This is a genomic window from Idiomarina aminovorans, assembly GCF_023155095.1.
Taxonomy (GTDB): domain Bacteria; phylum Pseudomonadota; class Gammaproteobacteria; order Enterobacterales; family Alteromonadaceae; genus Idiomarina; species Idiomarina aminovorans.
This window is the reverse complement of record NZ_JAKNDA010000009.1, coordinates 1-55957: the sequence shown is the minus strand read 5'-3', so window position 1 is coordinate 55957 and position 55957 is coordinate 1. Positions and strand designations below refer to the sequence as shown.

Below are 55957 nucleotides of genomic sequence, written 5' to 3'. Positions count from 1 at the left end.
CCACGGTGTCACCGGCATTGATACTGACGTTAATTGGCTGCAGAATCTGTAATGGCCCCTCAGAGGTGTCTACGGTTTTTTCCAGTTGTTGAGCTTGAATGAGCATAAAATGAAAAACTTCCTTTTGAAAACGTGTTTATTTTTAGCGTTGTTGTTGGTTATACGCAGCGTTTCCGCAAATGTCTCACTTGTTGTTTTAGGTGACAGCTTAAGCGCCGGTTATGGGTTATCTCAGGAACAAACCTGGGTTGCTGAGTTAGATCGTCGCTGGAATAGCTCTCACCCCAATATTAACATCATTAATGCCAGTATTAGTGGCGAGACCACTCGTGGTGGTTTGCGCCGCTTAGAGGGCGTTTTAGAGCGCCATAAACCCGATGTACTATTTATTGAGCTAGGCGGTAACGACGGACTCCGAGGCTTTGACTTAAACACAGTCCGTTCAAATTTGAAACAAATCATCGACCAGGCGCAGCAACAAAACGTTAAAGTTGGTTTGAGCCAGGTTATGGTGCCACCAAATTATGGCCAGCGTTTTGCCGAACAGTTCCGGCAAGTGTTTGAAGAAGTGGCAAAAGAAGAGAATGTCACGCTAATACCTTTCTTTATGGAACAGGTAGCAACTAACGCCGACTATGTGCAGGACGATGGTATTCACCCCACGGCCGAAGCGCAGCCAAAAATCGCTGACTTTCTGGAACCGTATTTGTTGGATTTAGTGCAGCAATAAAAAAAGAGGAAATTAGGCACAAAAAAACCGCCTTCGGGCGGTTGATTTAAGTGGCGTCCCCTAGGGGATTTGAACCCCTGTTACCGCCGTGAAAGGGCGGTGTCCTGAGCCACTAGACGAAGGGGACCCATGAACTTAATTAACTGGCTATGTATAAAAGTAATGGCGTCCCCTAGGGGATTTGAACCCCTGTTACTGCCGTGAAAGGGCAGTGTCCTGGACCACTAGACGAAGGGGACGCAATAATTACTTTCTACATTTTAATATTTGAATGGCGTCCCCTAGGGGATTTGAACCCCTGTTACTGCCGTGAAAGGGCAGTGTCCTGGACCACTAGACGAAGGGGACGCAACCAAATACTTCGCTACCAACAGTGCTTTACCAAAACAACTTGGTGGAGCTAAGCGGGATCGAACCGCTGACCTCTTGCATGCCATGCAAGCGCTCTCCCAGCTGAGCTATAGCCCCGCACCTGACAGTCTCAGACTGCCTGACAGCGGGGCGCATTCTATTGTGACCTGAGCTAATGTGTCAACTACTTTTTATAAAAATACTTCTGTTTGAGTGTTTTTATTGCAGTTTGCTCAGTAATTCATCAAATATTAACTGTGGCTGCTTTTCGGTAATTTTTGATGATAAACGTGATAAACCTGCTCCATGCCTTCCCGGCTTGAAACCGATACGTTCATATCATTAACCAAGCCATTATCCAGACGGTAAACCCAGCCATGTATCGTCAAAGATTCACCTTTATCCCAGGTTTCCTGAACCATATTGGTTTTTGCCAGGTTTTTTACCTGTTCAATGACATTTAATTCACATAAACGATCAATCTGTTCAGTTTCACCCAACTTATCCAGTTCTTCCGCGTTCTCACGATACACATCACGAATTGGATACAGCCAGTGATCAACCAACCCATGAGGTTTGCTCTCGAGTGCCGCTTTAACGCCACCACAGCCATAATGCCCGACAACAAGAATATGCCGTACTTTAAGCGCTTCAATAGCAAACTGAATAACCGATAAACAGTTAAAGTCGGTCTGGATAACCTGATTGGCCACATTCCTGTGCACAAACAGCTCCCCCGGAGCCATGCCCACAATTTCGTTAGCCGGTACACGACTATCAGAACAGCCTATCCATAAGTATTCCGGCGACTGCTGACCCACTAAGCGTTTGAAAAAATCAGGGTCTTGCTTTACCTGTAATTCTGCCCACGCTTTGTTATTTTCAATCAAGTGTTTTATATCTGGCATCATTTATCCCATGGTTCCAATAGCCTGATAAGACGCATCCCACCAAATTAGGCATCGCAATGAGCCTGTATAGATAGAGGTTGAAGCTTCTATATAAACAAAGTGGCGAAAACAAAAGGTTATTGTAACCAGAATTGCATGGAATTTCGCAAAGGATTTTATTTCAACTTTTACGCTAAATAAAACTTACAGGAAAAAGTTGGCAGCCATTTACCCCAGTTAAAGTCAATGCCAATAGCACTTTAGCTCTGGCTGCCATGAGTCAGTGAAGTTACAAAAGAGAAATTACCACTCTATAACAACCGGCAGCTTCAAGTATGAATTACCGTGTGCACGCAAACTGTCTTTCATGGCCTCTTCGGAATTCAGACCAGCATCAACACTGCCATCTATATAGCGCAAAGCAAAAGGCTGATTAAAGGGTCTTGAGCGAACACGGTCGTAAAGTTTTTTAAATGTATAACAAGTTGTCCCGCTAGCAGGCGTTACTCTGCTGTTATTGGGCATAACTCACCTCCTGCATTCAGTCGATACAGAGTGATCCATTGCTGCTGAAATAATTCGTTAAATGCGGTAGCACCGGCTAGCGCACGGTGAATAGTTGCTTCCCCGGCTTCAATAATCACTTGCAGGCGTACCGGTCTGTGTACAAAGTCGTTGCCGTTATGTACCGATTGCAAGGCCAGTCCCTGGCGCAAATCACCGCCATTACCTTCAAAGATACCGATATCGTTGGCGACGCGGTTATGCAGCAGTTTATTGCCGCTACCCAACTGCCCGGGGTCAGTCACCGAACAGTAGTACTGCGAATTTATCCAGTTAGCGACCAGCCCCGGGGCACTCAAAAGCTGTGTCAGTAATGACCCTTCAGGGTCACGCTCACTGTAGTAGTCGTGCAAAAAGTTACTGCCAACTGTTTCCGACGATTTTAATCGATTCGCGCGCCCAAAAAACAACACATTGTTATCAGCTAAGCCCCATTCAGGACGTAACTCCGCCCAATGGTCGGTGCGATTTTTAAGCGGCTTATCTGACGCATTATTCGCCACAATTAACGACTCGGATGCATTATTAAATAGACGCTGAAGACGCTCAGGAACGGAATCTGATAACCACATCACTTTATCGGTGACCGTTTCATGCAGCGCTGAATAAAACTCAGTGCCAGCAGGGATATCAAATCCTCGCTCAAGCAAATGCTGCCGAATATCGCTGTCATTCAACAAACGGGTTAATACCCTGGCGCTCAACGCACCCGACTGACCGCCGCAAGCCCCACAATTAAAGCCTGCGCGCTGAGCATTGTTGCTGTGATGCGAACCGTGCCCCACTAACACCACGTAGTTCCCAAACGAATTGAATTGCATACCCGTCAATGCCTGTTCACATAAACTGACCAACGACTCTACTGACGCCGGCTCCTCACCTTGACAGATCGAGCGGCCGGAAACCGCAATGTCATTAGCCGTTGCCAGCTTTCCGGGCACACCTGTCAGCAACGTTTTTAATTTGCCAAGTCCAAGCGCTTCAATGCCGCTGAACATCGACACGGGTGTATTAAATAAGTTACTGAGTAACGACATCACCGAATGCTTTCGCTCCGGGGCTTTAATGTAATAAGCTGGCTGCAATAACCCCGGAACATGAGGAGTAGCCTGCTTTTTGCTCTGAACCGCCAAAGGGACACCGAAAAAACCGGCAAAGCCTTTGCTTTGCGTGCGAACGCCCAAACGCTGCCCTGCTTTTTCTAACGCGCGGCGATACCGTTCAGATCGCACATCGATACAGAACACCGCTTGTACTACCGGTGCCTTATTAGATTCCACCTCTGAGGTTGCTGGACTAAATTTCAGAGCATTCAGTTGTGAGCGCTCATAAGCCATTTGCCACTGCCACAGCGCATCGTTGTATTGTTTGATATGAGCAACTTGCCCTTCGCAATTCTCTATTTGCGCCTTAAGTGCCTGTTGCAACTGTTTATACACAGCGGCATTAGTCAGTTCAGCCAGTTGCCAGAGAATGTACTCCCATGCTAACCGAATGCATAACAGCTCAAACACCCATTGGCTCTGCTGCCGGGCATCCTGATAAGCCAAAGCTGCAGCCCAACCCCAGAGGTCACTGATAAGAGCCTGACAGTAGCACTGCAGGGCATAATCAGAAGCCTCAGTTAAAAAGCTCGCCTGACAAAGGCTAATAAGTTCATGCGGGTCATCGGGAAGTTCCGCAAATAAGTCGTTTAAGTCGGCTTCGTCCATCAACGTTTCAATGCCGCGATCCGCACGGGAAATGGTTAACCAATGTTGATACAGGGAGCTGTCTTTACCCGCTTGTTGAAAGCGCGTGGGAAACTGCATAAACAAGCCGCAAGTCTGGCTAATTTGCAGCACTACTTCATCATTCCAGCGCATTTTACGGCGGCGTTGCTGGTATTTATCCACCCACTGGCTTAGGTTCCGCCATTGCGGCAGCAACTCCCGGGATTCAGTTTTTTGCTGCAGCTCTTGCACCATTTCTGCGGTAACTAACCCTGCGTCAATTTGATTCTGCTGCCATTGTTGCCAATAGAAGTCCGGACTCATTAGCAGTCGATTCCCTGCGCAATAGCGCCAATTTGCAGCAACACCGGTAATCGGCTGCTGACGGTAATGCCAGAAAGGGTTAACCGCTACCCATTGAGACAACGGCCACTGTGGCGCAATGGACTGACTGACTTGTTCTGCGATAGAAACAAAACGATCGACGGTGATCATAAGCGTCCCTCCTTGCGGCTACGCCGCTGGTAATAACGAATAGGATGACTGGGCCACAACCACAACACGAATCGTGTCAACCACTCGTCCAGATAAAGTCCGGCATTCAGAGTGATGAACCAACGTTGACTAAGACGATGCGAGGGGGTGTGATGTACCATCCAATAAGTAAAAGCAAAGATATTAAACAGAACGGTAATAATTGGCTCCAGCAGCAGACTGTTAAACGACGACTGCGGCTCTGCAATTTGTTGCGCAAGTGCCCCAAGGATAAGATAAGCGGCTATCGTCAGCACCGAAACACCAATTCTTAACAGCCATTGATTCAGGTTCATCCAAATGGTCGTCAACGCCATGGCTAATAAGGCCGACGGTAGCCATTTCGGATCATCGAGCAACCACCAGCTAGCGGCAGCAATGAATCCCTGAAGAATCAGAAATATCAGACTAACACGCACTATTGAGCGAGCTTTAGGTTGTTTAATGAAGGCAACTTCACCAACCGATAAAAAGGCATGCGCTTTATAAACCGAGTGTGCAACCAAGTGGAGCAAGGCTAATTCGTAGTATCCCAAACCAATTTCCAACAGCATTAACCCCATTTGCGCACAGGTTGACCATGCCAGGCGCACCTTAATGCTGATACGTGTTGCCATAATTAACGCAGCAAAACAGCATGACGCAGCGGATACCAGGCACAGTAACCATACGGCCAGAAAACTATCGCTCCACAAAGGGATAGTGACTAACAACAAGAAACCGCCAAGATTAATAATGCCGGCGTGCAGTAATGCAGAAACGGGGGTCGGCGCTTCAACCACCTGAATTAACCAGCCATGCAATGGCAGCTGCGCGCACTTTATCAGTGCCGCCATAACCAGACAAAGTGCAGCGATGTGCTGAGTTATACGGGTCGGTGCCGTCGCAAACTGTTCAAGCAGGACGTCCAGTTGCAAGCTACTGGTGTTCAGATACATAAGTACAAAGGCTGTGCCTAAAAAGGCTTCAGAGCAGCGCGCCAGAATGAATTTTTTATGTGCCGCCAATACTGCCCTATCGCGCTCAGGGTAGAACATGAGCAGCCGGTGCAATTGCAAACTGATGCCCATCCAGGCGACAAAGAAAACCACAATATGATTGCTGACAATAAGTACCAGTACGGTTATTAAACAGCCAGCCAGTTTAGAAACAAAAGAACCACGGCGCGGGTCCAGCCGAAAGTTTGTGATTGCGTAACGCGTAACCACCAGGGCTAGTAACGCCACCAGCGCCAATAACACCGGTCGAACGCCCGATAATGTCAACCATTCAGTCATTCCTGCATCCTGAGTATTTTATTTGAGGGCATTATGAGGGCGACTTTAATGTTAAGTAAAATAGATATAAAATATAATATTATTCGTTTTTAAAGAACGGTTGTTAATGGTTATGAATTACAAACATCTCTTTTACTTTTGGCATGTGGCTGAAAGCGGTCATTTAACGCAAACCGCGCAAAAACTTCATGTATCGCAGTCGGCTTTATCTGCGCAAATAAAACAGCTGGAAGAATGGTTGGGGACACCTCTGTTTGAGCGTCAGGGCCGTCAGCTGGTGCTGACTCAGGCAGGGTACATTGCGCGTCAGTACGCCAACCGAATTTTTCACGAGGGTGAGAGCCTGGTCAAACAACTAAAACAAGGAATGGGCGGCAATGATTTAGTGATTCGTATTGGCCATGCATCGACCATGTCACGCAACTTTGTCGAGGCATTTATTAGCGACTTAGTGCATCAGCAGGAAGTGCAATACCGGTTGCACTCCATGACGCCCGACCAGTTGTTTAATGAACTGGCTAACCACCAGATTGATCTGGCGCTGGCCAATACCAACGTGCGAGGCAGCGACAAGCAATTGTGGCAAAGTCGCTTGTTAGCGCGTCAGCCGGTATCCGTTATAGGGCCGCCTGAACGCGATATTGAGCATCTGAAGGATGCATCCTTACGTAACCAGAATTGGGTTTTACCGCCGGAAAACATGCCCCAGCGTGCAGCTTTCGATATGTTAAGCGCAGAATACAACTGGCAGCCACGCGTACTTGCCGAAGCAGACGATATGGCCATGTTGCGGCTACTGGCTCGTGATACCGGAGCTCTGGCGGTTATTCCGGATGTGGTGGTAAGGGATGAGTTGAACAGCGGACAGTTAAATCGCTACCTGACCCTGCCCAATGTGTTTGAACATTTTTACGCAATTACCCTAAAGCGCCCCTTCGAGCATCCCATGGTGGCCCGGCTTCTCAAACGTTTTGCGTAGCCCGTTTTAACAACAAAGGCTACGCGTTCGCTTTTATGCACCTTCACGTTTTGCTATAAACTCCAGTGCAAGGTCAATACGCGCCAAAACGGTGTTTTGCGGTATTAATTCCAGTGTTGCATCTAACGACGGTGAGTTGCCACTACCGGTAGCAGCCACGCGCAGTGGCATACCTACTTTGCCCATGCCAACATCAAGCTCTGCAGCGGTCTGGTTAATTGCCGCCTGAATAGTAGCAGCATTCCATTCAGTTATGGCTTCGAGCAATTCTTTCGCTTTTAACAACGGTTCTTTCGCAACCGGACGCAAATGTTTTTTAGCAGCTTTTTCATCAAACTCATCGACAGATTCGAAGAAGTAACGACTCATGGCAGCCATTTCTTTTAAGGTTTTCACCCGATCGGCCTGCAATGAAACCAGCTTCGCCAACGCCGGACCGTTGCTGGTATCCACACTAATTTGGTCAAACTGCCACTTTAGTTGCGGTGCAACTTGCTCCGCAGGAAGAGTCTTCATGTAATGCTGATTCAGCCAGTTGAGTTTTTCAGTATTAAACGCTGACGCCGCTTTATTCACGTCATCCAGCCTGAAGTGCTCAACCAGCTCCTCACGGCTGAATATTTCCTGATCACCATGAGACCAGCCTAAGCGTGCCAGGTAATTAACGACAGCCTCCGGTACGTAACCATCGTCACGATATTGCATCACGCTGACTGCACCATGGCGTTTCGACAGCTTTTTTCCGTCGTCGCCCAGAATCATCGACACATGGGCGTACTCTGGCACCGGCGCACCCAGCGCTTTTAAGATATTAATTTGACGCGGCGTGTTGTTAATATGGTCTTCACCACGCACCACATGGGTAATGTCCATATCCCAGTCATCCACAACCACACAAAAGTTATAGGTCGGGGTACCGTCAGTACGGGCAATGATCAAATCATCCAGCTCGGTATTGGAAAATTCAATATGACCGCGAATATGGTCATCAAAAACCACACTGCCCTCTTGTGGGTTGCGAAAACGGATCACGTATTTGTCGCCGCCCACATTTGGGTTGTCACGACAATGGCCGTCGTAGCGAGGCTTTTCACCTGCCGCCATTTGCTCTTCGCGCATTTTTTCAAGGCGTTCGGTTGAGCAATAACACTTATAGGCTTTGTTTTCTTCTAGTAATTTATCAATCAGTTGCTGATAACGTTCAAAACGCTGAGTCTGGTAGTAAGGACCGCGATCCCAGCTTAACCCCAGCCACTCCATACCTTCTAAAATGGCATCAATAGCGGGCTGAGTTGAACGTTCACGGTCAGTGTCTTCAATACGCAACACAAACTTTCCACCCTGCGCTTTTGCAACTAACCATGAATACAATGCTGTACGAGCACCACCGACATGCAAATACCCAGTTGGGCTGGGCGCAAAACGCGTTACCACACTCATGTTTGTTCCTTTCGTTAAAACCAGTCAATTTAATAAGTGCAAGTTTATCAAGACTGAGCGCCGGACGCATCTGCTATTCGAAATGATTAAAATGTCGGCAAACAAACCAAAGTTAGCAATTTTTATTTGACAGTTTCGATCTGCGCCCTATAATGCCACCTCGCAACGACGCAGAAGTGTCACAGTGAAAATGGTTGCTTAGCTCAGTTGGGAGAGCATCGCCCTTACAAGGCGAGGGTCACTGGTTCGAGCCCAGTAGCAACCACCACTTCTCTTCTTCCCCTTAGTTGCAGACCTTCAGGATGGTTGCTTAGCTCAGTTGGGAGAGCATCGCCCTTACAAGGCGAGGGTCACTGGTTCGAGCCCAGTAGCAACCACCATTTTTTTAAACTCCCCTTTAATTATTTATTGCCATTTTACCGGTAACAAGTTCTCTGATAAGTAATCCAGTAACACCCGAATTTTTGGGATAACCTGACGGTTTTCCGGATACAGCGCCCAGATGCCATCGTCTGGCTGACGAACATCGGCTAATACCTCTTCTAAGCCACCTTCTTCCAGTGCGTTGATTACATAGTAATCCGGCAACATAGCTAACCCTAATCCTTTCATTGCTGCATCCCGCAGCGCCAGACCGTTGTTGCAGTGCAAGTACGACTCCGGCCGAACAGTTTCCAGTTTCCCTTCAACCTGAAAACGCCATTGCTTTACAGTACCGGTGAAACAACGATGCTGCTCTAAGTCATTAAGCGTTTGCGGTCGACTAAACTGTTCAAAGTAAGCATCAGAGCCCACCACAAAGTGCCGGCGCGTACCCAGTTTTCGAGCCCGTAACCGAGGGTTACCTAATTGTCCCAGGCGGATAGCAACATCGTAGCTGCCTTCAATTAAATCAACCTGCTCGTTTGTGAGTTGCAAATCTAACCGGCAATCTTTGTAAATTTGCAGAAAGTCGTTTAACAGAGGAGCAATAAAACGCTCGCCATAGTAAACCGGAGCGGTAATACGAATTAAACCTTGTGGTTGCTCTGTACGTTGCTGGATAGCCTGATCGGCATCTCGAAGACTGGCAACCAAATGCTGGCAATGAGGTAAATACAGCAGGCCTTCTTCTGTTAAGCTAACGCTGCGGGTTGAGCGATACAGTAACTGCATCTGTAACCGATGCTCAAGCGCGGCAATATTGCGGCTGACCTGCGCCACCGACAACCCAAGTTGGCGAGCCGCTGCAGTAAAGCTATGCAATTCAGACACTGCCGCAAATTCGCTAATTCCCTGCCAGGGCTTCATAGTGTACCCATTATTTCATTTATGAAAAAGTTATTTGTAAAAACAGTAGATTACCTGCTTATGAGAAAAAGTTAAACTTAGGCTACGCTTTTACATCATCAAATTACGAATTAAACATTGTAAGGAATTATCATGGAAACAATTCAATCACGCGCAATGGTCGCCTGGGGTCCAGGCGAACCGCTAAAAGAAGAAACCATTGATGTTGCGCCGCCGCAGAAAGGCGAAGTACGAATTCGTATTGTGGCTACCGGTGTCTGCCATACCGATGCTTACACGCTTTCCGGTAAAGATCCGGAAGGTATTTTTCCGTCTGTGTTAGGCCACGAAGGTGGTGGTATTGTTGAGTCGGTCGGCGAAGGTGTCACGTCGGTTGAAGTGGGCGATCATGTTATTCCTTTATACACCGCGGAGTGCGGTGAATGTAAATTCTGTACTTCAGGCAAAACCAACCTGTGTCAGGCCGTTCGTGCCACTCAGGGCAAAGGCTTGATGCCGGACGGTACCAGCCGTTTTTCTAAAGATGGCGAAACCATTTATCACTACATGGGTACGTCGACTTTTTCTGAATACACGGTATTGCCGGAAATTTCACTGGCTAAAATTCCTAAAGACGCGCCGTTAGAAAAAGTCTGCTTACTGGGCTGTGGTGTTACTACCGGCATGGGCGCAGTTAAAAATACTGCTAATGTGCAAGAAGGCGACACCGTTGCCGTATTTGGCCTGGGCGGTATTGGTCTGGCGGTTATTATTGGTGCAGTGCAGGCAAAAGCTTCACGCGTCATAGCCATTGATGTAAATGATGACAAAAAAGCTATTGCCGAACAGTTAGGCGCGACGGATTTTGTCAACCCGACAGAGTATGACAAGCCGATACAGGAAGTCATTGTAGATATGACCGACGGCGGCGTGGATTTCTCGTTTGAGTGCATTGGTAACGTAGACGTGATGCGCGCCGCATTAGAGTGCTGCCACAAAGGCTGGGGCGAATCGGTGATTATTGGTGTGGCCGGTGCCGGTGAAGAAATCTCTACCCGCCCATTCCAGCTGGTTACCGGCCGCGTATGGCGTGGCAGCGCATTTGGTGGTGTCAAAGGCCGCACCGAATTGCCCGACTATGTTAAACAATACATGGACGGTAAATTTGATCTGGACACTTTTATTACCCATACCATGTCATTAGAAAAGATTAACGAAGCGTTCGACTTAATGCACGAAGGCAAGTCGATTCGCTCAGTGATACATTATTAATGGGGTCTATAATGAAACAAGTTAGCGAAACCCGCTGTTTTGGCGGACGTCAGTTACGCTTTGAACATGACTCTGAAGTACTGAACTGCACCATGCAGTTCAGTGTCTTTCTGCCTTTGCGGGCAGAAAAAGCCAAAGTTCCGGCCCTGTATTTTTTGTCGGGTCTCACCTGCACCGACGAAAACTTTTCGACCAAAGCAGGGGCCCAGCGGGTTGCCACCGAACTGGGTATAGCGTTAATTGTTCCGGATACCAGTCCTCGCGGTGATAATGTTGCCGATGATGTGGACAGCGCGTATGACTTAGGTTTAGGTGCTGGGTTTTACGTTAATGCCACGCAGGAACCCTGGAAAAGCCATTATCAGATGTACGACTACATCGTTAAGGAATTACCTGAACTGGTTGAGGCCGAACTGGCAATTAACGACAAACGCGCCATTGCCGGACATTCTATGGGCGGGCACGGTGCCTTAGTCATTGGCTTACGCAACAGCGCCCGTTACACCAGTATTTCGGCCTTTTCACCGATTACTAACCCAACCCAATGCCCCTGGGGTGAAAAAGCCTTTAGTGCCTATTTAGGCGATGATCGCAAACAATGGAAACAATACGACGCCGTTGAACTCATTAAGTCGAAAGGCCAGACACTTCCGGTTCGCGTTGATCAAGGCTTAGCCGACGGCTTTTTAGAAGAGCAGTTAAAGCCGGAAAACTTAAAAGAAGCAATAGCCAGTGTCGAGGGTGGCGGCACTGTGCATTTGCATGACGGTTACGACCACAGCTATTACTTTATATCATCGTTTATTGAAGCTCAGCTTCGCTTCCATGCGAAGTATTTGTTAGCTTAATAAACCGTGGCGTGGCCAGATATTACCGCAACGTAGTCTGATATTTATCTCAGGTGATATACCGCTCCTGATGTGAACATCAGGCTACACACGGAATTTGATAACGGCCTGGCGCAGTTGCTCAGTTTGTTGACGTACCTGAGTAACTGCATTTGCATTTGACTGTGCGTCGTTAGCAGCCTCAACACCTGCATCGCGAACCCGGGTAACATTTCTCGCCGTTTCATCCACAACGGCTGATTGCTCTTCCACGGCGGTTGCAATAGACGCCGAACGGTCGTTAATTTTTAAAAGCTCCGTATGAATACGGTTAAACAACTCATCAGACTCGGATGAATGCTGAGCACTTTCCCCACCCAGCTCATTACATTCTTGCAGACTCGTTACAATAATCTGCGTTTGCTGATTTAGCTGGCTGGTAATCGATTCAATTTCACCAATTGATTTTTGCGTCCGTGAAGCTAATGTCCGCACTTCATCCGCAACAACCGCAAAGCCCCGGCCTTGCTCGCCCGCCCGGGCCGCTTCAATAGCCGCATTCAGTGCCAGTAAATTGGTCTGTTCCGCAATACCATTAATGACTGTGACAATTTGCGTTATAGACGCACTGCGTTCAGCCAGGGTGTTGGCTTCGGTCACACTGTTATTCAGACGCTCTGCCAGATAGCCAACTTTCTCCACACCAGCCTGTACTGATGCACTACCGCTTTTCGCCTGTTCAGATAAGCTATTTACCTGCTCAGCTGTGTCTTCCGCATCATTTGCAATTGTATGGGCGGTACTGCCCATTTCATTTATTGCGGCAGCAACCTGGTCAACCTCGTGTGACTGCATATCGAGGTTTTGCGACGTGTGAGTTACAGTATCCGATACCTGTTGGGTTAAACCATTAACGGTTTCAACCGATTCATTAATTTGTTTGATAACGTTACGAAAATAACTCAATAATTCATTAAAGCTGTCAACCAAGTCACCCAGCTCATCGCTACGGTATTTCTCGGAGACCAGAGTTAAGTCGTTACTACCTTGTACTTTCCTCATATCTTCGCGTAACTGACTTAACGGCTGATTAATTGATCGAATCACCCAAAACAGCATAGCAATAACAATCAAAGCTATAGCGGCAAATGCAACGACAGGAACCCATTTCATGGTTGTTTGGCGAGACTCAAGCAACGCACTGACCGCTTCATCTAACTCAGTCAGGGACATCTCCATATTACTGGCAACATCTCTTACCTGTCCCTTCATACTCGACTCTTCATCCAGCCCAATCTCTCTCGATAAATTGGTGTAACGTCCAAAATCCCGACGATACGCCTCAATCTTTGAAACAAGGCCGGGTTTGGCCGACAATGCGGTTTCTAATTCGTCTAATAACCTATTAGCGCGCATTACGTATTTTTCATCACCGCGCAACATAAAGTCTTTTTCACTTCGGCGTAATTGCAGCAAAGTAACCAATAACTCTGTACGGCCAGCCGTATCTATCGCCTCTTCTAATTCGTGCGTTGCAGAACGCAATGCTCCATACGCCCCGCTGTTTTCATCGAGACCTCTTTGTTTAAAAGCGCTGACCAAGCCATTAAAACTCTCTTCATAGCGCGAAACCTGAACTTCAAGTTCATCAATAAAACCGACAGAATTGGCATCATCAACCAGCGGTTTCAGTTGCTCCAATTTTTCAACCGTTAGGTCGGCTTCATTGGCAAGTTTTTCAGCGTAAGCTTCATCCATCTGCAATGAGAAATCTTTTTCAGCACTGCGCATTTGCAATAAACTGTTATGTACCGACTCTCTTAATTCGCTGGCGCGATACAGATCGCTCACCTGAGACTGAAAAAACATCATCAGCACCAACAGAATGATAAAAGCAGCGGTTGTTACTGCGCCAACAGAGAGAAGTTTATTGCGAATTGACATTAAAAAAACCTATATTTAGAAACCGGCCAGACAATAAACATTGAACAGTTATTACGCAATGATCTTTTTTGTTAGTAATTTATCCTCACATTTTACATTAGCCGCTCAACTATTTTTCACCTGACGTGCAGCGTCAGACTACTACTTTCTGGGTAAATACCCTTATTTGAGAACACGTTATAATCATTATTAAGCTCAAAACAGGATGCAGTGATGAAAGTCAATTCCGCAATACAAGCGTTATCAGTTTTAAAAGATGGGGATGTTATTTGGTGTCAGTCGATGGCAGCTACACCCTACAAATTGTTAGAGGGTCTTAAAGAGGTAGCTAAACAACGCAGTAACTTAACCCTATTGCAGTTACACACAGAATACAGCGAAGCTCTGGGTGCTCCTGAGTTAGAAGGCCACATTCGCCAACGAGCGTTTTTTGTCGGCGCCGCCACTCGTCAGGCAGTTAATCAGGGGCTGGCAGATTACGTTCCTATATTCCTGTCTGAAATACCAAAACTTTTTCGTTCAGGCGAGCAGCCGCTGGATGCAGCTATTATTCAGGTATCACCACCTGATAAGCATGGTAATTGCAGCTTAGGAATTTCTGTCGAAGCAACACGAGCCGCATTACAGGTTGCGAAAAAAGTCATTGCCTGGATCAACCCGAACATGCCCCGCACTCATGGTGATGCGCTTGTTCCACTTAAGCGATTTGACCGTTATTATGAAGAAGCAGCCCCTATTCCGCAGCATCAACAGCCTGCACAAAATCCTGTCACACAAGAAATCGGGGAACGCGTTGCCAGCTTAATTGATGACGGTGACTGTTTACAAATGGGCATTGGTGCTATACCTGACGCAACTTTGGCTTGTTTGCACCACCACAAAGATCTCGGCATTCATACCGAAATGTTTTCCGATGGCGTATTGCCATTAGTCGAACGTGGCGTCATTAACAACAGTCGCAAACGCAAGCATCGCGGCCGTATTGTCACCACTTTCGCCATGGGCACGCAGGCATTATATGACTTTGTCGATGACAACCCGGAGGTTTTTTTTCTGGACGTTGAATATACCAACGACACTTCCGTCATTCGCCAAAACAAGCAGGTCATGTCCATCAATAGTGCGTTACAAGTCGACCTGAGCGGGCAAGTTTGTGCCGACTCTATCGGTACCAAAATATATTCCGGTGTGGGTGGTCAAATGGACTTTGTTCGTGGCGCCAGCTTATCGGAAGGAGGCCGCTCGGTTATTGCTCTGCCATCTACCGCCTGTGGCGGAAGCCTGTCCCGCATTAGCTCGCTACTAGCGCCCGGCGCCGGCGTTGTCACAACTCGCGCCCATGTCCACTACATTGTTACAGAACACGGTGTGGCGAACTTACGCGCCAAGAGCATGTGCGAGCGCGCTCGCGAGCTTATTCATATTGCCGCCCCTGATTTCCGCGAGGAGCTGGCAAGAGCCGCCTACGAGGACTGGGGGCTGAATATCACCTGATACATCTTGTTAATCAGGCGACTTCTTATTAGCGGGCAACGGCACCAACGCCTGAGTTTTCGGCAGCGGTTGCTGTTGCCTGCCAAGCGCTATATAAACAAAGCAACACAAGCCAATACCGATAACCAGCGCGCCCACCCACTGAATTTTTATAAACTGGACACTAAACAGTACCGTCAGCGACATCATTAAAAAAGCATGCAAGGCAATGTACTTTTGTCTGCCAAAACGAGCCACCGTTAAATTCAGGTTGTCAGAGTACAGGCGAATTAAAGAATCCAGTGAATTAATCACAAAAACAATGCCTACGAACACCATCGCCAGATTAATAAACCCTGACGTGTCCAGACCTTTTAAGTGGAATATATATAGAACACTAAACCAGAGACCAATAGACAGTGATGGCCAAATTAGCATGGCTAAAAACAACCAAATAGTCCGCATATTGCCCACAAAGCGGGCGGTAAACTGACCAATCATAATGCTCCAGGCAAACCACCAGAATAGATAAAACGCGTGGTAGTCGTTAATTGGCAGAACAAAACGGTGCAAGTGCTCAAAGTAACCGGTGAGTAATGGCAAGGTACTAAAGTAGTCTGGACCCGAAACGTTTTCTGACATGAACGCCACACTGCCAAGACCGAGAATGAGCGCGAAGAACAAACCGCCGGACGACAGGCTGAGTATTTTTACAAATTTAAGCTCGGTACTTGAATACACTGCAAACAGGATGGTGCCACCCACAATCAGCGCATAAAACCAGGGAAAACCCTCACTGGCAGCAATGCCCGGTAGATACCAGCTCAGGTTTGCAAACAACAAATGTGCGGTAAAAGCGCAGGTGCCAATAATAACAATGTTATTAATCCACTTAACCCAGATAATTTCAAAAAACTTAACCTTAGGTTCAATGGCACAAAAATAAAAGCAGGTCACAAAGTAGATAGCCCAGACTAAAAAGCCCCAAAAACCAAACTCAATAGCCAGGGGGTTGGCAAAAGCATACTCGCTGTTTTCTTTAATATCTGCGTACACCGGGAACTCTGTCAGCGGGAACATGATAAGGCCGACATCCAGACCCGAAGTAAACAGAATAGCAATGAAGGTCAAGGTAGACACAGGGTAGCGACCGTTAAGTTTCAGCCGCCCCCAGCGCACCAGAATAAACACCACCATGGCCATAAAAAACAGCATGCCAATGCCGACCAGAGTTAACATGACACGCCCCGCTTCGCTTCGCCGCTGCGTTGACGCTGCTGCCACTGCGGGTCATTATAAACATCGACCTCAGCTACCGGAGTGTCCTGCTGCTTAATAATATCCGCAGCGCGTTCTGCAACCATAATAGTTGGTGCGTTTAAATTTCCATTTGGAATGGTTGGAAACACCGACGAATCGATAACCCGAAGCCCTTGCAAACCGCGTACCTGCATTTGTGAGTCAATCACTGCCATGTCGTCATCTTCAGCGCCCATGCGGCAAGTACCGCAAGGATGATACGCACTTTCAACCGCATCACGTACAAAGGCATCGATTTGCTCATCGGTAACAATGTCATTACCGGGCTGAATTTCCTTACCGCGATATTCATCCATTGCTGGCTGTTCAATAATTTCACGGGACAACCGCACGCAGGCGCGAAAGGCTTCAATGTCGTCCTGATGCTGCAAGTAATTGAATTGAATTTTTGGTGGCGTGAAAGGATCAGAGCTTTTCACTTTAACCCAGCCGCGGCTTTTTGGCTTGTTGTGTCCAATATGCAGTTGGAAACCATGACCGGAAAAGGCCGATTTACCATCGTAACGAATAGCTGCGGGTAAAAAGTGATACTGCAAATCGGGCCATTCCACGCCCTCTTTCGAGCGAATAAACCCACAGGATTCAAAATGGTTGGTTGCACCCAGGCCGGTCTTAAATAAAATCCAGCGCAGACCAATAGCCAGCTTACTCAATGGCCCCAATTTACTGTTTAACGTTAGTGGTTTTTTGCACTGGTACTGGAAGTAAAACTCCAGGTGATCCTGTAAGTTTTCCCCGACACCCGGGAGCTCATGCTGAGTGTCAATACCTGCTGCCGATAAGGTATCGTTGTTACCAATACCCGATAACTGCAGAATATGTGGCGAGCCAATAGGGCCGGCACTTAAAATCACGTCTTTATTCACAAAAAACCGGGCAGTGCTGCTGTTTTCATAAAGCTCAATACCAATAGCCCGCTTTTCTTCCAGTAACACCTTACTGACCTGAACACCGGTTTTTATGGTCAGATTAGATCGACCCATTGCCGGCTTTAAATAAGCATTAGCAGCAGACCAGCGCACACCGTTTTTTACAGTCATGTGCATGGCGCCAAAGCCTTCCTGCTGAAAACCGTTATAGTCGCTGGTTTCCATGTAGCCGGCATCAACACCGGCTTTTATGAAGGCTTTATACAAAGGGTTTTGCATGTTGTTGCCGTTATTCACGGCTAAGGGGCCATCTTTAGAGCGATAGTCGTCAGCACCAAAAGCCCAGTCTTCGGCCTTTTTAAAATACGGCAGACAATGCTGGTAACCCCAGCTTTTAGCTCCGAGCTCCTGCCACTCGTCAAAATCGCGAGCATGACCACGAACATAAACCATGCCATTAATGGATGAAGAACCGCCAAGCACCTTGCCCCGCGGACAATGCATTTGACGCTTATTCAAATAAGGTTCGGGCTCAGTGTGAAACTGCCAGGCGTATTTTTTGGTGTTCATCGGAATCGACAGCGCGGTCGGCATCTGAATAAAAATGCTTTTATCTGAACCGCCGGTTTCCAGTAACAACACCGAGGTTTCAGGGTCTTCTGTTAAGCGATTGGCTAACACACAACCCGCTGATCCGGCACCAACAATGATGTAGTCAAATTTTTCATTCACTGTCATCAGAACGGACCTTCAAGCTTATCCATTCCAACGTAAACTGACTTGGTCTGAGTGTAAGACTTAAGCCCTTCGACTCCATTTTCACGACCAATACCGGACTGTTTATAACCGCCAACCGGCATCTCCACCGGAGAGTTCGCAAAAGCGTTTATCCAACAAATGCCGGCTTCCAGCTGCGCGATAACACGGTGTGCTCTGCGTAAGTCCTGGCTGAAAATACCTGCGGCCAATCCATAATCAGTATTATTCGCGCGCTGAATCACTTCTTCTTCGGTTTCAAAGGTCAGCACAGACATTACCGGACCAAAAATTTCTTCCTGAACAATGCGCATATCGTCGGTGCAGTCAGTAAAAATGGTGGGGCCGACAAAGTAGCCACTTTCACAACCTTGCGGAGTCATTCGTTCACCACCGAACGCCAGAGTCGCCCCCTGCTCTTTGCCTAACTCAATGTAAGACATCACTTTATGCAGATGATTTTCAGAAATCAGTGCGCCCAGGTTGGTGTCAGGGTCCATAGGATCACCCACCACAATATTATTCTTTGTCCGCTCTAGCAGGCGTTCCATAAAGCTGTCGTAGCAGTCCTTATGTATAAACACCCGCGTACCATTGGTGCAAACCTCGCCCTGGGTATAGAAATTGCCCATCATGGCACCGGTTACCGCTTCATCAATGTCCGCATCGTCAAAGACTATCAGTGGTGACTTACCGCCCAGCTCCATAGTCACGTTTTTCAACGTACCCGCCGCTGCTGCCATGACTTTTTTACCGGTACCAACCTCACCGGTCAGTGACACTTTGGCAATAGCCGGGTGCTGAACCAAATAATGACCAACAACACCGTCGCCATGTACAACGTTGAAGACACCTTCAGGTACACCGGCTTCAATAAATATCTCTGCCAGCATAGCGGCACCACGGGGGGTTTCTTCTGATGGCTTAAAAATCATACTATTGCCGGCCGCCAGCGCGGCAGCAGCTTTCCAGCAGGCTATTTGCAAAGGATAGTTCCACGCGCCAATGCCAAAACAAACACCTAAAGGTTCGTGTCTTGTATAAAAGAAGTCGTTACCGATACTTTGTTGTTCACCCATTATTGACGGGCATAAGTTACCAAAGTACTCAATTGCATCGGAGCCAGTCTGTACGTCCACTTCGACCGCTTCCTGCCAGGGTTTTCCGGTATCCAGTACTTCAAGCTTTGCTAACTCATCGTTGCGTTCTCTTAAAATAGCCGCGGCACGTTGAAGTACCCGGGCTCGTTCAATCGCAGGGGTTTTTGACCAAATCTCAAACCCTCTTTGGCCACTTTCTACGGCTTTTTCCAACAGCGGTTCGCCTGCCGACTCAACCGTATAAATAACTTTGCCGGTACCCGGATTAATAACATCAAAGCATTCATGGCTGCTGTCATCGACGTAACGACCATGAATGAAATTTTTAAGTAATGTAGAGGACAACGATAACTCCCTTATAATTTGGCAATGGTTTAACTGACACCGTGCTGTTCCAGCACGCCATTAATGTATTTTTTGCAGTATTTTTTCGCCTGACTAAACTTTTCTTCATTCGCCCGGCTTAGTGCACAACGCAACCAAAAACCATCGATTAATGCAGCTGTGACTTCCGCCGCTTCACGAGCACTTTCCGGATTTAACAGTTGCTTAAAGCTGTAACGCAAGTTACTGACAAGCCTACGCTTATTCAACTCCTGTAAGCGATAAAGGTCAGTATCATGCATAGATTGTCCCCAAAAGCTTAACCAGGTTTTTGTGCTTGAATCCGATTGTTGTACATCCGAGAAATTCAGGTCAATAATTTTCATTAATCGATCATACGGATTCTCCGGCGACTGCTCCATTTTGAGCTGAGAAAGCAAATACCGAACAGAAGCTTCAATTAATGCCTGTTTACCGCCAAAATAATGACCGATAATGCCAGACGACATGCCCGCGCGGCGGGCAATTAAATTAATTGTTGCTCCTCTTAAACCTACATCAGCAACCACTTTAATGGTGGCATCGATTAACTGCTGACGCCGCATTGATTCCATTCCTATTTTTGGCATAGCTTTCTCACACAGTTTAGTTTTTATTCATACGGTTCCAGCGTTGACAGTCTGAAGCGATGTTCATTAACCACATCACCATCCTCGTCGTAAAGACCCAGAGTGATAACCGGATCGTCTTTTTCCCAGTTAACGTCTAATGCCCCGTAATTCACCTTATTGATAAACTGGCCAATGCGGTGTTTATTGGGGCTGACGTTTTTCCACTCCTGCGTCAGGCCAGATGATGTTACTTCCCACAGGGGGTAATCTAAATCTTCATCGTAGTAACTGATTTCCCCCCAGTGTGTATCACCACTTATCAAAATAACACCGTTAACTTCATGTTTTTTAATCAAATTAAATAAACGCTGACGGTCGGACGGGAAATTAGCCCAGGACTCCCAACCTGTAAAGTCTGCCAAAAGCTGGATGCTGGAACCAATCACTTTTATCCGCGCCGGCTTTTGTAACTCTTGCTCCAGCCATTGCCATTGTTTTTCACCAATCATACTGGCATCAGGGTCGCTATGAACTTTGTACGGTCCCATCTTCTCAGGTTTACGCTCATTGGCGTATTGTTCGCGGGTTACGTGAGCAATGTCATCACGGTTCCAGCGCAAGTCAGGCAAAATAACATGGATACTTTCTTCCCCTTCACCATAAGTGTAAGAGGTGTAAAGGCCATCTTCGCGAGTGCGGCGTGGGGAGTTTTTCGGCTCGCCCCAGAAATCCAGCATGATATCGCGCGACGCTTCTTTCTTTGGGTAATCTTTACCGGCGTCATTCGCGCCGTAATCATGATCATCCCAAGTAGCGATAAGTTCTGCCTGCTGTTTTAGTGCTTTAAAGCCCGGCTTGGAGCCCAGCTTTTCATATTTGTTCTGCAACACCGACATATCTTCCGTGTCGCCATAAACGTTGTCCCCCAAAAATACAAACACTTCAGGGTTATCATTAATAATGCTGTTAAAAATAGGAATGTCTTTGTCCTGATGCGAACACGAGCCAAATAAAATACGGCTGGGTACATCGGCAAAAACAGACCCACTGACTAATAGTGTGGCTATTGCTAATAGTTTATACATAAGTGTTTATTACCTTGTTGTCGCTTAATATAAAGCAACCACATGCGGCATAACCGCATGTGGTTTTTCAGGTTTTTAAAATACAAACTTAGCATTTAATGTCGCCGTGCGAGGCGCACCAATCCAGCCAGCATTTGGCGCGATTGTTCCCAGGTAATCTTCGTCGAAGACATTATTAACAGTCAAGCTTAACTCCATACTGTTAATTGCACCATCATTGTTGGAGTAAAGCGTCTTACCAATGTAAAGGTCACTCACAACATAAGAGTCGCTTTCCTGAGTGTTAGCCTGGTCTAAGAATCGCTCGCCAACATACTTGGTGCTGAAGCCAGCATAGAAGTCTTCTTTGGTATAATCGAAGCTAACGACAGCCATGTCCTGAGCACTGCCCAATACGGTATTTCCGCGGAGCGCTTCATCAGTATAAGTTGAATCATTTTTTGTGTAAGACACATAAACGCCCAAGTTATCACTGAGGTTGTAATCAAGTGATGCTTCAATACCGTTTGACTCAACCCCCCCCGTATTTACATAGCTTCCAGCGGCTTCCTCCAGGTAATCGATACCATCAGCATCTTCAGCGCTGATAAAAGTAATACGATTGTCGAACGTAATATCATAGTACGTTAAGCTGGCATTAAAGCCCGGTGTTGAATAGCGTAAACCTAAGTCAATGTTATCCGCAGTTTCCGGCTCAATTAAGCTAACATCGCGATCCGGCTCTTCTAAGACTGAATCTTTAATGGCGGCAAAGTTTTCTGAGTAACCACCAAAGACTTCTAAGCCTCTAACTGGTAAAGGCGCCACGAAACCGGCTGACAGTAAAGCATCTGAGTCAGAGGACACTTCCAGATTATTTTCCGGGTTAAACTGATCTTCTTTTGATACTTCCACATCGAACTTTTTCGCACCCAGGCGGAATGTTGCGAAGCCTGCGTCGATTTCGTCCTCAATGTAATACATCAACGTTTCAACCGGGAATTCACGACTGTACTGAACCCAGTATGGGTTGCTTTCAATTCGGGCACTAACAGAAGCATCGATCGTTTTATGGAAGTCACGATATTCATCACGCTGATAGTCTTCGTACCAGAAACCGCCTCGCAATGTGTTTGCCATACCGGCAACTGTCGTGTCCCAGACGAAGTCAGCATTTACACCGTAACGCTGTTTTTCGTAGTGTGAGTGACGTTGTGAGCTAACCGGCATTGCTCCTTGCTCATAGCAGCCCGGATCAAGGGCGGGATCATCGTTACCATAAGGGAAGCTTAAAGAACTTTCACAACCAGGTCTAGGTGACAACGACTCACCATTTCTATTAACGAAATAAATCTTACCGTTTTGTGAACCGCCATAAGCGGTCGTGGAGGTGTCTAGTTCAGACTGTGGGTTTCCTGTGCCGTCTTCAGTAACGTCGACGATATAAGGTGGCAACCATTTGCCGGTCCCTTCATTCTCATGATAATAAACATTGGTACTGACATCGACTTGGCCCAGCATAAAGTCAGCTTTTAAATAACCAAATAGGTTCTCACGCTCAGTAACCCAGCCTTCGCGCCACACTTGGTCTTGGTGAGGAATACCCGTCCAGTTTTCAGTTAGCCCGTCCCAGTTAGGGTTCTGCTCATACTGCGCCAGGCCGTAAACACGCTGGTAGGTGTATTCCTGAGCGTCGTCGTAACTGACATAACCAGTTAAATCAACATCGCCAATACGGCTAATGATTTTACCTTCAGCATGATCACGAGTATTGGTCGCCGAGCCATCCATATAGTCGTCGTTTTGTTGACTGGACAGCGAGAACCACGCAAACGTGTCTTTTGCAATTTCGCCGGTGTCATAGCGGGCATACAATTTCTGTGCGTTGTGCTCACCAAAAGTCGTACTGACTGTAAATTCCTCTTCGTACGCCGGACGAATGGTTGTAAAGTTCAACGTTCCGCCTAAGGCCTCGTTTGAACGCGAGCTAATGTCTGAGGTTCCCTGCGATACCTCGGTGCCGCGTAAGTTTTCAGTATCAATATAACGGCTGGCCTTAGTACCGCCGCCATAGTTTGAGTTACCGTTAGAGATACCATCGACAGTCATACCGATTTGCTGAGACTCAAGGTCTAACTGAAAACCACGAATCGAGATGCTGGTTGACCATTCGTCAGAACCAAAGGGGTCACCCTCGTTCACCAATACGCCCGGCAGGTTATCTACCATTGCCAAAGCGCTGGTCATAGCAGTTTGTTGCTTTTGCATTTCAGCTGAGGAAGCGTTATTAGCGTAAGAAACACTGCGGCCGGTAACCACAATGGCTTCCATTTCTTCTTTGTCTTTTTCCGCTTGTTTATTTTGATTGTCTTGCGCCATTGCTGGCAGAGAAGTAGCAGATAATGCGGATAGTACAGAAAGTGCAATTAAGCTTTGCTTCATAGGCACATAAGTTTTCATAAAAAGTTCCTGTTTCTTCTGTTGTGGTGAAAATCCTTAATATATGAGTCTAATGTGACAACGGCGTGAAGGTTAATTGATCATTCAATTAAAATCAAGTTTCGTTAATTGACTGTTCAATTAACAATAATTTTAGGCATAAAGTAGATACTTTTCGTCTAATATCGGCGTTAACTTAAACTAGGAACTGCGATAGGCTATATCTAAAGGCTTATTGCGGAGAACTTTCATGAAGACAGTGGGCATTATTGGTGGCATGAGCTGGGAATCAACCAGTACCTACTATCGCCGTTTGAATCAACTCGTAAATCAGCGCCTTGGTGGTTTACACAGCGCCGAAATACTGCTTGCCAGTGTCGACTTTGCTCCCATTGAAACCATACAAAGCAACGGTGATTGGAATGCCGCCGCTAAGGCCCTTACCGACAAAGCAAAGCAGCTGGAAAGCGCCGGCGCCGAAGCTATTGTCATTGCCACCAATACCATGCACAAGGTTGCCCCGCAGATTGAACAGGCCGTGTCCCTGCCCCTGCTGCACATTGTCGATGCCGTCGCTGATCACCTTGAACAAAACGATATACAAGACGTTGGCTTACTGGGCACACGGTTTACTATGCAACAGCCTTTTTATAAACAACGACTTGAACAGCGCGGTATAACAGTGCGGATACCGGCAGAAAGTGAAGCAACCATTGTCGACCAGATTATCTTTACAGAGCTGTGTCATAGCCAGTTTACTGACCACGCCCGCGAACAATATCTTCGTATTATTGACGCCTTAGCTCAGCAAGGCGCAGAAGGTGTTATTCTGGGCTGTACCGAAATTGGTTTATTAGTACAGCAACAACATTCAGCACTGCCCTTGTTCGATACCACCGAACTGCATTGCCGCGCCATTGTCGACTGGATGTTAGATTCAAAAGCAGGCATATAATGACCGAACCAACGATTAACTTTTCGCGTTTTTATGAAAGAGCCTGCAAACGCAAAGGTGGCGAGAAGGCCATGTTAGCACGCATGCCCAGAATAGCGTCTTTAAGTGAGCTGAAACAGCTGGATGACCGCGACGTTTTATCCACCATTACTCGCTGTATTTTCCGCGCCGGTTTTGTCTGGCGAATTATTGAAGCCAAGTGGCCGGGGTTTGAGGAAGCCTTTAAAAACTTTGTGCCGCTTTACTGGCAACAAGTACCACCGGAAGTCCTGGAAGAGCTTTCGAAAGATCAACGCATTGTCCGTAACCCGCAAAAAATAAATACCGTTCCGGCTAATGCCCGCATGATTGTCGAAGTGTCTGAACAATACAGCAGTTTTGGTCAGTTTCTGGGTCAATGGCCATCTGCTCAGCAGGCAGAGTTGCTGCATTACATAAAAAAGAACGGTTCACGGTTAGGCGGCATTACGCCGCAATACGTTCTTCGCGAGCTTGGCTGGGACGGTTTTATTCTTTCCAGTGACGTTGTTACCGCGTTAACTAACCACAATCTTATGGATGCCTCCCCCACCAGTCAAAAAGGGCTGAAACAAGCTCAGGCAGCCTTTAACCACTGGCATCAGAAAACCCGGCTACCTTATAGTCATTTGTCCCGAATTTTGTCCTATAGTGTCGGTGATTAGAACGCCATAACCTTTACCTAATTGGATGCTAACAAATTGAATAGCGGCCCTTTTAACGGTATATTGCCGGCTTTCTCAACCAAGGAGAGACTCATGAGAAAAACTGTCATTGCATTGGCAATGCTTACCTTACCCAGCGCTGCTTTAGCCGAATCCCCCAACTGGAATAAAGTTGATGCATCTTATCTTGATACCGATGTCGGCGTTGAAGGATTAGGCGATCTTTCTTTTGACGGATTCAGAGTCGGCGGTTCAGCCGCTATCAATCCGGAGCTGGTAGTTTTGGATAACCTTTTTATCTTTGCTGATTTCGATTCCATATCGAATGATGACTCTAACGCCGACTTAGACGTCGATTTTTTATCAGCGGGTATTGGTTCATACAAACACCTCACTGAAACCACCGATTTATACGCAACAGTGTCGTTTGAACGTGTTGAGAGCGAGATATCAATTCCCGGACTTTCGACATCAGACTCTGACAAAACCTGGGGTGTAGGCATTGGACTTCGCTCTATGCTGACGCCAAAAGTTGAAGTCGATGCGAAACTTGATTACGTTGCCTTTGACGAAGAAGTGGTTCGCGTTAACCTTTCAGCCTTTTATCACGTTACAAAAAACGTTTCTTTAGGTCTTGGCTACGAAACCCGTAGAGAAACTCAGAACCTGGATGTTGACAGCCTGAGCGCGACTGTCCGCTATTCATTTTAACTCGCTGTAGATTCGAGTTTTCCTGCTGCTGAATCAGCAGCAGGTTCGTATGCTCTCTGGATAAATCATCGTCAGTCTCCTATAACTAGGTGATCACCAACACGTGCTTTATCATAAAACCAACTTTTCAAAAGACGGTGGAGATTTAAATGAGCTCAGCCAAAAATGCACTGATACTCGGTATTTCGCTTATCATTAGCTTCATAGCCATTGGCGTTATTGGTTCAAATGCGCTACTTGAGCATAAATCAATGGAGCGCAGTGTCACGGTTAAAGGGCTATCTGAACGCGAATACCTTGCCGATACGGTCATCTGGCCTATTCAATTTACCGCTGCCAGCAATGATTTAACCGATATCTATGAAACGATGGAAGCATCGAACAAAAAAGTCATCGCTTTTTTACGGGAAAAAGGTATTGAATCCAGTGAAATTTCTTCGTCAGCGCCTTCAATTACCGATAAATCGGCACAGCGTTACGGTTCGTCCCGATCAGCTGAGTTTCGTTATACAGCGACACAGGCCATTACCGTCTACTCCAATAAGGTTGAACAGGTTCGCGGTGTTATGGGAGACCTCGCCGATTTGGGAAAAGAAGGCATTGTTCTCAGCAGCGAAGACTATCAGGCACAACCTGAATACTTGTTCACGCGCTTGAATGAGGTGAAGCCCAAAATGATAGAAGAAGCCACCAAAAAAGCCCGGGAAGTGGCAGAAAAATTTGCTACAGACTCCAACTCTCAGTTAGGCAAAATAAAGCAGGCACGCCAGGGGCAATTTAGTATTAGCCCACGCGACCGCCACAACCCCCATTTGAAAAATGTGCGGGTTGTATCCACCATTGAATATTACTTGTCCGATTGAGCTATTCGCTTCACAATGCCGCTAAATCTGTGCCACAAGGCTTATTAGATAATGAAAAGAATTCTCCAGTATTTGTTTAAAGGGTTAGCTATTTTACTGCCCATTGTTGTCACCTTTGCTCTGCTGCAATGGCTGTTAGTGACTATTGAAACCTGGCTAAAACCAATATGGATAACATTACTGGGCGAATCATCATATTTTCCCGGGCTCGCCTTTATCAGCTTCTTAGCCATTGCGCTGCTCATTGGTTTCAGTTCTCGCTGGCGGTTTATCGATTCTCTGTGGCAACTTCCCGGAAAGCTGATGAAAGAAGACCAAGTCGCCGTGTTTCTGCCCATGAGTTACAACGTGGGCGGTTATATGGTGATTGTTCCCGGCGACTGTGTGGAGTCCCTGACCATGAAACCTGCTGATGCCTTGCAGCTAACTATTAGTGGCGGACTGGGAAAGAACCCTTCGGGTAAAACCGATTAAAAATTGCAGTTGAAATCATCGCCTGGGCTGGTAAAGTTCGCGCTATGAAAATGACCGAACCCTGCCCTTGCGGCTTAGATAAAACCTATCAGGATTGTTGCTACGTTTACCATAGCGGAGAGGCCGTTGCCCAGTCCCCGGAAACGCTTATGCGGTCACGTTACAGCGCCTTTGTCGGTCGTTTATCCGGTTACCTTGAAGCGACCTGGCACAGCAGCTCTCGTCCCGCGCTGCTCGATTTAAGTGATTCGCCAAACTGGCTCAAGCTGCAGGTTATTTCATCCAGCGTAGACGACAACAAAGGCCAGGTGCATTTCCGCGCATTTTATCGGGATGGCGATGACGTCGCCTTTATGGAAGAACAGTCAGACTTCGTGCAAGAAGATGGCAAGTGGTACTACGTGTAGGGCTCTGTTAATAACGGCTAGCCAAGTGCTGGCGATAAAATCGCCAATGGCGTGAATTCATCAAGTACCAGCAGCAAATAAACCAACCAAATACGATGGCTGCCCGGCCAAAAGAAAAAGCGCCGTGCTGCTCTATGAATAACCAGAAAATTAATACAGCATCAACCAAAAGAGAAAGCAATAACAGGAACTGCGCAAAACGCATTAACACATTAGCCCAGTTACGCTCGTCTTCACCCGCAAAGGTTGTCGCCAGCAAAACCAGTAAAGCGGGTAAGCCAATCAATAACATCAGTCCAAATTGTTCAGAACTGGTGTAAAAAAGCTTGAGCAAACGGGTGCGATCTTCTGCAAAGGTAAGCGAAATAATAGCGGCCACATAGCCGCGCATCTGAAACAACAGAACCAACAAGAGCGAGAGCGGGATGCTCGCTCTGCCTTCTTTATCCAAGTAACGTGCTTTCTCGACGAATCGCTGCCCGGCGTTTATCTCCGCGCTGCCAGATTTTTTCATGAAAATAGTAACCCACTGTGTTCACTAAAGGTTCAATCAAGGCAATTGCCCCACCCAGTACGATGTCACCTGTCATTAACCATACAACGCCAAAGGCGATGATAAAATGCATAATACCAAATGATACTGTTTTTACTGCGTCTTTCATAACAACCTCTCACTTCAACTTTTAATTATTGTTGTCGATTAAGGTTGTTTTATCCAATTAAAAAAAGCGATAACCCTATTCGCTACCATGTATTCGCTTAAACCGCCCGTTTCAGTTGTTCACGCAGCTCTGCTACTTCATCCCGTAATTGACCAGCTCGCTCAAACTCAAGGTTTTGTGCCGCTTTGTGCATTTCTTTTTCTTTGGCTTCAATTTCCTTCATTACCTCTTTCGCATCTCTAACCACTACCGTGCGGGCATCGTAGCCAGACGCGACTTCAGAAAGCGCTTTATCGGCTTTACTCTTCCGCGCTTTAGCCGAACCCTGCCCCATATCCATAACATCGGTAATGTCTTTATTCAGACCTTTAGGGGTAACCCCATGTTCTTTGTTGTAAGCAATTTGCTTCTCACGCCGACGCTCAGTTTCATTCATAGCTCGCTGCATTGAGCCCGTAATACGATCCGCATATAAAATAGCGCGACCATTCACATTTCGCGCAGCACGACCCATGGTCTGAATCAATGAGCGATCCGAGCGCAGGAACCCTTCTTTGTCTGCATCCAAAATAGCAACCAGCGAAACTTCCGGCATATCCAACCCCTCTCGCAGCAAGTTGATACCCACCAGAACATCAAATTTACCCAAACGTAAATCGCGAATAATCTCCATCCGTTCAACGGTATCGATGTCCGAATGCAAATACCGGACTTTTATGCCGTGCTCATCCAGATAATCGGCCAGATCCTCCGACATTTTTTTGGTTAACGTGGTTGCCAATACTCGTTCGCCCTGCTCTGTTCGCAAGCGAATTTCTGACATTAAATCATCTACCTGAGTAGCAACCGGACGCACTTCTATCTGCGGGTCAATCAGCCCGGTCGGTCTGACAACCTGCTCTACCACTTCGTTATCGCTGCGTCCCAGTTCGTACTTACCCGGTGTTGCAGATACGTACAAGGTCTGTGGCGCTATAGCCTCAAACTCGTCGAACTTCAGTGGTCGGTTATCCAGTGCTGACGGTAAGCGAAAGCCATATTCCACCAGATTTTCTTTGCGTGAACGGTCGCCTTTATACATGGCACCAACTTGTGACACCGTCACGTGCGACTCATCGATAACAAGCAACGCATTATCCGGCAGGTAATCCATCAGCGTTGGAGGCGGTTCGCCGGGCGCACGGCTCGATAAATAGCGGGAGTAGTTTTCAATGCCTGAGCAATAACCCAGCTCAAGCATCATTTCAATATCAAATTGGGTCCGCTGATTGATCCGTTGTTCTTCTATCAACTTATTTTGTTTAAGCAGAAGTTCGCGGCGATCTTTCAGTTCATCTTTTATCTTCTCAATGGCCTTAACTAAAACCTCACGCGGTGTTACATAGTGGGTTTTCGGGTAAATGGTCGCGCGCGCTACGTCTTTTTCCGTTACCTGACCAGTTAAAGGCTCAAAGAAGCTGATGCGGTCCACTTCGCTGTCAAACAATTCAACCCGTACTGCAGTTTCTTCCGACTCTGCCGGAAAAATATCAATAACGTCGCCGCGAACCCGGTAAGTACCGCGCTCAAAAGCGGCATCGTTCCGTTTGTATTGAAGTTGCGCAAGACGCCTGAGCATATCGCGCTGATCAATAATGTCGCCGCGGCGCAAGTGCAGCATCATTTTCATATAGGATTCAGGGTCGCCCAAACCGTAAATAGCTGACACCGAGGCCACCAACACCACATCACGGCGTTCCATTAAAGCTTTGGTGGCCGACAAGCGCATTTGCTCAATATGGTCATTAATTGAAGCGTCTTTCTCTATAAAGGTGTCCGTGGTGGGAACATAGGCCTCGGGCTGATAATAGTCATAGTATGAAACAAAATACTCCACCGCATTATTGGGGAAATATTCTTTCATCTCACCATAAAGCTGTGCCGCCAGCGTTTTGTTGTGCGCCAGTATCAGCGTCGGCCGTTGAGAACGTTCAATCACATTCGCCATGGTAAAGGTTTTACCCGAACCGGTAACACCCAGCAGCACCTGATGGGCCAGTCCGGCATCAAGATTGTCGAGCAGTGCTTCAATGGCTTGGGGCTGGTCACCCGCCGGCTTATATTTAGAAACCAGTTCAAATTTCTTAGCCACGTTCTCTCCTCAACTCGCGTGAAAACCACCAATACGCAATAACAGCAGTAAACAGATTAGCGACCACACCACCAATAAACAAACCAGTTAGGTCAGCGAGCAAACTTCCTAAATACGAGAGCGGCACAAACAGCACAAATAAACGGATAATGCTCAGCCATAGAGCATTCATTGGCCGGTGCACAGCGTTAAAGCTGGAGTTGGTTAGTATAATCACGCCCTGCAACCCATAACCCAACGGCATAATATAAATAAAGAGCTTAACAATGTCGGCAACGACCTGTTCCTCGGTAAAAACCTGAGCTATCCAGTGCGCACCAACTAACAGCAGTAAATAAATCACAGTCTGAATTGCCAGTACCGCTTTTAATGCGGTTCGGTAGGCTTGTTTAACCCGGTCACTGCGATCAGCGCCGTAGTTTTGGCTGATTAACGGCGGCAAAGACATGGACAAGGCCAAAATAATAACGCTGGCCAATGACTCCAGGCGCGAGCCCACACCAAATGCAGCTACTGCTGGAGCACCGTATGAGGCAACAATAGCGGTCATTATCGACATGGCTAAAGGCGTTAACATATTTGCACTGGCTGCCGGCATGCCAATTTTTAAAATACCACGAGCTGATTTTATCCAGGCCCGGACAAACAGCGTTTCACCGGGCGGTTTTGAAGACACCAATTTTTTTCTTTGCAGCAACCAGAACACTAAAAACAAACCACTGAACCAGGAAATAACACTGGCCAGCGCTGCGCCCTCAATTCCCATTGCCGGGACAGGCCCCCAGCCAAAAATTAAAATGGGATCAAAAATCGCATTGGCTAAGCCACCGGAGGCCATAATCAACGATGGCGTCCGGGTATCCCCCGATGCACGCAATATAGCATTACCTACCATGGGTGTGACTAACATCACACACCCCAGATACCACCAGGTCATATACTCGCGAATAAGCGGCATCAAGCGTTCTTGTGCCTGCAACAAGCTGAAAACAGGGTCCATCAATAAGTAGCCAACCAATGCCAAAGCAGCGACTAATAACGCTGACACCGAAAGCGCTGAAAAACCGTCAAAATGCGCTTCTCCGGGTTTCTCTGAACCGTACTTACGGGCAATAACAGCAGAGGTTCCAATGCCCAGGCCTATGGCCAGGCTGATAACGGTAAAAGTAACGGGGAAAGTAAAGCTGACCGCCGCTAACGGGTCGGTTCCAAGCATACTGATAAAGAAGGTATCGACAACATTAAAACTGATAAGGGTAGCCACACCGAAAATTACTGGCCAGGTCATTTCCCAGAGTTTTTGTCCTACCGGCGCGCTGATAAGACTTCTTGATGCGTCGGCAGCTGCCATTCAATCCCTCCTCAGTTCAATAGCGCAACAGTGTACATCAGACTGCGCTTTGTGGCTACGGAGAATGGACTTTAGCCACTGCGATCCGTATAGTAAAGGGCATTTCACCCCTTGCGAAAAACAGGATCTGAACGTGGATTATCAACTCTCTGATCGTATCAATGCTATTCAACCGTCACCGACTCTGGCGGTTACTCAAAAAGCCAATGAACTGCGCCAACAAGGCAAAGATGTTATTGGCCTGGGCGTCGGCGAGCCAGATTTTGATACGCCGGATTTTATCAAAGAGGCCGCGATTCAGGCCATTCGCGATGGTAAAACCAAATATACCGCCGTTGATGGTATCGATGAATTAAAAGATGCGGTCATAAAAAAGTTACAGCGTGACAATAACCTGAGCTACGAGCGCAATGAAGTTATTGTTTCTGCCGGCGGTAAACACAGTATCTTTAATTTACTCAGTGTCTGGTTAAACCCGGGCGATGAAGTCATTATTCCGGCACCTTATTGGGTATCCTACCCGGATATGACCAAGCTGGTTGGTGCCGAACCCGTTATTGTTAAAGCCGGTATTGATCAGCGTTTTAAGATTACAGCGGAACAATTGCGTGACGCATTGACCGACAAAACACGCCTGATGTTTATTAATAGCCCATCGAATCCGGCAGGTACGGCTTATACGGCTGACGAATTAAAAGCCCTGGCGGAAGTACTGCGCGATTATCCCAACGTATTAATCGCTACCGACGACATGTACGAGCACATTCTCTGGAGTGACTCACCTTTTGCTAACTTGCCGATGGTGGCACCGGATCTTAAAGATCGTACAGTTATTCTTACCGGCGTATCTAAAGCCTATGCCATGACCGGTTGGCGCATCGGCTATGCCGCAGGCCCTAAACCCATTATTGCGGCTATGAAAAAAATGCAGTCGCAAAGCACCTCCAACCCGGCCAGCATCAGTCAGCATGCAGCAGCCGCTGCTTTAAATGGTGACCAAAGCTGTATTGACACCATGATTACTGCGTTTAAAGAGCGTCACGATTACTTAGTAGATGCACTTAATGACATTAACGGTGTTAATTGCGTACCCGGCGACGGTACGTTTTATGCGTTTGCCCACGTTGAAGGTCTTATGGCGAAAGCAGAAGTCAATAATGACGTTGCGCTCTGTGAAAAATTATTAACAGAAGCCAACGTAGCGCTTGTGCCCGGCTCTGCGTTTGGTACTGAAGGTTATTGTCGTTTGTCGTTCGCAACCCGCATGGACACTCTGAAAGAAGCCGTAAAACGCATCAGAAACTTTTCAGAAAGTTTATAAAACAACCGTTTTGGCGCCATTTTAGCTAATGAGCGCCAAAACCCGGTTAATTTAACGCTTATTCGAGCTTAAATCCTGCTAATATCAGCTTTTTTCAGTTTGATACTTTTATTACAAATTACTAAAAAAACCTCTCTGCCCTTCCGATCAGATCCAGATCAAACCTATCAATGTCAAGCCTGATTATTCAATTTTACAAAGGATTTTTTGGCGTGTTTTTTAGTCAATTTCACTAAGAAATACACAAGTTGCTGATTCTTCGGGCATTGGATGGTGAATCGATCACCAATATGAACATTTATTCATCATTTTTATTTAAATCACTGTATTTTATAACTTTTTTATTTCTACGTTACTTTTTAACCAGCGCCAAAATCGCCCTTAAAGCCGCATCATTGTTACAACTTAACAGAGTTAAACACAAGGTTATCCACAGATTCCGTGGATAAGATCATGTAGCCGTTATCTACTGCGACATTCAGATATCTGTGGATAATACGATGGGTCGTAAAGTTACCACTAATGTTATAGATGCAACTTTGGTAGTTACTTGACATTGTCAGCGATAGCGATTAATAGAGATTTTTACACGAATACGATTAAAAAGCGCATTTGCTGACTTTTTCGACAACCAAACCTTTTTCCTTTAAAAACCTTCACAGAATAGTTGACACCCCTGCTCAGGAGCTTTAATATTCGCAGCCGTTGAATGTTGTTCCCCAGTAGCTCAGCTGGTTAGAGCGGTGGACTGTTAATCCATGTGTCGTTGGTTCGAATCCAACCTGGGGAGCCAAACAACATACAACTTATACAATTCCCTAGTAGCTCAGCTGGTTAGAGCGGTGGACTGTTAATCCATGTGTCGTTGGTTCGAATCCAACCTGGGGAGCCAAATTCAGAGAAAACCGCCTATATGGCGGTTTTTTTGTGTTCGGACCACAGCCCGGCACTTAATTCAGCGATAGGTTTGGTTGCACCGGCCGCTATCCACTGCGCTAAAACCTCTGCCACATTCGGCCAGTACAATCTCCGTGGCTGTCGCTGCGTCAGCCACTTATCAATCAACACGGTATCAAGGCGCTTAAGTACACAGGCTAAACCTTGTTCCTGCAGTATTCGGGCATTCCATTTTTGCTCAAACTGTCCGGTTAATGGCTTTACCGCCAACGCCTTTCCCTGGCTCAGAGCTTCACAACTGGTTTCAAAGCCTGCATTCGACAAAATGGCCGACGCTTTACTAAAGTGCGCCGCAAACTCGTTCCGCGACGGCGGGTAACATTCAATATGTCCCAGCGACTCACGCTTAACCTGCGGATGGAATACCGAAAATTCGTAATTATCCAGCGGCTGAAGCTGATCAATAATGTGCCCCGGATCTTCAAAGGGAAGGTACACCACCACACGTTGCATGAGTCCGGCACAGGCATTTTCTTCTTGTCTTACCACCGGCGGAATGGCGTTACCACTCGCCAGCCAGTGCATCCCAACCGGATCGGAACACGGTGCAAACGATAAAATCAGTTGTTTCTGCCACCAGGACAGCCGTTGAAACAGCTCAGGCTCCTGAAAGGCGTATTGCCGCCCCAGACCAATACACCGTATTCCTCTCTTTTTAGCCGCCCAGGCAGTTACGGGTTCATAATCGGTAATGACTAAATCATATTTTTCAACAGGTAAGCTTTTTACATCCTGCCAAAACTGCTTCCAGTCATTATTCAGCAACGTTTTGCGTCTGCGCAGCCGGCCCCTCTGTGTGACAAAGGACAAGCCCTGCCGCCATTGATAATCACCGAATACATCCATATCGAACAATCCATTCGCTTCACGACCGGAGATCAAGTAGTCCATATTGAGATTGTCATGCTTTGCTAAGTATTTTGCCAAGGTATGGCAACGGCTTAAATGACCATTGCCGGTGCCCTGTATACCATAAAGAATTTTCATATAACCAACTCCGAGACAACGACAGCCAGCAACACACCGGCGACAATATCGCCGGGATAATGAACTCCGACCACAACTCTGGAGGCACCAATGCCCAACGCCCAGCCAAAACAGACTAAACCCAGTTCCGGATAATAGTGGTAGGTGATGATGGCAAACAGGAATCCTGCCGCGGTATGGCCTGATGGAAAGCTGAACTTATCACTGGCAACAACCAGCGAGGCTAACGTTAAATTAAGTTCGCAGGGGCGTTGCCGTCGAAAACTGTTTTTCATTATCCAGTAAAGAGGAAGTTCCAGCGCAAATGCCAATAATAAAAAAGTAAAGTATTCATCGCCGGATTCATCCAGCATCCATGCCAGTAAAGCAATAGCGAGGTATCCGTAACCATCGCCGCTGCGGGAGGTGAGCAGAGCAATTTGTCCGGGCAGATCTTTCGCCCGCAACCCCGAGACCAGACAATAACAATAGCGATCAAAGCGTTGTAAATAACTGAGTAATACCATGTGGTTTAAAACCCAATGTGGCGTCAGTTGAGGCCACCTTGCCAAGGCTTTGTGACACTAAATCAGCAATTTCGTGAACAAAGCATGACAATGCATAAATTTTCTCCTGAAGACATGCTCGCTGTCTGTTGTTTATAGCGGCCAAAACACCGATAATGTGGGCTCATAAATAACCACAGTATCCGGAAAAGTGAATGACCGATTACTTACTGCTACTGATAGGCACCGTGCTGGTCAACAACTTTGTGTTGGTTAAGTTCCTTGGCCTATGCCCGTTTATGGGCGTTTCCAGCAAGTTAGACACGGCTATTGGCATGTCTGCAGCCACCACTTTTGTGCTGACCCTGGCGTCGGTCTGTAGCTACCTGGTCAATCAATACTTGCTAGAGCCACTCGACTTAATGTCGTTGCAAACGCTCAGCTTTATTCTGGTTATTGCGGTAGTGGTGCAATTTACGGAAATGGTCGTGCACAAAACCAGCCCGACACTGTACCGGTTGCTGGGCATTTTTCTGCCGCTTATTACCACCAACTGCGCGGTTTTAGGGGTGGCCTTACTTAACGTCAACGAGCAGCACAACTTTGTGCAGTCTATTGTTTATGGGTTAGGAGCGGCTATTGGTTTTTCACTGGTACTGATTTTATTCTCAGCTCTGCGCGAACGCTTAGCTGCCGCCGACGTTCCGGTGGCGTTTAAAGGCTCAGCTATTGCGATGATAACCGCAGGGCTTATGTCTCTTGCCTTTATGGGCTTTAGCGGATTGGTGAGCGCTTAATGAGTTTATTCGGAGCAGTTATCGCGCTGGGTGTATTAGCGCTGATATTCGGGGTGATACTCGGTTTTGCCGCGGTTAAGTTCCGCGTCGAGAGCGACCCTATAGTTGATCAAATTGATGAAATTCTGCCACAAACTCAATGTGGCCAATGCGGTTATCCGGGTTGCCGCCCCTACGCGCAAGCCATTGCCGATGGCGACGACATCAACAAGTGCCCGCCCGGCGGTGAAGCGACCATAAAGCAGCTTGCCGATTTAATGGGCGTTGAAGCCAAACCGCTGGATGGTGCGCACGGCGAAGAAGACGTTAAGAAAGTTGCGGTTATTCGCGAAGACGAATGCATTGGCTGTACCAAGTGCATTCAGGCCTGCCCGGTTGATGCCATTTTAGGTGCGGCGAAGCAAATGCATACCGTTATAGAGCACGAATGTACCGGCTGCGACCTGTGTGTTGAACCCTGCCCGGTCGACTGCATTGATATGGTTGCAGTTAAGGCCAAGCCAGAAACCTGGCAATGGGACTTAAACACCGTAAAAGAAAATATCAAGGCCAACAGTATTCCGGTGAAGGTGGTGGAATGAGCGACGTAAAAACCCTAAACCGCGACTTTAACACCGGCATTATTGGTCAGTTCCCCGGCGGTGTTCACCCGCCGGAGCGAAAACAGCCCGCTACTAGCACACCTATTCGGCGTCTGGCATTACCGCAGGAACTGATTTTACCCGTGCGCCAGCACATTGGCCCGTCCGGCAAAGTGTTGGTTAAAGTGGGTGAACGCGTCGATAAAGGCCAGCGTCTGACTGAAGCCGGATTAAGCCAGGGCTTACCGCTGCATGCGCCAACCTCGGGCGTTATTGCGGCCATTGAAGAACGCCCTACTGCTCACGCCTCCGGTTTGCCCGAGCAAGCCATTGTCATTCACCCTGACGGCGAAGAACGCTGGGGCACCCGGCACGCGTTGCCCGATTACCGTGATGTAGAAGTGGCTCGTCTGTTAGAACTGATTCAGCAAGCTGGCATTGCCGGGTTAGGCGGCGCCGGGTTCCCGACTGCGCAAAAACTGGCTCAACAAAAACCGCTCAAGCACTTAATTATTAACGGTGTTGAATGCGAACCCTATATTGCTGCCGATGACCGCTTAATGCAGGAATACGCGAACGACATTATTGCCGGCACCCGCATTTTGCAGTACATGACCCATTGTGAGTCGGTGCTGCTGGCTATTGAAGACAATAAGCCCGAAGCCATTAAAGCCATTGCTGAAGCCATAGACGACGATCCACAAATTGAACTCAAAGTTGTTCCCACCAAATACCCCTCGGGTGGTGAGAAACAGCTGATTGAATTGCTGACCGGCCAGCAGGTACCCGCCGGCAAGTTGCCTATGGATATCGGCTTTCTGATGCAAAACGTCGGTACCGCCTACGCAGTTAAACGCGCCATTATTCACGGTGAGCCATTATTAGAGCGTGTAGTTACAGTAACCGGCGAGTCGCTAAAGCAACGCGGCAATGTCTGGGCGTTACTGGGCACCCCCATTCAGCATTTACTGAATGAGTCCGGGTTCACACCTGAAAAAAAGCAACGAATTATTATGGGCGGCCCCATGATGGGCTTTACCTTACCCAGCAGCGAAGTTCCGGTTATTAAAACCACCAACTGTGTATTAGCGCCAACCGAGCAGGAACTGCCCTCACCCGGTGCTGAGCTGGCCTGTATTCGCTGCGGAGCCTGTGCTGATGTGTGTCCGGCCACCTTGCAGCCGCAGCAATTACAATGGCTGGCTAAGGCCAAAGACTACGACGAACTGGAAAAACACAACTTATTTGACTGTATAGAATGTGGTGCCTGTGCTTATGTCTGCCCCAGCGAAATTCCATTGGTGCATTATTATCGAAAAGCCAAAGCCGAAGTGCGTAATATTGCCCGCGAAAAAGCCAAAGCAGAGCAAGCCCGCAAGCGTTTTGAAGCACGTCAGGAACGACTTGAGCGAGAAAAACAGGAACGCTTAGAGCGCCACCGTAAAGCATCTGAAGAACGTAAAAGAATGCAAGAGCAAAAAGCTAATAAAGCTGACACGAAGGCCGGTGACAAACCGGCCGACGCTGCATCACAAAACAACGACACATCCGCAGGAAAGTCGGCTGCTGTTGCTGCCGCTATTGCCCGCGCTAAAGCCAAAAAAGCAGCACAAGCGGCAAAAGGAAATGAGTCATGAGTTTCAGAATTGCACCATCGCCCCACGGGCATAACCAGCGTAACACCAGCGAAATGATGCGCTGGGTTTGTTATGCGTTGGTTCCCGGCGTATTACTGCAAAGCTACTTTTTCGGCCCCGGCATTTGGTTTCAAATGATTCTGGCCGTTGCTACCTCTGTAATCGCCGAAATGGCCTGCACCGTTGCCCGCAACCGCCCGGCCTTTTCTGCACTGCGCGACAACACCGCGCTGGTCACAGCGGTTTTACTGGCCATTAGTATTCCATCGCTGGCGCCCTGGTGGGTGATTGTTATTGGTACCTTATTCGCCATTGTGGTGGTTAAACACGTATACGGCGGTATGGGTCAGAACCTGTTTAACCCGGCGATGGCAGGTTATGTACTGCTGCTTATCTCATTCCCGGTGCAGATGACCAACTGGTTACCGGCCTCCACTATTAGCGAGCATTCGCTGACTTTATGGCAAACCTTGCACACTATTATATTTGAATACACGCCATCGGGTTACAGCGTAGAGCAGTTGCGCGCCGGTATTGACGGCGTAACCATGGCAACCCCGTTGGATACCATAAAAACAGGACTGACCCAAGGCTACACCCTGACTGAAATTTATCAGGGGCGTGAGTTCAGTTATTTTGCCGGCGCAGGCTGGCAATGGATAAATCTGGGCTTTTTAGTCGGCGGTTTACTTCTGATTCAGCAACGGATTATCAGCTGGCACATTCCGCTGGGCTTTGTTGCCGGCCTTTGCGTACCCGCTTTTTTGGCACACATTTTTGCGCCCGATTTAATGCCCGGCCCTATTGTCCACGCATTAAGCGGAGCCACGATGCTCGGTGCTTTCTTTATTGCCACGGACCCGGTATCGGCGGCGACCTCAAACCGAGGCCGCGTTATTTTTGCTTTGCTGATTGGCTTTTTAGTTTTTGTTATTCGCAGTTGGGGAGGTTACCCCGACGCCGTTGCCTTTGCCGTGTTGCTGGCCAACATGTGCGTACCTTTCATAGACCGGTACACGCGTCCGGTTGTTTACGGGCACGGAGACTGATATGACTTTTAACAGTATGCAAAAAAATGGGTTATTGCTCGCTGCTTTTGCGGTCATAGCCACGTCTTTGATCATTGGCGTGCAGGTACTGACCGAAGACAAAATTGCCAAACAACAACAGCAGCAAGTTCTGCGCACACTGAACCAGCTGATACCTCCGGCATTGCACGACAACGACCTGTATCAGTCATGCCGGTTACTTCAGGATCCGGCGCTGGGCAGCAGTAAAGCGCAGCCTTTATATCGTGCCTGGGTCAATGATCAGCCAACCGCTCTGGCCGCTGAAATTGTTGCGCCAGACGGCTATTCCGGTGCCATTCGTTTGTTACTGGCCATAAAACCCGACGGCGAAGTGCTGGGCGTAAGAACCTTGCGTCATCAGGAAACTCCGGGCTTAGGCGACAAAATTGAAGTCAAAAAAAGCGACTGGATAAAAAGCTTTGCTGAAAAGCGTGTTCGCGGCGAAGACGACAACCGCTGGGCCGTTCAGCGTGACGGTGGTATGTTTGATCAATTTACCGGCGCCACCATTACTCCGCGCGCGGTAGTTTCTGCGGTAAAACGCGCAACCTTGAAGCTCCAGCAACAGACCGATGTTCTGTTTAAAGCCGACTTACCGCATTGTCAGGAGGCAAAACAATGAACGAATACAAAAACCTGACCAAACAAGGCCTGTGGGACAACAACCCTGCACTAGTGCAGCTGTTAGGCTTGTGCCCTTTATTAGCCGTGACTGCTTCGGTAACCAATGCTATGGGCATGGGTTTAGCCACCTTATTCGTACTGGTCGGCTCTAACATTACCGTATCTTTGGTGCGTCAGTTTGTGCCCGCGGAAATTCGTATTCCGGTGTTTGTCATGGTTATAGCCACGTTTGTCACTGTTGTTCAGCTACTAATGAACGCCTACGTGTTTCAGCTGTATCAGTCGCTGGGCATCTTCATTCCGCTTATTGTCACTAACTGCGCGATTATTGGTCGCGCCGAAGCCTATGCCTCTAAAAACCCCTGGCAACGGGCAGCATTCGACGGGCTGGCCATGGGCGTCGGCTTTGCCTTGGTATTGATGGTACTGGGCGCTATGCGTGAAATTATCGGCAACGGCACCCTGTTTGACGGAGCCGAACTGCTGCTGGGCGAATGGGCGGCGCAACTACGCCTTGAGCTGTTCACCGTTAACTATCCGTTATTGCTGGCCATATTGCCCCCCGGTGCCTTTATCGGCATGGGTTTTATTATTGCTCTTAAGAATAAAATTGATGCGGTACGCAGCGCCCGGGCAGAGAAGAAAACCGTTACCCGCGCAAGGGTTACTGCTTAATTATGAATAAAAACAAACGTTATGAAATTTTAAGCCGGTTACGGGACAACAACCCCAACCCAACCACCGAGCTGGAATACGAATCGCCCTTTCAATTACTGATTGCCGTGTTGTTGTCCGCACAAGCTACCGATGTTGGCGTGAATAAGGCCACGCGCAAGCTCTTCCCTGCCGCACCCACAGCCGAAACCATGCTGGCACTGGGTATCGACGGTATAAAAGAGTACATAAAAACCATTGGCCTGTTTAACGGCAAAGCCGAAAACGCCTACAAAACCTGCAAAATTCTGGTCGAAGAATACGGGGGCCAGGTACCGGAAAACAGGGCGGCTCTGGAAGCCTTGCCCGGTGTCGGTCGTAAAACCGCAAACGTGGTCTTAAACACAGCGTTCGGCTGGCCGGTAATTGCAGTGGATACACACATATTCCGCGTGTCTAATCGCACCAAACTGGCACCGGGGAAAAACGTCAAAGAAGTAGAAGAAAAGCTGATAAAAGTGGTGCCGGCTGAGTTTAAAGTCGATGTGCACCACTGGTTAATTCTGCACGGCCGTTACACCTGCATAGCCCGCAAGCCACGGTGTGGTTCCTGTGTCATTGAAGATTTGTGTGAGTTTAAAGAAAAAACCAGCGATTGAGCTTATTACAGCTCAATCGACGACGGTTTTGTCAGTTGCACAATAACGCGGCGGTTAATCTGACGGTTTATCTCATTGTCATTGGATTTAACCGGGCGATCTTCACCGTGAGCAACCGTTTTAATCCGCTCGGCGTCTATGCCCCGCTCAACAAAAAACTGCTGAATTTCTTTCGCGCGCTGTTCGGTTAATTCCTGATTTGGCCCGCGCGCACCAAGCGAATCGGTATAAGCATCGACCAAAACCAATTCCAGTTTGCTATCAACCTGCAAATAGTCACTAATCTGCTTCAATTTTCGCTGTGACGACACCGTCAGCTTTTCACTCTCGCCTTCATGGTTCAGTACCGTGTAGGCAATATCGTCAAAGCTGAATGGCAATAACGCATTAACGCAGCTCATAAAGTCATCGTAAGCGCGGCGAAAATTGACCGAAGAAAGTGATACTGCCACCTGATCGCGGTTGTTATACCAGTCGTTGTAAAAAAATGTGGGGTAACGCCCTTTTTCCAGTTCGTTCAACAAGGTCCAGGCCAACTGCTTCTGCAGCTCACCATCAAACTGCTTATACAACTTCATGCTGCCAATACGGTAACTCGATTCGCCCGGCTGCCAGCGCGGCGGAACCGACTCAATGGCAGACACACCGTAGCTGTCCGGTAACTTGCGCATTTCCATCTTCATACGCAGGTTCAGCTCCTTACTGGCTTCACTCTGAAAGCGCACCTTACCGTAGCGTGGGATCTCATGTTCCATCTCGCAGGCTAAGCGGTTTTCTTCGCTTATCTGCCAGGCAGAAGTGTCCAGGTTCGCACTGTAATGCCTGACTGAGTTTGCTTGCGTCTGCCCCATTGCCAGCAGCAGAGAAGCTGAAACAGCAGTCAACATCGGCCAATTCTTCATAAGCGCCCCTGATTTATTTCTGATACGCCTGTATCGGCACGCATTGCTGTTGCTTTAGTATTTCTGCAAGCAGAGTCTGCCTATCTTTGGCATAATGGGCGTATCTTAAAGTCACTACGGAAATTCTATGTCAGACAGCTCAGACTCGCTTATGAAACAACGCTTTCGCGGCTACATGCCAGTAGTTGTTGATGTTGAAACAGCGGGATTTAACGCCAACACCGACGCGTTACTGGAAATTGCTGCCGTATTACTGGATTTTGACGAGAACGGACTGTTAAAACCGATAGATTCCGTTCATTACCACGTTGAGCCTTTTGAAGGTGCCAATATTGAACAGGCCGCTATCGACTTCAACGGTATTGACCCGCACTGCCCATTGCGCGGCGCTGTAGACGAAGGCGAAGCGCTACGGGAAATCTTTAAACCCATACGCAAAGCGCAAAAAGCCGCTGGCTGCCAACGTTCCGTTCTGGTCGGGCATAACTCAAACTTCGATCACGGCTTTTTGATGGCCGCAGCCGAACGCGCTAACTTAAAGCGCAACCCGTTCCACCCTTTTGTCAGTTTTGATACCACCACCCTGGCGGCAATGACATTAGGCCAGACCGTACTGATTAAAGCTTGTCAGGCAGCTGGTATTGAATTTGATAGCAAACAGGCACATTCAGCCTTATACGATACCGAACGCACCGCAGAACTCTACTGCTGGATGATTAACCGCTGGAAGGAATTGGGTGGCTGGCCGCCGGCAAAGTCTGAAGATAAAACGTAGGACATAAAAAAACCGCTCAAATGAGCGGTTTTTTTGATTCTGCCAACGCTTACAGTTTGTCAGCGTTTTTAGACAGGTAAGAAGCAACACCTTCTGCGTTTTCTTTCATGCCTTCTTTACCTTCTTCCCAGCCTGCCGGGCAAACTTCGCCATGCTTCTGGTGGAAGTTCAGTGCGTCAACCATACGCAGCATCTCGTCGATGTTACGGCCTAACGGCAAGTCATTAATAACCTGGTGACGAACCATGCCGTCCTCATCAATTAAGAATGAACCGCGGAATGCAACACCGGCTTCTGGGTGCTCTACGTCGTACGCTTTACAGATGCTGTGACGAACGTCAGCAACCAATGGGTATTTCACCTCACCGATACCACCAGCGTCAGTAGCGGTATTACGCCATGCACTGTGAGTAAACTGAGAGTCAATTGAAACGCCAATAACTTCAACGCCACGTTTTTTGAACTCGTCTAAACGCTTGTCAAAAGCGATAAGTTCAGAAGGACAGACAAAAGTGAAGTCCAGCGGATAGAAGAAAACAACGGCTTTTTTGCCTTTGATAGCGTCTGACAATTTAAAATCTTCAACAATTTCACCTGAACCCAGTACTGCTGCTGCAGTAAAATCAGGTGCTTTACGACCTACTAATACAGACATCGATTATCTCCATTTGATGTTGAGTGTTAAAGCTTCATTAATAGTGATGGGGATGCCCCTGACAAAAAACAAGTGAATCTGTTTTTTTCACGACCAATCGCCTACTAATTGCTTAAAATTTATTCAGCTGAGAGCAGTTTATTCCGCTAACAGCTTTTTATTACTCCGCTGACAGCTCTTTACTCAGCTGAAGGCTCCGGATGCCGCTCTGCAACTTCAGAGACTAACTGCTGCAGTTCGCCGTTCTGGAACATTTCCATAATAATATCACAACCGCCAACCAGCTCACCTTCAAGCCACAGCTGCGGGAAGGTTGGCCAGTTCGCGTAGTTAGGCAGTTCTGCACGGATATCCGGGTTTTGCAGGATATCGACGTAAGCAAACGCCTGGCCACAGCCCATCAAGGCTTGTGATGCCTGAGAAGAGAAACCACAACTAGGCAACTTCGGAGAGCCTTTCATATATAACAGGATTGGATTTTCTTCGATTTGCTGCTTAATTCTGTCAACCGTTTCCATAACACCTCTGCTTAATATAATGGTTGATTAAAACACTCAGGTATTTTAGCACAGCCTATAAAGTTTTGTCCTAAATTGAAAGATTTCCTTGAAAAGCAAACCAGTCAGCCCTATATAACGTAGAGTGAAAGAAGAAAGAACTTGCACACAGCAAAGTGCAAGTCGCATATTTGCACACAAAAGAACTACGGAGAGAAAAAATTATGGCATTTGAACTACCCGCTCTTCCCTACGAGAAAAACGCTCTGGCACCACATATTTCAGAAGAAACGCTGGAATACCACTACGGTAAGCATCACGCCACTTACGTGAGCAAACTGAACGCTGCCGTTGAAGGCACTGACCTTGAGAGCAAATCTCTGGAAGACATCATCAAATCTGAAAAAGGCGGCCTGTTCAACAACGCTGCGCAGGTATGGAACCACTCTTTCTACTGGAACTGCCTGAGCCCGAACGGCGGCGGCGAACCAACGGGCGCCGTTGCGGACGCCATTAACGCTAAATTCGGTTCTTTCGACAAGTTTAAAGAAGAGTTTAACGCAAGCGCTGCCGGCAACTTCGGTTCTGGCTGGACCTGGCTGGTGAAAAAAGCTGACGGCTCTGTTGACCTGTTCAACACCGACGACGCAGATACCCCAGTTGCGCACGACGACGTAGAGCCACTGCTAACCGTTGATGTATGGGAACACGCGTATTACATTGACTACCGCAACTCTCGTCCTAACTACTTAGAAGCTTTCTGGAAGCTGGTAAACTGGGACTTCGTGAACAAGAACTTTGCCTAAGGCAAGCTTGTGAAGGAATAAAGGAAGGCGCCGCAAGGCGCCTTCTTAATAATAACGAACAACTCAGAAAATAAAAGCTAGCAAATACCAGTAAAGCCACACAGATAATTGTCTCTTCCCTGTAATAGCACCTTAACTTCAATACCCTGCTCATATTGTTACAAAATTAAGGTATTAAACTACTGATACAATCCATCAAGTAACAATCTATGCCGCGAGTATCAGCCTGTATTCCCAGCCTTTTAAACCCAGAGCTTTCTTCGACTTCTATTAACAACACTTAATTTTGTCGACAAAATTACGACTTTGGTCTCAATTTAGTAACTATAGCGATATTAGCTATAGAAATTGTCGACATTGTATGATTAGTTTCATACTATAAAGTTAATAGTAACGCTCTAAAATAAGGCTGCGAAGAATGAATAAACAACACAAAAAAAATAAAACGTCCTCTTTGAGTACCAGTGCTTATCAGGGAACTACGGAAATTCCGCTCAGCGAATTGACAATAGGGACTCATTTAACCCGTATTGTTGACACATACCCCGATCGCGAGGCGATTGTCGTAAAACACCAAGATATTCGCTGGACTTACCGCCAATACTTACGTGAAATTGAACGTGTCGCTACTGGCTTACTCGCAATAGGCGTAAAACCGGGGGAGCGAGTCGGCATTTGGTCTCCAAACAATATTGAGTGGTCTTTAGTACAAATGGCTACAGCCAAAATAGGCGCAATTATGGTGTGCATTAACCCCGCTTACCGCCCTCATGAGTTAGAGTTCGCCATTAATAGCGTCGAAGTTAAATACCTTATTGTTGCTCAGCAGTTTAAAAGTTCGAATTACATTGAAATGCTTTATGAATTGGCTCCTGAACTTAACAGCCATGTTCCCGGTGCAGCTCTAAGCCGATTACCCTCGTTGAGAAAAGTCATTAGCATTGGAGAGAAAAATCACTCCGGAATCTTACCTTTTGCGCAACTACAGGCACTTGGCAACGAACAACATTACCTGCAAATGAAAGAATTAGAGCCCACATTGAGTGCTCACGATCCGATTAATATTCAATTTACTTCAGGCACTACAGGCAACCCTAAAGGTGCAACCCTAAGTCACCGCAATATTCTAAATAATGGTCGGCTAGTAGCTCGTTCCATGCACTTTACTGAACACGACCGGCTGTGCATCCCGGTGCCTCTCTATCACTGCTTTGGAATGGTTCTGGGTAATTTGGCGTGCCTGGCATCTGGGGCTTGCGCCATATTTCCTGGCCCATCATTTGAACCAACCACCACGCTTGAGACAGTAGAGCAGGAAAAATGTACCGCTTTGCACGGTGTCCCCACTATGTTTATCGCTCAACTTGAGCATCCTGACTTTTATCGCTATGACCTCAGTAGCCTTCGCACCGGTGTTATGGCAGGCAGTACCTGCCCCGAAGAGCTAATGCGTAAAGTTCATAGTGACTTTCATATGCAGCAGGTGGTCATTGGATACGGCCAAACCGAATGTAGTCCCATTAACCATATTACCGATACTGACTCGCCTTTAGACAAACAAGTAAAAACTGTCGGTCGCGCCATGCCGCACACTGAAGTAAAAATTATTAACCATAACGGTGATATTGCCGCCGTGGGTGAAGCCGGCGAAATTTGTGCCCGGGGATACTGCGTTATGCAGGGATATTGGGGCGACGAAGAAAAAACCAGAAATACCATCGACTCAGAGGGCTGGCTTCACTCTGGTGACCTCGGTGAAATGGATGAGTCAGGTTATGTCACTATTGTTGGTCGTATAAAAGACCTTATTATTCGCGGTGGCGAGAATATCTATCCAAGAGAAATTGAAGAGGTTTTGTATTTACACGACGATGTTAGCGATGCTGCGGTTTTTGGAGTGCCGGACAAGAAATTTGGCGAACAAGTCTGCTTATGGTTGAGAACAAAGGAGGGTCACACCATAACAGAAGAAGAAACTCGTACTTACTTAAAAGAACAGCTGGCCTATTTTAAGGTGCCTAAATACATTCGCATTGTCGATGAGTACCCCATGACCGTTACCGGAAAATTGCAAAAATTCAAAATGCGTCAGCAAATGGCGAAGGAACTGGGTGTAAAGATATAGCTAACAGAGCCTTGAAAGTTAGCATCCGGTTATCAGTCGGCCGGCGACCCCACTACCAACGTAGTGGGGTCGCTCTCCCCGAAAGAAAGCTCTCAGCTAATGATCCCTTGAAAAAACCAACGGGTTTGTATCAGAGATCACCTTCAACCTTATTGAGTATCAAACTGCGATGAATGATACCAAGTTCAAAACGGCTATCGTTGGCATTAAACGTATTATCACCCAGAAGAAAGTATTCTTCTCCACCTGTTGTATAGACATTATTAGAGTATTTCTGTCGTTTTATAACAGCACTAGCCGGTAAATACTGCACGCCAGACTCAATCAGCTTTTCTGGTAGCTTTACTTTCTTATCATTTATATAAACACCATCTTCTTCGAGCTGAATCGTTTCATTAGGAAGACCTACGATCCTGAAAACCAAAAGATTAAACTGCTGAGGATTTTTCACGGCAACCACGTCCCAGCGGCTCGGTTCATAGCCGAAAGACGACAGAACCCCTATTTCAACCGTCTGCCCGGCTTTTATTGTTGGTTCCATTGAGGAGCCATTTTGAACAAACTCGCGGCTGAAAGCAGATACACTGAACACTATCGTAGTTATCAAAAGAATCCTTTTTTTCATTAATATCCCTCATTTAAGTTTTTTGATGGCGAAAACAACTTGGTACTGCAGGACAGCGATGGGGTTATTGGCCTCACCCTGGCGGACGGACCGACCTGAAGCCTAACCAGTAAATCTAATCAGGCGCTTGTCGGGGAGATGTTCAGAACAAGCTATCCGGAAACAGACTTAGAAGCCATAGAGGCGCAACCGGCCGCTGAACGAATGTGTATACTGACAACCAAAACAGGCTCATTTATTAGACAGCAAGGCTATGAAATAGAAATTGCCGTTAGCGCGGATTAATACCCGCCAAGCGCTGAGGCTAACTATTAGTATCAGCCTCAGTGTTGTCAGCAGACTCTTTTGGCTTATCGGCCAGTTCCAGTATTTTCTCACGGAATTTATTCAGCCCCTGCTGTATGAGCTCATAGGTTTTATCGACATCACTTTCGACATCACCTTCAAACACTTGTAAACCAGTCAGAATATTTTTGGCATCGGTAAAACCTTTTTCGATACCGCCACCAATAATGTCCATAAAGTTATTCAGTGTTTCTTCTTCAGACTCACCGGGGTTCATCTCTTTGTAGCGGCTGTAAAAATTCGTCGCAAAAGACACAATACGGTCGGCCGTAGCCTTGGGAGAGGTATCTGTACCAGCGTCATAAACTTTTTGCGAGGCATTTTTGCCCATTACCGGCTCAAGCTCAGCGTTAATACCTTCCAGCGCCGTTTTATACAGTAAACTGAGTGACTCATTGTTACTGCTCAGTGATACCCGCTCATGAGCACTCAAAATAGCCGCATTTTGCGCCTGTTTAGAGTTCGGAGCCGTTTCTTTAGCATTAAGGCTGTCATCCGCTTTTACTCTGTTGGTATTTTGCTTGCCAGTGCTGGTTACAGAAGTGCTGTTGCCTGAGATAATTGACATAATGTTGTTCCTGAAAAATCGGCTATAACTTGATTTTATTATAGCCCGTAATAGGATATCGGCAGATGCTGGTTAAAATTTAGGCTTTTTTTAACATAGGCTCTGCCGACATTTAAACATTATACCTCAAAACCCAGAAATAACTTCGCGTACTGGAAGAATCCGGGTTTGGCGTAGTCCAGCAAGGGTTCTCTTTTCACTTTTCTGCCATGCATGTAAATGTCTTCAGCCTGTGTGGATAAGCTTATATCCTCAAAAATATTGGCATCCTGCAGGGTAAAGTGAGCCGGGCTGCCAACTTTGAGCCCCCAGTCTAGCCCCAGGAATTTATAGGCTTTATGCGTCGCGCCAGCAACGATGTCCCACGGCGACATGCCCAGGTCCTGTAAGAAATACATTTCCCGATGAAAACCAACGCCCTGAAACACGGCAAAGTTGCCGGCATCGGAACCAACAAGTATCTCAACGCCCGCTTCATCTAATGCCACTATTGCTTTGCGTCTTTCAGCAAAAGCCTCTTCTGCTTTTAATTTAGTCAGCCAGTCAAAGATATTTTTATGGCGTTCGGTTACCGGGTAATCCTCTAATAGCTCTTCATCCACTAACGCTTGTGTCATCGGCACCGACAGAACCGATGTGGATAACTCGCTTTCACCAGGTTCATGTAATTGCAGTACCTCACCAATAACGCCTGCCGTTGGAATAAATAGTGTGCCATGTTCTGCCATCAATTCAGGAATGTCACTTGGCATGGGTTTCCACGGCAAATGCGTAACCGCATCGGCTCCCAGTTTCGTTACCGTGCGAATATCACTCCATGAACCAACATGCACCACCGATTTAATATTCAGTCGCTTAGCTTCGTCTAGAAAAGCCTTGAGTGTCGCTTCATCAACCGTGGGTTTGCTTCCGGCGTTATCAAAAACAATCTTAGCCACGTTGGGCTTTTTCTGACTCAACTCGCCGAGTTCTCTCACCGCCTGCTCCGGGGTACTAATTAAGCGGTTTTCGCCGCCGAAATCACAATGCCCGGTTGGCACGGTAAAACACGGCCCGGCGGCAAACACAAAAGCTTCATTACGTTCGTTTGGAAATTGCTCGTCCCGATAATTCAAAATATCGTCTTCATTACTGTAAAGATCGAGCCAGCCATGCACACCGGCATACAGCATCGCGTTGGCCGTACCCCGAATACCAATGTACTGATAATCGCTTCTGTCGAGCGAGGTATTTCCCATGCTGTGCGAATGCATATCGATAAAAGCCGGCATCATCACTTTACCCTGCCCGTTGCGTGTATCTCTGTGAGACAGGTGTGTATTCACATCGACAATTTGCTTAATTTTGCCATCGGCAATTTCAACATTAACCGCCTTTAACTGCTGCGTTTCAAAGTCTGGCAATAACACATTATTTAGGACAAAGTTGCTCGCAAAGCCCGGGAGGCTAGTGAATAAAACAAAAACTATGAGTAGCTTTTTCATACAATGTTCCTTTTTTGGGGCGAGCGAACCCGCACCAAGCTAATGGCCTAAAAATTTATATCTTAAAGTGTTTTTTAATGGCTAAAGTGCCACTCCGGCTTGTCGTGACAGTGGCAGTTAACTGCTTAAAGCGCAGTAAAAACGCACCGTTGTGCCACTTCTCTATCTGACTAATAAGTTTCGTATTCACTATGCAATTGCGGTGCACCCGCAAAAATGACGACGGCAGTTGCTGAGACAGCGTTTCCAGAGTCACATCTAAGTGATAGTCACGCTCGCTGCATTGCGCCAAAGCCATACCCTGAGCCGCACTGACAAAGTAGATGTCCGCTGTTTGTAGAACGTGCATCTTGTCGCCCACTTTTGCTATCAGTTGTGTGTCACTGTCACCTGAACCTGGCGTATGCGGTATCACCACACGCGACAATGCCTGACGCAAACGGTTTAAATCGAACGGCTTTAACAGATAGTCGATTGCCTTACTTTCAAAGGCTTTAACGGCATACTGGCTGTACGCCGTTGTGAAAATAACGTGGCAGGGCTGGTTGATAGCCTCAAGCACATCAAAGCCAGATAACTCGCCCAGCTCAATATCTACAAAGACAAGGTCGGGCTTTAACTGATTAATTTGCTCAATTGCCTGAACCGGATTGGCGCATTCCGCAATTAACGACACTCCTTCAAGCTCCTGTAGCTGCATTTTTAGCTTTAATCTAGCAGGCGCTTCATCTTCAACAATAATCACCCGCATTGATTTACCGGCAGACTGATTTTGCACACCGCCCCTCCTTCGTTAAAGAGCGCTATGTCGCCACCGGCAATAGCCACTCGCTTTTTCACAATATCCAACCCCTGACCTTTTTGCGCTTTTTCATTTAATACCGATTCACTAAACCCTTTGCCGTTGTCCTTTATTAGGAAAGTAAGAGAGTCCTTCTCCAACTGCACGCTGATATTGAGTTCTATAGGTCGACTTTTTACATGCTTCACGACATTTTCGATCAAAGGCTGCAGCAACATCGGAGGCACTTTGTACGAGGCGGGATCCAGCTCTTCACCTAACTGCCAATTAATGACCAGGTTCTCGGTAAAACGTGCTTCTTCAATGGTTAAATAAGTGCGGCAAATGGTCAGCTCCTGCTCAAGAGAAACCCACTCTTTTTGTTGGTCAACGGAGTAGCGCAAAATATCGGCCAGCTGATGCAATACCTGGTCAGCCTTTTGAGGCGACGAATAAATGAGTGCCGAAATAGTATTCAGGGAATTAAACAAAAAATGCGGGTTCAGCCGGTTACTCAAGTTCATCCATTGCGCTTCTTTGCGAAGCTTTTGTTCCGACACAAACCGCAAATACAGCAGGTACATTTGCGTCATGGAGAATATAAATACACCCCACAGCAGCGCCGATATAAACTGCTCTTCCAGTGAAAACTGATAATCCGGGAATGCAATTAAGTGCAACCTGGTGACAATGTGCGCCCCGATGAACATAATAACGACATAAAGGAAGCCCTGCACAAAAGCATTCAAACGGTCAACCGGCTGAGTTTTTTGCAGTAAGTAGAATAACCAGAACGGCCCAATGTGAAAAAACATCAGCCAGATAGGCAGGCTAATAGCAATACGCCACAAATTTTCTTTATCAAAATGCAGCCACTCTAAACTTGCGGGTATGAAGTACAAAAGCGCCAGCAAAATCGAGATAAATAGCTTTTCTTTGTATTAAACTTCATAGAAAATTCTTGTTGTGATTTGTCGCTAAGCTAGCGCAGCGGGTAAGCGGTTACAATTAAGAACTGACTGAATGGTAGAAATTCGTGTGTTAATGGTCGGAATTACCATTTGAATGGTTGTGCTCTGGGTTTAGCGCTCTATTTCGACTACCTCAGCACTTGGAAACAACGAAATAGCATGGTTAAACACCGGCCCGGCATGCTTTTTTGATAAAGGGATATCAATGGCGTTAGAGCTTTGATTAAAAACAGTAACTGTGCCGTCAGCTTTTTGAATGCGCGCTACCTGGCTCTTTTTAATTGACTTGCCGAGCGATGGAAAAAACCGTGCTATTGGCGTGTGCAGAATGAGCATATCATCGCCCGCGTTCTGGAATATATGTTTAGGGGTGCTCAAACGTTCTGAACGAAACATTAGAATGACCGCTAGTAGCACAAGTGGGCCGAGTAGGCTGAATAGATCAATAAATTCCATTTTCTTTTTGCTCCATTTTTAAAAAGTAAGTTAACGCCCTTTCCGAGGTTTAAAAGAATTATAGACCGCGTCAATAACGTTGCAAAATATACCGTTACAAATGCCAGTCATTTCCAACCTTGAATCCATTTTTTTTCATTTTTTAGTTCAAGCCAATCAATTGAATATTCATTTCTGGAGAGAACAGATTCAAACTTGCACGAAGCCACTGAACCGTCTTCTTCGTAATCAACTTCGGACACCAAAAAGTGCTTCTCTCGATTAATCGGCTTTACCGCTGTCCATTTGCTATTATGCAATTTCGCCGGATTAATTTGGTTCATTTAGAACTCCGTAACATTATGAATTTATTTTGGATAATCGAGTATTTTACGGATATTTTGAAAGATAAGTTCAATTGATGGCTACGCTACTAAAAACACCTAAAGTCCGCCACGAAAGCGAATGACTTATTGCGAGTCGAGCGCCCAGGGGCGCATTTTTGATCACGCTGGTTAGCTGCTTCCAAGCATGTACGCTCGAAGCTGCCGCTCCTCTCGCATGACATAGAGGATGAGAACTCGCTTCTCATCCTCACGATAAAAAATGCGACACGGTGGAACCACGACCTCCCTGTATACCGAATTGGGGAGCTCAGGAGGAATCCGCCCGGATTGCGGCAAATTTTCCAAACGCTCGGTCTTATCAAAAACTTCTTGGAGCAGGTGACTTGCGGCAACAGGATTATCCAGAGCAATGTACTCTGCGATGGCGTCTAACTCCTGAAGAGCTGGCTCCGTCCAGATTACTTCAGCCATTTACTCATTTTATCCCTGGCCTCACTTTGGCTGTACGTTCTTCCCTCAAGTACAGCACGCTCTCCCCGCGAGAGCCCCTCAAGCAGCTCAAGTCGGCTCTGCATGAACTCGTAATCTTGTACATCGACAAGGTATGCGGATGGCTGACCGTGCTCCGTGATCAGTACCGGCTCTTTAGACAAGTGCAGATCTGCCAGAATCTTTGTGGCTTGGCGCTTGAGGTTCGTAACAAGCTCAACTTTCATGGACTCCCCCTGAATCAAACTAATAGTGACACTATAGTATCACTTTTCGGATCGGGCAATCACAGTTAACGCCCGCCGTCACCGGTGACAAAACCAGAGGTTTTGGCGTCCGATGCATGGCCTGGTTAGCTGCGCTTATAGACATGCTTACGATGACCAACCTTCACTACTGTTACGACAAGAAGCTCATCTGCCACTTCATATATGATTCGGTACACGCCCTGTCGGACCCGGTAGCGCTCTTGCCCTGAAAGCTTTTCGCTGCCGACTGAGCGGGGATTCTCCTGCAATAGCTCCATACGCTGAAGAATACGGACAACATCTTTGTTTGGGATTGACTGAAGATCCCTGGAGACAGATTTCTTGAAGACAAGCTTATAGTTTGCCATGACTCTTCAAATCATCCAGCAAGGCCTCATAGCTCATTGTTGGTTCGGAAACCCGTTCCTCGAACGCCGCCAAATCTTCCTGATCCTCAGCCAATGCCGTACGAACAGCATCGTTGACGATATCTGATAAGGACCGATGCGTATGCGCGGCCTTCAGCCGCAGCGCAGCGTGTAACTGAGGGTCAAAATAAACCGTAGAACGCTTCGATATCTCGCTCATGACATTTTCCAAATATTGTGACGCTCAGACACTATAGCGTCACAACATCAAAGCGTCAAACTGTGTCCAGCTAACGCCATATTAAGGTGTGATGCACGCTTGGCTACACTTGAGCGAGGCGAAAATGCCAAGCGTAAGGAATTACTCTTAAATGCTTTGTTAGTTGCCTGATGATAAAGCCTATTTTAGTAATGATAGCGACAAGAAATTATCGTAATGGCTTGATCATCTACTGCATACACAAGCCTGTTTGTATCATCTATTCGGCGAGACCAAAAGCCTGAGAGATTCTCTTTAAGTGGCTCTGGCTTACCTATGCCCTCGAAAGGAGAACGCTTCACCTCGTTGATTAGCTTATTAATACGCTTAAGAGTTTTCTTGTCTTGAGTTTGCCAATACAAATAGTCCCCCCAAGCATAATCTGTCCACGACAGTAATCGTTGGCTACTACTCATCAATTAATTCGCGAGTCGTAGTTTTACCGGCACGATATTGTGCTATTGAGCGATTTAGATGCTCTGCATTTTCAGGTGAACGAAGTAGGTGAACAGTCTCCATAAGACTATTGTAATAGTCTAAAGACATGACCACTGCATCTTCAGAATCACGGCGAGTGATTACCGTTGTATCTGCGTCATTTACCACACCATCTAAAACGGCTTTTAAACCATTTCTAGCTTCAGTAAAAGATACGATTCTCATAAAAACCTCCACATGTACATTTAATAGTACAAGTATAGACTTACGGATCTAACTTGTACAGTAAATTGAACATGCGATATCAACTAGGACAACGCCCGCCATAAACGGCCCGAGGAACGAGCGTCCGGCGACCGCAGGGAGCGAATTTAATGGCTTGGTTATGTGCGGGCATCCCAAGATGTAGGGTCTTTCCGTGCATGAAAAACCGCCGTGACAATTATTTTTTGGTCTTGAACGAAATAGAAAGTACGGTAAGGGAACCGACGTATAGGAATCCGCCTTAGCTCTTTATGAATCTTACGGTAAATGAGCGGATTTCTTTGAAGCTTATCCAATGCCTCCTCAACACACAGGAGAAAATCGTGACCAAGACCACCTCTTTTCCCTTCGTAGAAATCGAAATGTTCACCAATATCAAATTCGGCTTCTTTCCGAAGTGTAAGCGCGTACTTCATCTACTTGGACAGTATTCGAGCTTTAACGCTTGACCACGGGGAACCTATATCCTGGTCGATTTCGAACGCCGTCAGTCGCCGATCTAGCTCCTCTTTCTGGGGCTCTGAGAGGTTAATTTCCGCATCTTCCGCGACTACGCTGTCCCACAGAGTTTCAGCGAGAATAATTCGTTCAGATACTGTAAGTGACTGTATTTCCATGATTCCTCCTAAAATAGAACAGATAACGTACGATTTTACCACAACTTGAGGACTGAGACTGCTGTCTGATGAGCACATAGACACAATAACTCCCTGCTCAAATGCTAGCCTCCGCATTTTCCTGGGTTAGCTGAAAGCCAGTGCCATAATTAGTTTGTTCAAAACTCAATCATTTGGAGGCTAGCATGAACAAACATAGCATGA

Annotated in this window: 61 protein-coding genes and 8 tRNA genes (1 of these 69 cut by a window edge); 27 read left to right on the top strand and 42 right to left on the bottom strand. The window is 47.0% G+C overall.

What is annotated here, in order from left to right; genetic code table 11:
* Positions 1-106 carry the beginning of an ABC transporter ATP-binding protein gene (locus L8G48_RS13160; RefSeq protein WP_248265070.1) on the bottom strand. 575 nt of this gene lie to the left of the window's left edge, so 106 of the gene's 681 nt are visible here — the first part of the coding sequence; its start codon is at positions 104-106; its stop codon lies off the left edge, out of view.
* Between the two features lie 3 nt (positions 107-109).
* Here L8G48_RS13160 and L8G48_RS13155 point away from each other — a divergent pair, with 3 nt between their 5' ends.
* A complete protein-coding gene (locus tag L8G48_RS13155; RefSeq protein ID WP_248265069.1) occupies positions 110-730 on the top strand; it encodes an arylesterase in 621 nt (206 codons plus the stop codon).
* 51 nt (positions 731-781) lie between these two features.
* Here L8G48_RS13155 and L8G48_RS13150 read toward each other — a convergent pair.
* The 8 genes from L8G48_RS13150 to L8G48_RS13115 form a co-directional block, all read right to left on the bottom strand.
* A tRNA-Glu gene (locus tag L8G48_RS13150) sits at positions 782-857 on the bottom strand.
* A 36-nt stretch (positions 858-893) separates the two neighbouring features.
* Positions 894-969 (bottom strand) — tRNA-Glu (locus L8G48_RS13145).
* A gap of 33 nt (positions 970-1002) precedes the next feature.
* Positions 1003-1078: transfer RNA gene (locus L8G48_RS13140), tRNA-Glu, on the bottom strand.
* A gap of 44 nt (positions 1079-1122) precedes the next feature.
* Positions 1123-1198: transfer RNA gene (locus L8G48_RS13135), tRNA-Ala, on the bottom strand.
* A 134-nt stretch (positions 1199-1332) separates the two neighbouring features.
* The gene (gene can / locus L8G48_RS13130; RefSeq protein WP_248265076.1) at positions 1333-1989 is read right to left on the bottom strand and encodes a carbonate dehydratase; all 657 of its coding nucleotides are present in this window, start codon (positions 1987-1989) and stop codon (positions 1333-1335) included.
* A gap of 285 nt (positions 1990-2274) precedes the next feature.
* Positions 2275-2496 (bottom strand): hypothetical protein, encoded by a 222-nt coding sequence (locus tag L8G48_RS13125; RefSeq protein WP_248265068.1) that lies wholly within the window; start codon positions 2494-2496, stop codon positions 2275-2277.
* The gene (locus L8G48_RS13120; RefSeq protein ID WP_248265067.1) at positions 2475-4742 is read right to left on the bottom strand and encodes a putative inorganic carbon transporter subunit DabA; all 2268 of its coding nucleotides are present in this window, start codon (positions 4740-4742) and stop codon (positions 2475-2477) included. The genes L8G48_RS13125 and L8G48_RS13120 overlap by 22 nt, the downstream gene beginning before the upstream one ends.
* Positions 4739-6058 (bottom strand): NADH-quinone oxidoreductase subunit L, encoded by a 1320-nt coding sequence (locus L8G48_RS13115; RefSeq protein WP_248265066.1) that lies wholly within the window; start codon positions 6056-6058, stop codon positions 4739-4741. Before L8G48_RS13115 ends, L8G48_RS13120 begins: the two co-directional genes overlap by 4 nt.
* A 112-nt stretch (positions 6059-6170) precedes the next feature.
* Here L8G48_RS13115 and L8G48_RS13110 point away from each other — a divergent pair, with 112 nt between their 5' ends.
* A complete protein-coding gene (locus tag L8G48_RS13110; protein ID WP_248265065.1) occupies positions 6171-7037 on the top strand; it encodes a LysR family transcriptional regulator in 867 nt (288 codons plus the stop codon).
* A gap of 33 nt (positions 7038-7070) precedes the next feature.
* On the opposite strand, the gene gltX is transcribed toward L8G48_RS13110, so the two are convergent.
* Positions 7071-8477 (bottom strand): glutamate--tRNA ligase, encoded by a 1407-nt coding sequence (gene gltX, locus L8G48_RS13105; RefSeq protein ID WP_248265064.1) that lies wholly within the window; start codon positions 8475-8477, stop codon positions 7071-7073.
* 192 nt (positions 8478-8669) lie between these two features.
* Here gltX and L8G48_RS13100 point away from each other — a divergent pair.
* A tRNA-Val gene (locus L8G48_RS13100) sits at positions 8670-8745 on the top strand.
* 36 nt (positions 8746-8781) lie between these two features.
* A tRNA-Val gene (locus L8G48_RS13095) sits at positions 8782-8857 on the top strand.
* Between the two features lie 25 nt (positions 8858-8882).
* Here the strand turns inward: L8G48_RS13095 and L8G48_RS13090 are convergent.
* Positions 8883-9767, bottom strand: a complete 885-nt coding sequence (locus L8G48_RS13090) for a LysR family transcriptional regulator (protein WP_248265063.1) — start codon at positions 9765-9767, stop codon at positions 8883-8885.
* 132 nt (positions 9768-9899) lie between these two features.
* On the opposite strand from L8G48_RS13090, the gene L8G48_RS13085 reads away from it, so the two are divergent.
* Both L8G48_RS13085 and fghA read left to right on the top strand, forming a co-directional pair.
* Positions 9900-11018, top strand: coding sequence for an S-(hydroxymethyl)glutathione dehydrogenase/class III alcohol dehydrogenase (locus L8G48_RS13085; protein WP_282444955.1), 1119 nt, complete (start codon positions 9900-9902; stop codon positions 11016-11018).
* A gap of 11 nt (positions 11019-11029) precedes the next feature.
* Complete coding sequence (fghA, locus tag L8G48_RS13080) at positions 11030-11866, top strand: S-formylglutathione hydrolase (protein WP_248265062.1); 837 nt, start codon at positions 11030-11032, stop codon at positions 11864-11866.
* Between the two features lie 84 nt (positions 11867-11950).
* Here the strand turns inward: fghA and L8G48_RS13075 are convergent, their stop codons facing one another.
* Complete coding sequence (locus tag L8G48_RS13075; protein ID WP_248265061.1) at positions 11951-13789, bottom strand: methyl-accepting chemotaxis protein; 1839 nt, start codon at positions 13787-13789, stop codon at positions 11951-11953.
* 213 nt (positions 13790-14002) lie between these two features.
* Here L8G48_RS13075 and L8G48_RS13070 point away from each other — a divergent pair, with 213 nt between their 5' ends.
* Positions 14003-15283: an acetyl-CoA hydrolase/transferase family protein gene (locus L8G48_RS13070; protein WP_248265060.1), complete on the top strand. Its 1281-nt coding sequence runs from the start codon at positions 14003-14005 to the stop codon at positions 15281-15283.
* Between the two features lie 9 nt (positions 15284-15292).
* Here L8G48_RS13070 and L8G48_RS13065 read toward each other — a convergent pair whose 3' ends face one another.
* The 6 genes from L8G48_RS13065 to L8G48_RS13040 form a co-directional block, all read right to left on the bottom strand.
* A complete protein-coding gene (locus tag L8G48_RS13065) occupies positions 15293-16501 on the bottom strand; it encodes a BCCT family transporter (RefSeq protein WP_248265059.1) in 1209 nt (402 codons plus the stop codon).
* A complete protein-coding gene (betA, locus tag L8G48_RS13060; RefSeq protein ID WP_248265058.1) occupies positions 16495-18189 on the bottom strand; it encodes a choline dehydrogenase in 1695 nt (564 codons plus the stop codon). The genes L8G48_RS13065 and betA overlap by 7 nt, the downstream gene beginning before the upstream one ends.
* The gene (gene betB, locus L8G48_RS13055; protein ID WP_248265057.1) at positions 18189-19652 is read right to left on the bottom strand and encodes a betaine-aldehyde dehydrogenase; all 1464 of its coding nucleotides are present in this window, start codon (positions 19650-19652) and stop codon (positions 18189-18191) included. Before betB ends, betA begins: the two co-directional genes overlap by 1 nt.
* Before the next feature lie 29 nt (positions 19653-19681).
* The gene (betI, locus tag L8G48_RS13050) at positions 19682-20260 is read right to left on the bottom strand and encodes a transcriptional regulator BetI (protein WP_248265056.1); all 579 of its coding nucleotides are present in this window, start codon (positions 20258-20260) and stop codon (positions 19682-19684) included.
* 23 nt (positions 20261-20283) lie between these two features.
* Positions 20284-21327 carry an alkaline phosphatase D family protein gene (locus L8G48_RS13045; RefSeq protein WP_248265055.1) on the bottom strand — a complete coding sequence of 348 codons (1044 nt, stop codon included), beginning with the start codon at positions 21325-21327 and terminating at the stop codon, positions 20284-20286.
* A 75-nt stretch (positions 21328-21402) separates the two neighbouring features.
* Positions 21403-23766, bottom strand: coding sequence for a TonB-dependent receptor domain-containing protein (locus L8G48_RS13040; protein WP_248265054.1), 2364 nt, complete (start codon positions 23764-23766; stop codon positions 21403-21405).
* 229 nt (positions 23767-23995) lie between these two features.
* On the opposite strand from L8G48_RS13040, the gene L8G48_RS13035 reads away from it, so the two are divergent.
* From L8G48_RS13035 to L8G48_RS13010, 6 genes are all read left to right on the top strand, one after another.
* The gene (locus L8G48_RS13035; protein ID WP_248265053.1) at positions 23996-24700 is read left to right on the top strand and encodes an aspartate/glutamate racemase family protein; all 705 of its coding nucleotides are present in this window, start codon (positions 23996-23998) and stop codon (positions 24698-24700) included.
* Positions 24700-25383: a DNA-3-methyladenine glycosylase I gene (locus L8G48_RS13030; protein WP_248265052.1), complete on the top strand. Its 684-nt coding sequence runs from the start codon at positions 24700-24702 to the stop codon at positions 25381-25383. The genes L8G48_RS13035 and L8G48_RS13030 overlap by 1 nt, the downstream gene beginning before the upstream one ends.
* Before the next feature lie 93 nt (positions 25384-25476).
* A complete protein-coding gene (locus L8G48_RS13025) occupies positions 25477-26094 on the top strand; it encodes an outer membrane beta-barrel protein (protein ID WP_248265051.1) in 618 nt (205 codons plus the stop codon).
* A 149-nt stretch (positions 26095-26243) separates the two neighbouring features.
* Positions 26244-26957 carry an SIMPL domain-containing protein gene (locus tag L8G48_RS13020; RefSeq protein WP_248265050.1) on the top strand — a complete coding sequence of 238 codons (714 nt, stop codon included), beginning with the start codon at positions 26244-26246 and terminating at the stop codon, positions 26955-26957.
* A 51-nt stretch (positions 26958-27008) separates the two neighbouring features.
* The gene (locus L8G48_RS13015; RefSeq protein WP_248265049.1) at positions 27009-27431 is read left to right on the top strand and encodes a DUF502 domain-containing protein; all 423 of its coding nucleotides are present in this window, start codon (positions 27009-27011) and stop codon (positions 27429-27431) included.
* 44 nt (positions 27432-27475) lie between these two features.
* Positions 27476-27838, top strand: a complete 363-nt coding sequence (locus tag L8G48_RS13010) for a YchJ family protein (RefSeq protein WP_248265048.1) — start codon at positions 27476-27478, stop codon at positions 27836-27838.
* A 7-nt stretch (positions 27839-27845) separates the two neighbouring features.
* Here the strand turns inward: L8G48_RS13010 and L8G48_RS13005 are convergent, their stop codons facing one another.
* The 4 genes from L8G48_RS13005 to L8G48_RS12990 all read right to left on the bottom strand — a co-directional run bounded on the left by L8G48_RS13005 (position 27846) and on the right by L8G48_RS12990 (position 31982).
* On the bottom strand, positions 27846-28352 hold the full coding sequence (locus L8G48_RS13005; protein ID WP_248265047.1) for a DUF2919 family protein: 507 nt from the start codon (positions 28350-28352) through the stop codon (positions 27846-27848).
* Positions 28282-28500 (bottom strand): DUF2061 domain-containing protein, encoded by a 219-nt coding sequence (locus L8G48_RS13000; RefSeq protein ID WP_248265046.1) that lies wholly within the window; start codon positions 28498-28500, stop codon positions 28282-28284. Before L8G48_RS13000 ends, L8G48_RS13005 begins: the two co-directional genes overlap by 71 nt.
* A gap of 97 nt (positions 28501-28597) precedes the next feature.
* Positions 28598-30631: an excinuclease ABC subunit UvrB gene (gene uvrB / locus L8G48_RS12995; RefSeq protein WP_248265045.1), complete on the bottom strand. Its 2034-nt coding sequence runs from the start codon at positions 30629-30631 to the stop codon at positions 28598-28600.
* Positions 30624-31982, bottom strand: a complete 1359-nt coding sequence (locus L8G48_RS12990) for an MATE family efflux transporter (RefSeq protein ID WP_248265044.1) — start codon at positions 31980-31982, stop codon at positions 30624-30626. The genes uvrB and L8G48_RS12990 overlap by 8 nt, the downstream gene beginning before the upstream one ends.
* A 133-nt stretch (positions 31983-32115) precedes the next feature.
* On the opposite strand from L8G48_RS12990, the gene L8G48_RS12985 reads away from it, so the two are divergent.
* The 3 genes from L8G48_RS12985 (at position 32116) to L8G48_RS12975 (ending at position 34195) form a co-directional block, all read left to right on the top strand.
* A complete protein-coding gene (locus L8G48_RS12985) occupies positions 32116-33303 on the top strand; it encodes a pyridoxal phosphate-dependent aminotransferase (RefSeq protein WP_248265043.1) in 1188 nt (395 codons plus the stop codon).
* Between the two features lie 716 nt (positions 33304-34019).
* A tRNA-Asn gene (locus L8G48_RS12980) sits at positions 34020-34096 on the top strand.
* 22 nt (positions 34097-34118) lie between these two features.
* Positions 34119-34195, top strand: a tRNA-Asn gene (locus L8G48_RS12975).
* Positions 34196-34212: 17 nt separating this feature from the next.
* Here the strand turns inward: L8G48_RS12975 and L8G48_RS12970 are convergent.
* Entirely contained in the window at positions 34213-35247 is a 1035-nt protein-coding gene (locus tag L8G48_RS12970) for a glycosyltransferase family protein (RefSeq protein ID WP_248265042.1), read from the bottom strand.
* The gene (locus L8G48_RS12965) at positions 35244-35753 is read right to left on the bottom strand and encodes a phosphatase PAP2 family protein (RefSeq protein ID WP_248265041.1); all 510 of its coding nucleotides are present in this window, start codon (positions 35751-35753) and stop codon (positions 35244-35246) included. The genes L8G48_RS12970 and L8G48_RS12965 overlap by 4 nt, the downstream gene beginning before the upstream one ends.
* Before the next feature lie 194 nt (positions 35754-35947).
* Between L8G48_RS12965 and rsxA the strand changes: the two genes are divergently transcribed.
* From rsxA to nth, 7 genes are read left to right on the top strand one after another with little or no spacing between them, the layout of a single operon-like run.
* Positions 35948-36529 carry an electron transport complex subunit RsxA gene (gene rsxA / locus L8G48_RS12960; RefSeq protein WP_248265040.1) on the top strand — a complete coding sequence of 194 codons (582 nt, stop codon included), beginning with the start codon at positions 35948-35950 and terminating at the stop codon, positions 36527-36529.
* Complete coding sequence (rsxB, locus tag L8G48_RS12955) at positions 36529-37110, top strand: electron transport complex subunit RsxB (RefSeq protein ID WP_248265039.1); 582 nt, start codon at positions 36529-36531, stop codon at positions 37108-37110. The genes rsxA and rsxB overlap by 1 nt, the downstream gene beginning before the upstream one ends.
* Positions 37107-38747, top strand: coding sequence for an electron transport complex subunit RsxC (gene rsxC, locus L8G48_RS12950; protein WP_248265038.1), 1641 nt, complete (start codon positions 37107-37109; stop codon positions 38745-38747). Before rsxB ends, rsxC begins: the two co-directional genes overlap by 4 nt.
* On the top strand, positions 38744-39796 hold the full coding sequence (rsxD, locus tag L8G48_RS12945) for an electron transport complex subunit RsxD (RefSeq protein WP_248265037.1): 1053 nt from the start codon (positions 38744-38746) through the stop codon (positions 39794-39796). Before rsxC ends, rsxD begins: the two co-directional genes overlap by 4 nt.
* Before the next feature lies 1 nt (position 39797).
* A complete protein-coding gene (rsxG, locus tag L8G48_RS12940) occupies positions 39798-40439 on the top strand; it encodes an electron transport complex subunit RsxG (protein WP_248265036.1) in 642 nt (213 codons plus the stop codon).
* Complete coding sequence (locus L8G48_RS12935; protein WP_248265035.1) at positions 40436-41116, top strand: electron transport complex subunit E; 681 nt, start codon at positions 40436-40438, stop codon at positions 41114-41116. The genes rsxG and L8G48_RS12935 overlap by 4 nt, the downstream gene beginning before the upstream one ends.
* A 2-nt stretch (positions 41117-41118) precedes the next feature.
* Positions 41119-41754, top strand: coding sequence for an endonuclease III (gene nth / locus L8G48_RS12930; protein ID WP_248265034.1), 636 nt, complete (start codon positions 41119-41121; stop codon positions 41752-41754).
* Positions 41755-41759: 5 nt separating this feature from the next.
* Here the strand turns inward: nth and L8G48_RS12925 are convergent, their stop codons facing one another.
* Complete coding sequence (locus tag L8G48_RS12925) at positions 41760-42656, bottom strand: OmpA family protein (protein ID WP_248265033.1); 897 nt, start codon at positions 42654-42656, stop codon at positions 41760-41762.
* A 127-nt stretch (positions 42657-42783) separates the two neighbouring features.
* Here L8G48_RS12925 and rnt point away from each other — a divergent pair, with 127 nt between their 5' ends.
* Complete coding sequence (gene rnt / locus L8G48_RS12920) at positions 42784-43431, top strand: ribonuclease T (RefSeq protein WP_248265032.1); 648 nt, start codon at positions 42784-42786, stop codon at positions 43429-43431.
* 49 nt (positions 43432-43480) lie between these two features.
* Here rnt and L8G48_RS12915 read toward each other — a convergent pair whose 3' ends face one another.
* Together L8G48_RS12915 and grxD are read right to left on the bottom strand one after the other, a co-directional pair.
* Positions 43481-44086: a peroxiredoxin gene (locus L8G48_RS12915; protein WP_248265031.1), complete on the bottom strand. Its 606-nt coding sequence runs from the start codon at positions 44084-44086 to the stop codon at positions 43481-43483.
* A gap of 179 nt (positions 44087-44265) precedes the next feature.
* A complete protein-coding gene (gene grxD / locus L8G48_RS12910; RefSeq protein WP_248265030.1) occupies positions 44266-44604 on the bottom strand; it encodes a Grx4 family monothiol glutaredoxin in 339 nt (112 codons plus the stop codon).
* A 203-nt stretch (positions 44605-44807) separates the two neighbouring features.
* On the opposite strand from grxD, the gene L8G48_RS12905 reads away from it, so the two are divergent.
* Both L8G48_RS12905 and L8G48_RS12900 read left to right on the top strand, forming a co-directional pair.
* Complete coding sequence (locus tag L8G48_RS12905) at positions 44808-45389, top strand: superoxide dismutase (protein WP_248265029.1); 582 nt, start codon at positions 44808-44810, stop codon at positions 45387-45389.
* A gap of 418 nt (positions 45390-45807) precedes the next feature.
* Positions 45808-47514, top strand: a complete 1707-nt coding sequence (locus tag L8G48_RS12900; RefSeq protein WP_248265028.1) for an AMP-binding protein — start codon at positions 45808-45810, stop codon at positions 47512-47514.
* Positions 47515-47644: 130 nt separating this feature from the next.
* On the opposite strand, the gene lepB is transcribed toward L8G48_RS12900, so the two are convergent.
* Positions 47645-48139 (bottom strand): signal peptidase I, encoded by a 495-nt coding sequence (gene lepB, locus L8G48_RS12895; RefSeq protein WP_248265027.1) that lies wholly within the window; start codon positions 48137-48139, stop codon positions 47645-47647.
* Between the two features lie 138 nt (positions 48140-48277).
* On the opposite strand from lepB, the gene L8G48_RS12890 reads away from it, so the two are divergent.
* The gene (locus L8G48_RS12890; protein WP_248265026.1) at positions 48278-48424 is read left to right on the top strand and encodes a hypothetical protein; all 147 of its coding nucleotides are present in this window, start codon (positions 48278-48280) and stop codon (positions 48422-48424) included.
* Between the two features lie 19 nt (positions 48425-48443).
* Here the strand turns inward: L8G48_RS12890 and L8G48_RS12885 are convergent, their stop codons facing one another.
* The 14 genes from L8G48_RS12885 to L8G48_RS13650 all read right to left on the bottom strand — a co-directional run bounded on the left by L8G48_RS12885 (position 48444) and on the right by L8G48_RS13650 (position 55753).
* Positions 48444-49052, bottom strand: coding sequence for a DUF5610 domain-containing protein (locus tag L8G48_RS12885; RefSeq protein ID WP_248265025.1), 609 nt, complete (start codon positions 49050-49052; stop codon positions 48444-48446).
* A gap of 119 nt (positions 49053-49171) precedes the next feature.
* The gene (locus L8G48_RS12880) at positions 49172-50536 is read right to left on the bottom strand and encodes an amidohydrolase family protein (RefSeq protein ID WP_248265024.1); all 1365 of its coding nucleotides are present in this window, start codon (positions 50534-50536) and stop codon (positions 49172-49174) included.
* Positions 50537-50591: 55 nt separating this feature from the next.
* Positions 50592-51314, bottom strand: coding sequence for a LytR/AlgR family response regulator transcription factor (locus L8G48_RS12875; protein WP_248265023.1), 723 nt, complete (start codon positions 51312-51314; stop codon positions 50592-50594).
* Positions 51278-52219: a sensor histidine kinase gene (locus L8G48_RS12870; protein ID WP_248265022.1), complete on the bottom strand. Its 942-nt coding sequence runs from the start codon at positions 52217-52219 to the stop codon at positions 51278-51280. The genes L8G48_RS12875 and L8G48_RS12870 overlap by 37 nt, the downstream gene beginning before the upstream one ends.
* 180 nt (positions 52220-52399) lie before the next feature.
* A complete protein-coding gene (locus L8G48_RS12865) occupies positions 52400-52744 on the bottom strand; it encodes a hypothetical protein (protein WP_248265021.1) in 345 nt (114 codons plus the stop codon).
* Positions 52745-52851: 107 nt separating this feature from the next.
* Complete coding sequence (locus L8G48_RS12860; protein ID WP_248265020.1) at positions 52852-53067, bottom strand: TIGR02450 family Trp-rich protein; 216 nt, start codon at positions 53065-53067, stop codon at positions 52852-52854.
* Between the two features lie 171 nt (positions 53068-53238).
* On the bottom strand, positions 53239-53541 hold the full coding sequence (locus tag L8G48_RS12855; RefSeq protein WP_248265019.1) for a type II toxin-antitoxin system RelE/ParE family toxin: 303 nt from the start codon (positions 53539-53541) through the stop codon (positions 53239-53241).
* Complete coding sequence (locus L8G48_RS12850) at positions 53529-53786, bottom strand: type II toxin-antitoxin system Phd/YefM family antitoxin (protein ID WP_248265018.1); 258 nt, start codon at positions 53784-53786, stop codon at positions 53529-53531. Before L8G48_RS12850 ends, L8G48_RS12855 begins: the two co-directional genes overlap by 13 nt.
* 125 nt (positions 53787-53911) lie before the next feature.
* On the bottom strand, positions 53912-54175 hold the full coding sequence (locus L8G48_RS12845) for a type II toxin-antitoxin system RelE family toxin (RefSeq protein ID WP_248265017.1): 264 nt from the start codon (positions 54173-54175) through the stop codon (positions 53912-53914).
* Entirely contained in the window at positions 54162-54395 is a 234-nt protein-coding gene (locus L8G48_RS12840; protein ID WP_248265016.1) for an RH3 domain-containing protein, read from the bottom strand. Before L8G48_RS12840 ends, L8G48_RS12845 begins: the two co-directional genes overlap by 14 nt.
* Before the next feature lie 185 nt (positions 54396-54580).
* A complete protein-coding gene (locus L8G48_RS12835) occupies positions 54581-54850 on the bottom strand; it encodes a Txe/YoeB family addiction module toxin (RefSeq protein ID WP_248265015.1) in 270 nt (89 codons plus the stop codon).
* Positions 54843-55097: a type II toxin-antitoxin system Phd/YefM family antitoxin gene (locus tag L8G48_RS12830; RefSeq protein WP_248265014.1), complete on the bottom strand. Its 255-nt coding sequence runs from the start codon at positions 55095-55097 to the stop codon at positions 54843-54845. The genes L8G48_RS12835 and L8G48_RS12830 overlap by 8 nt, the downstream gene beginning before the upstream one ends.
* Positions 55098-55255: 158 nt before the next feature.
* Positions 55256-55552, bottom strand: coding sequence for a type II toxin-antitoxin system RelE/ParE family toxin (locus L8G48_RS13655; RefSeq protein ID WP_443986726.1), 297 nt, complete (start codon positions 55550-55552; stop codon positions 55256-55258).
* Positions 55553-55753, bottom strand: a complete 201-nt coding sequence (locus L8G48_RS13650; RefSeq protein WP_443986725.1) for an addiction module protein — start codon at positions 55751-55753, stop codon at positions 55553-55555.
* Positions 55754-55957 lie beyond the last annotated feature (204 nt).

Bases quoted from the DNA above. Each gene is read 5' to 3' on its own strand.
- L8G48_RS12860 (WP_248265020.1), bottom strand. From the start codon at position 53,067: ATGAACCAAATTAATCCGGCGAAATTGCATAATAGCAAATGGACAGCG.
- L8G48_RS12900 (WP_248265028.1), top strand. From the start codon at position 45,808: ATGAATAAACAACACAAAAAAAATAAAACGTCCTCTTTGAGTACCAGT.
- L8G48_RS13650 (WP_443986725.1), bottom strand. From the start codon at position 55,753: ATGGAAATACAGTCACTTACAGTATCTGAACGAATTATTCTCGCTGAA.
- gltX (WP_248265064.1), bottom strand. From the start codon at position 8,477: ATGAGTGTGGTAACGCGTTTTGCGCCCAGCCCAACTGGGTATTTGCAT.
- L8G48_RS12865 (WP_248265021.1), bottom strand. From the start codon at position 52,744: ATGGAATTTATTGATCTATTCAGCCTACTCGGCCCACTTGTGCTACTA.
- fghA (WP_248265062.1), top strand. From the start codon at position 11,030: ATGAAACAAGTTAGCGAAACCCGCTGTTTTGGCGGACGTCAGTTACGC.
- rsxG (WP_248265036.1), top strand. From the start codon at position 39,798: ATGACTTTTAACAGTATGCAAAAAAATGGGTTATTGCTCGCTGCTTTT.
- L8G48_RS12925 (WP_248265033.1), bottom strand. From the start codon at position 42,656: ATGAAGAATTGGCCGATGTTGACTGCTGTTTCAGCTTCTCTGCTGCTG.
- L8G48_RS13015 (WP_248265049.1), top strand. From the start codon at position 27,009: ATGAAAAGAATTCTCCAGTATTTGTTTAAAGGGTTAGCTATTTTACTG.
- L8G48_RS12970 (WP_248265042.1), bottom strand. From the start codon at position 35,247: ATGAAAATTCTTTATGGTATACAGGGCACCGGCAATGGTCATTTAAGC.
- L8G48_RS12965 (WP_248265041.1), bottom strand. From the start codon at position 35,753: ATGGTATTACTCAGTTATTTACAACGCTTTGATCGCTATTGTTATTGT.
- L8G48_RS13070 (WP_248265060.1), top strand. From the start codon at position 14,003: ATGAAAGTCAATTCCGCAATACAAGCGTTATCAGTTTTAAAAGATGGG.
- rsxB (WP_248265039.1), top strand. From the start codon at position 36,529: ATGAGTTTATTCGGAGCAGTTATCGCGCTGGGTGTATTAGCGCTGATA.
- rsxA (WP_248265040.1), top strand. From the start codon at position 35,948: ATGACCGATTACTTACTGCTACTGATAGGCACCGTGCTGGTCAACAAC.
- rnt (WP_248265032.1), top strand. From the start codon at position 42,784: ATGTCAGACAGCTCAGACTCGCTTATGAAACAACGCTTTCGCGGCTAC.
- L8G48_RS13040 (WP_248265054.1), bottom strand. From the start codon at position 23,766: ATGAAAACTTATGTGCCTATGAAGCAAAGCTTAATTGCACTTTCTGTA.
- L8G48_RS12905 (WP_248265029.1), top strand. From the start codon at position 44,808: ATGGCATTTGAACTACCCGCTCTTCCCTACGAGAAAAACGCTCTGGCA.
- L8G48_RS13005 (WP_248265047.1), bottom strand. From the start codon at position 28,352: ATGAAAAAATCTGGCAGCGCGGAGATAAACGCCGGGCAGCGATTCGTC.
- L8G48_RS12885 (WP_248265025.1), bottom strand. From the start codon at position 49,052: ATGTCAATTATCTCAGGCAACAGCACTTCTGTAACCAGCACTGGCAAG.
- lepB (WP_248265027.1), bottom strand. From the start codon at position 48,139: ATGAAAAAAAGGATTCTTTTGATAACTACGATAGTGTTCAGTGTATCT.
- L8G48_RS12830 (WP_248265014.1), bottom strand. From the start codon at position 55,097: ATGAGAATCGTATCTTTTACTGAAGCTAGAAATGGTTTAAAAGCCGTT.
- L8G48_RS13030 (WP_248265052.1), top strand. From the start codon at position 24,700: ATGACCGAACCAACGATTAACTTTTCGCGTTTTTATGAAAGAGCCTGC.
- nth (WP_248265034.1), top strand. From the start codon at position 41,119: ATGAATAAAAACAAACGTTATGAAATTTTAAGCCGGTTACGGGACAAC.
- L8G48_RS13035 (WP_248265053.1), top strand. From the start codon at position 23,996: ATGAAGACAGTGGGCATTATTGGTGGCATGAGCTGGGAATCAACCAGT.
- L8G48_RS12850 (WP_248265018.1), bottom strand. From the start codon at position 53,786: ATGAAAGTTGAGCTTGTTACGAACCTCAAGCGCCAAGCCACAAAGATT.
- L8G48_RS13655 (WP_443986726.1), bottom strand. From the start codon at position 55,552: ATGAAGTACGCGCTTACACTTCGGAAAGAAGCCGAATTTGATATTGGT.
- L8G48_RS13120 (WP_248265067.1), bottom strand. From the start codon at position 4,742: ATGATCACCGTCGATCGTTTTGTTTCTATCGCAGAACAAGTCAGTCAG.
- L8G48_RS13025 (WP_248265051.1), top strand. From the start codon at position 25,477: ATGAGAAAAACTGTCATTGCATTGGCAATGCTTACCTTACCCAGCGCT.
- L8G48_RS12835 (WP_248265015.1), bottom strand. From the start codon at position 54,850: ATGAGTAGTAGCCAACGATTACTGTCGTGGACAGATTATGCTTGGGGG.
- L8G48_RS13115 (WP_248265066.1), bottom strand. From the start codon at position 6,058: ATGACTGAATGGTTGACATTATCGGGCGTTCGACCGGTGTTATTGGCG.
- betI (WP_248265056.1), bottom strand. From the start codon at position 20,260: ATGCCAAAAATAGGAATGGAATCAATGCGGCGTCAGCAGTTAATCGAT.
- can (WP_248265076.1), bottom strand. From the start codon at position 1,989: ATGCCAGATATAAAACACTTGATTGAAAATAACAAAGCGTGGGCAGAA.
- L8G48_RS13085 (WP_282444955.1), top strand. From the start codon at position 9,900: ATGGAAACAATTCAATCACGCGCAATGGTCGCCTGGGGTCCAGGCGAA.
- L8G48_RS12840 (WP_248265016.1), bottom strand. From the start codon at position 54,395: ATGAGCGAGATATCGAAGCGTTCTACGGTTTATTTTGACCCTCAGTTA.
- L8G48_RS13020 (WP_248265050.1), top strand. From the start codon at position 26,244: ATGAGCTCAGCCAAAAATGCACTGATACTCGGTATTTCGCTTATCATT.
- rsxC (WP_248265038.1), top strand. From the start codon at position 37,107: ATGAGCGACGTAAAAACCCTAAACCGCGACTTTAACACCGGCATTATT.
- rsxD (WP_248265037.1), top strand. From the start codon at position 38,744: ATGAGTTTCAGAATTGCACCATCGCCCCACGGGCATAACCAGCGTAAC.
- L8G48_RS12845 (WP_248265017.1), bottom strand. From the start codon at position 54,175: ATGGCAAACTATAAGCTTGTCTTCAAGAAATCTGTCTCCAGGGATCTT.
- L8G48_RS13000 (WP_248265046.1), bottom strand. From the start codon at position 28,500: ATGAAAGACGCAGTAAAAACAGTATCATTTGGTATTATGCATTTTATC.
- grxD (WP_248265030.1), bottom strand. From the start codon at position 44,604: ATGGAAACGGTTGACAGAATTAAGCAGCAAATCGAAGAAAATCCAATC.
- L8G48_RS13065 (WP_248265059.1), bottom strand. From the start codon at position 16,501: ATGTTAACTCTGGTCGGCATTGGCATGCTGTTTTTTATGGCCATGGTG.
- L8G48_RS13010 (WP_248265048.1), top strand. From the start codon at position 27,476: ATGAAAATGACCGAACCCTGCCCTTGCGGCTTAGATAAAACCTATCAG.
- L8G48_RS12890 (WP_248265026.1), top strand. From the start codon at position 48,278: ATGTTCAGAACAAGCTATCCGGAAACAGACTTAGAAGCCATAGAGGCG.
- L8G48_RS12990 (WP_248265044.1), bottom strand. From the start codon at position 31,982: ATGGCAGCTGCCGACGCATCAAGAAGTCTTATCAGCGCGCCGGTAGGA.
- L8G48_RS13075 (WP_248265061.1), bottom strand. From the start codon at position 13,789: ATGTCAATTCGCAATAAACTTCTCTCTGTTGGCGCAGTAACAACCGCT.
- L8G48_RS13125 (WP_248265068.1), bottom strand. From the start codon at position 2,496: ATGCCCAATAACAGCAGAGTAACGCCTGCTAGCGGGACAACTTGTTAT.
- L8G48_RS13090 (WP_248265063.1), bottom strand. From the start codon at position 9,767: ATGAAGCCCTGGCAGGGAATTAGCGAATTTGCGGCAGTGTCTGAATTG.
- L8G48_RS12855 (WP_248265019.1), bottom strand. From the start codon at position 53,541: ATGGCTGAAGTAATCTGGACGGAGCCAGCTCTTCAGGAGTTAGACGCC.
- L8G48_RS12880 (WP_248265024.1), bottom strand. From the start codon at position 50,536: ATGAAAAAGCTACTCATAGTTTTTGTTTTATTCACTAGCCTCCCGGGC.
- L8G48_RS13045 (WP_248265055.1), bottom strand. From the start codon at position 21,327: ATGTATAAACTATTAGCAATAGCCACACTATTAGTCAGTGGGTCTGTT.
- L8G48_RS12915 (WP_248265031.1), bottom strand. From the start codon at position 44,086: ATGTCTGTATTAGTAGGTCGTAAAGCACCTGATTTTACTGCAGCAGCA.
- L8G48_RS13110 (WP_248265065.1), top strand. From the start codon at position 6,171: ATGAATTACAAACATCTCTTTTACTTTTGGCATGTGGCTGAAAGCGGT.
- L8G48_RS12935 (WP_248265035.1), top strand. From the start codon at position 40,436: ATGAACGAATACAAAAACCTGACCAAACAAGGCCTGTGGGACAACAAC.
- betA (WP_248265058.1), bottom strand. From the start codon at position 18,189: ATGACAGTGAATGAAAAATTTGACTACATCATTGTTGGTGCCGGATCA.
- L8G48_RS13155 (WP_248265069.1), top strand. From the start codon at position 110: ATGAAAAACTTCCTTTTGAAAACGTGTTTATTTTTAGCGTTGTTGTTG.